Genomic DNA, 57,671 nt, shown 5'->3' with positions numbered 1-57,671 from the left:
GCAGTACTACCAAAGACAACAGACCAAATTGTGCTACGCCGCCAAGCAGTTTCAAATCCTTGCACTAATTCAGTCCGAATATTAATTAATCTCATACCCCGACTTTCTAACCTCTGCAAGTGCAGGAAAAAAAAGCGGGGAGAAGAGATCCCACTAATGATTACCAGACTAAGCAAGCCCACAATCATCACTACAAGGTGGGATAAAAACAGACGCGATGCCAGAGGCAAAGACTTTGACCAACGCCAGCCCATGCCATTTTCCTCACGCTACAGGGTATCTTCAAACTTATACCCTACCCCAACCACAGTTTTAATAAAAGTGGGACTAGCGGGATCAGGTTCAACTTTTTTCCGCAATCTTGCTACATGAGTATCTACAACCCGTTCATCACCAAAAAAATCATCACCCCAAAGTTTATCAATTAGTTGAGTCCGGTTCCAAACTCGACCAGGATTACTGACAAAGGTGTTTAATAAATTAAATTCTAAAGTAGTTAAGTCTAAAGTTTCAGCAGGTTGGGAATTAATCTGCCGTATCGCAGTGTGCTGGTCTAAATCAATCACAAAGTGTTGAGTTCGATTTACCTGATGCTGTCCCCCTTGACGGAGACTACGCCGTAATAATGCCCGAACCCTAGCAATTAACTCTCTGGGACTGAAGGGTTTAACCATGTAGTCATCAGCACCAGTCGATAAACCAATCACCCGATCAATTTCCTCACCCCTAGCTGTCAGCATCAAAATATAAGGATCTTTTGCACCTGGTTGTTGGCGAATCCGCGCACACACTTCCAGCCCATCCAATCCCGGAATCATTAAGTCGAGGATAATTAAATCTGGTGGTTGTTCCTGAAACATTTGTAAAGCGTTGATCCCATCGCGGCTAATACGACAGTCAAACCCCTCTTTGTTTAAAGAATGTTGGATTAACTGAGAAATTTCCAGTTCATCTTCAACAATTAAAATATCCATCTCATTAGGATTTAATAAAAAAATACGCAGAGTAATTCCCTAATTTGCCATTCTACTCTATTAAACTGATACAAGTAGGTAGGCAGTAATCAATATCAAATTGGCTCAATTGGAGATTTACAGCTTGGAATTAGACAGTACCCGATAACTATAGCCGATATGGGAATCTTTCTGAATGTATTGTTTAATCCTATCGAGGTCAATGAACTCATCAGCAACATCAATCAAACTGTCGCTAGTCAATGCCCGCAAACTGACAACTTCAACACGAGAACCTGTAGCGCTGACAGCATTAACAGCATAAGCTAAATCTCTATCTCCACTCACTAAAATTGCGGTATCATAGTAAGGAGCTAGGGTAATCATATCCACAGCAATTTCTACATTCAAATTGTGTTTTTTGGTATGGTCTGCCAATTGAACTTCTTTGGTAACTACACGATAACCATTGCGACGCATCCAAAAGAGAAAACCTTGTTGTTTTTCATTCGGGCGTGGACGTGCAGCATTTGGTCTGGAGGTATCAATAGCAGTATAAAAGAAAGCACGTAACAACCGTGAACCCCCAGTTAAATGGCAAAGTAGTTTGAGATAGTCGATTTCAATACCAAGTTGTAAGGCTGTATGAAATAGACTTACGCCATCAATAAAAATAGCGACTCGACCACGATTTTCTAGTTTTAACGAGGAACTATGAGATAAAGGTTCACGTTTTTGGGGATTTTCATGTTTTGTAGCATTTTTTATCAAGTTTTTTCTTGGTGGATGAGGTTGTTCCTCTGGGTGTTTATAGACATTTTCCGCTTTGGTAAAATTAGTGGTACTCATTGACTCCTCTAGATTTTAAATCTGGAAACGCTTTTGGGTAAATTGTCAATAGGTAGTTTTTGCGGATTGGTGATCCTAGTACAGCACGGCGTAAATCGCATAATCATGAGTAATCAATAAAAAGCTGATTCTATAAGCTTTTTGACTTTTGACTTTTGATTTTTGACGAACGCCTGGCGGTAATAGCCGCAAATAAACTCAAATTGTGGTAATTGTAGAGATTCCCAAATATAACGCCCCAAGGAGTTGATTAACTCTTGTTTAGGCAGGTTTTACGCAATCTTTCCTTTGCCTACTTCTTGTCATAACTTGGGTGAAAGCAGCTGCGGTGTGATGGTAGAAGTAAGGGTAAACCTTTGGCAGTTAGTTTTATTGTACATTGCTATTGAAAAATCCTTCATTAAGGCAATCTTTGTATATTCATCTAGTGATATTTACCACTAATTTTTGGTTGAAAGTTATCAAAACAAAATATTATTTATTAATTAATTTTTCATACAACAAAAAGAGAATATTTCCAGAGCAACAAACACTCCGTATCTTAGTTTGGACGGTATTAGACATTGGCTACTAGCGGTAATTACCGTTTAATCCGGAAGTTTGTCGGGACATAAATGTTTTAGTTTTTACATGAAAATTGTATCTAAGAATTAGGTCATTAATAATTTCTGCTAATTGCTATTGAAAAATCTCTTAACTTATAGAAGGGTGTCTTGGTCAACTACTCAAAGTTAAATTTGGTTTAAATAAAACTTAAGGTTGGGTTTTAGAGAAGTTAATAATTTTAATTTTAAAAAATATTCTGTGTTCTCATCCCCAGGGATTGATAAATTTATCAAAAAAATACCCCCAGTAGATAGCCAACTAACTGAGGGATTCTGCAAGACGGTATGTCGCATAAAGATATTTGTGAAACTCAGAATACCAACACAGCGATCAGAAAATATGCCAAATTGCCAAATTGTATTTTTTTACCAAGAATTTTCAGTCTCTGGGTAGATTATCTAATTCATTTTGGGGAATGAGCCATGAAACCGAAACTACCTTTAAGATCGTAAAGGGATCTTTCGTAGCTTAGACATGAAACGCATTGTCTTGATTGCTGGATTTGAATCGTTTAACGCTGACTTGTACAGAAAAGTGGCCCAGTTGGCGAAATCGCGCTGTCCTGATTTGGATATTCGGGTGTTTAGCGATCGCCATATTACCAGTCAGCGCAGCGAAGTAGAAACAGCACTCGATGGCGCGGATGTATTTTTTGGTAGTTTAATATTTGATTATGACCAGGTTTTGTGGTTGCGCGATCGCATTGCCCAAATTCCCATCCGTCTAGTATTCGAGTCAGCCTTAGAACTGATGAGTTTAACCAAATTGGGTAACTTTGCCATTGGCGACAAACCCAAAGGAATGCCCAAACCCATTAAATTCATCCTCGATAAATTCAGCAAGGGACGGGAAGAAGACAAACTTGCTGGTTATATTAGTTTCTTAAAAACCGGTCCCAAACTCCTCAAATTCATCCCAGGGCAGAAAGTCCAAGATTTACGCAACTGGTTAATTATCTATGGATACTGGAACGCTGGCGGTTTTGAAAACGTTGCCGCATTATTCTGGATATTAGCCGAAAAATACTTAGATTTAACAGTCGGTGATATTCCCCCACCCATTGAAACCCCCAACATGGGATTACTGCATCCCAACTATCAAGGCTTTTTTACATCCCCCCGTGAATATTTGAAGTGGTATCTTGTGGGGCAGTCGTCTCGGCTGCCATCCTTATCAAAGGGCGGGCAAGATGCCTTATTCTCAAAACCTGTAGTGGGGATTTTACTCTACCGCAAGCACGTTATTACTAAACAACCATACATTCTCCAACTGATTCATCGTTTTGAAGCAGCCGGGTTAATTCCCCTACCCATATTTATTAATGGTGTAGAAGGACACGTAGCGGTAAGAGATTGGATGACCACCGACCACGAAACCCACCAACGACAAAAAGGTAATATTGAAACTCTCTCACTTTCAGATCAAGCCGTCCAAGTAGATGCAATTGTTTCTACCATTGGGTTTCCTCTCGTTGGTGGTCCGGCTGGTTCAATGGAAGCAGGGCGACAAGTGGAAGTAGCGAAACGCATCTTAGCGGCTAAGAATGTACCCTATATAGTAGCCGCACCCCTGCTAATTCAAGATATTCATTCATGGACACGTCAAGGTATAGGTGGACTGCAAAGTGTTGTATTGTATGCCTTACCTGAACTCGATGGGGCAATTGATACCATTCCCCTGGGCGGTTTAGTAGGTGAACAGATTTATCTAGTTCCCGAACGAGTCCAGCGTTTAATTAGTAGAGTCAAAAATTGGATTGCTTTACGCCAAAAGTCAGCATCAGAACGCAAGATAGCGATTATTTTATATGGATTTCCCCCTGGATATGGGGCTGTAGGGACTGCGGCTTTATTGAATGTTCCCCGGAGTCTAATTAAGTTTCTCCACGCCCTCAAAGACCAAGGTTATCAGGTTGGTGAGATTCCTGAAGATGGGGAAGAATTAATACGTCAGGTGAAAGCAGCAGATGAAGAAATGGAAACATGGGAAAAAAATAAGCCTTTTCCCACATCTGCGAATACTGTACATTTCCGGAAGTTAGAAAAATGGTTAGGATATCTGCTAACTTCCCGCATTGAAAAACAATGGAAGTCTTTAACGGGAACTGGAATTAAAACTTATGGGGAGGAGTTACATATTGGTGGTGTGCAGTTGGGTAATGTCTGGATTGGTGTCCAACCACCTTTGGGTATACAAGGGGACCCGATGCGGTTAATGTTTGAACGAGATTTAACTCCTCATCCTCAATATGCAGCTTTCTATAAATGGTTACAAAATGATTTTGCGGCTGATGCTGTGGTTCATTTTGGGATGCACGGGACTGTAGAATGGTTGCCTGGTTCACCGTTGGGTAATACTGGTTATTCTTGGTCGGATATTCTCCTGGGTAATTTGCCTAATCTCTATATATATGCAGCGAATAATCCTTCTGAGTCGATTTTGGCGAAGCGTCGCGGTTATGGGGTGTTAATTTCTCACAATGTCCCCCCTTATGGTCGGGCTGGTTTATATAAGGAGTTGCTGTCTTTGCGGGATTTGATTTCGGAGTATCGTGAAGATCCGCAGAAGAATTATCTGTTGAAAGAGGTTATTTGTAAGAAGATTGTTGATTCTGGTTTGGATGCTGATTGTCCTTTTGATGATGCTAAACGTTTGGGGATTGCTTTTAGTCCTGAGAATGTGCGAATGTTTAGCGATCGCGCTTTTGATGATTATTTGGTGAAGTTGTACGCATATTTGCAGGTGTTGGAGAATCGTCTGTTTTCTTCGGGTTTGCATATTTTGGGGGAACCGCCGAATCAGGAGGAGTTGGCTGGGTATTTGGATGCTTATTTTGGGGAAGAGAACGTTCGCGAAGCGTGCGCGCAGCGCATACCACAGAGGCGTAGAGAACACAGAGAGGAGGAAGAGTTGGTTAGTGGTTTGTTGATGCAATGTACTGATGAGTTGGGGAGTTTGTTGCGGGGGTTGAATGGTGAGTATATTTTGCCTGCGCCTGGGGGTGATTTGTTACGGGATGGGGCTGGGGTGTTACCTACGGGAAGGAATATTCACGCTTTAGATCCCTATAGAATGCCTTCTCCGGCGGCTTTTGCACGGGGACGGGAGGTTGGTCGGAAAGTTATCGCCCAGCATTTGGCTGAACATGGGACGTATCCCGAAACGGTGGCGGTGATGTTATGGGGTCTGGATGCGATTAAGACTAAGGGTGAGTCTCTGGGGATTCTTTTGGAGTTGGTGGGGGCTGAACCTGTGAAGGAGGGGACTGGGCGGATTGTGCGTTATCAGTTGCAGCCTTTGTCTGAGGTGGGACATCCTAGAATTGATATTTTGGGGAATTTGTCGGGGATTTTCCGCGATAGTTTTGTGAATATTATCGAATTATTAGATGATTTGTTTCAACGGGCGGCTGATGCTGATGAACCGGAAGACCAGAATTTTATTAGAAAACACGCTTTAGCTTTACAGGCGCAAGGTGTGGAAAACAGTTCGGCGAGATTGTTTTCTAATCCGGCGGGTGATTTCGGTTCTTTGGTAAATGATCAGGTGGTTGATGGTAATTGGGAATCTGGGGAAGAATTAGGCAATACTTGGCAAGGTCGGAATGTCTTTAGCTATGGTAGACAAGATAAGGGTCAAGCTAGACCGGAGATTTTAAATACTTTATTAAAAACAAGCGATCGCATTGTTCAAGAAATCGATTCTGTAGAATATGGTTTAACGGATATTCAAGAATATTACGCTAATACTGGCGGTTTGAAAAAGGCGGCAGAAATGCAACGGGGTAAGAAGGTGACAACCAGTTTTGTGGAAAGTTTCTCGAAGGATACCACACCCCGCAATTTAGATGATTTACTCCGAATGGAATACCGCAGTAAGTTAGTCAATCCCAAATGGGCGCAAGCTATGGCGAATCAAGGTTCTGGTGGTGCGTTTGAAATTTCCCAAAGGATGACGGCGTTAATTGGTTGGGGTGGGACTGCTGATTTTCAAGATGATTGGGTTTATGACCAAGCGGCTGATACTTATGCTTTAGATGCAGAGATGGCGGAGAAGTTACGCAAAGCGAATCCTGAAGCTTTTCGCAATATTTTAAGCCGAATGATTGAGGCACATGGGCGGGGTATTTGGCAAGCTGATGCAGATAAGTTGGATAAGTTGCGTCGGTTATATGATTTGACTGATGAACAATTGGAAGGTGTGACGGTTTAAATGGGAAATATGGATTGGTGTCACGCAAAGGCGCAAAGAAGAAGAGTTAAGGAGAAATGTTTTAAAAGGCGAATATAATTCGCTACTACACAAGCAAAGTCCACCTGCGTGGACTAATGAAAAAATCAAGGTCTTTATTTTTAACCCGCGTAGGCGGGTTTGGTCTGTATAGCCGCGACTTCTAGTCGCCAGGGCTATTAATAAATTAGACTTTACAAACATCCTATTAGAAGAGTTCTACGATGTGATTTTTCAGCTTTTCAATTAACTGTTCTTTATCCACTTTGTTATCGGCAACCTGTGTTGTTAATTTTTCAGCTTCTTCTGGTGTCATATCCAGTTCGTAATCATTCTGGTTCAAGAAGGCTACCAAGACACCGTAGCCAGTTCGTTTATTGCCATCTACGAAAGCATGATTTTTAATGATGTGAAATAAATATGCTGCTCCTTGCTCAACAATTGTAGGATATAAAAGTTCTCCACCATAAGTTGCTTGAGGTTGGGCAATAGCAGAATCTAGTAAGCCTTCATCGCGTATACCACATAAGCCACCATATTGGATGATAAGCTTATTCTGTATATTTAACACATCTTCTTTTTCAACTAATTTAGGACTATGCAAGATTTTTATACACCTGATCCCATTTTTTCATTGATGCCAAAAACGTCAGCATCGTTTCAGATTCTTGGGGTGTGATGTCTCCTAAGTCTAATTCATTAATTTCTTCTTCAGATAATGCGTTTGTTCTTAAACTAGCTTGAATTAAGGATTGGATTAGATATTTTAGGGATTCTAGTATAATATAAAACTCCTCATCTTGATCAGGCTCATTTCCAGCTTCAAGTATTAATTTTTTGTAGACATTGATAAAATCATAAGTCATTATTTTAAATACTTCTTTCCTATCTTTATTCAAGAGTAAATCCCAGTATTGATCTGCAATTTCTTTGTGCAAAAAATTTATTTTAACACAAAGCAAAACTGCTAATTCATTTTGTTTAGTTTTATCATTTAATCTATGATGTAATTTATTAACTTTATCGAGTTTGTCCTGAAACTTTCTAAATTCTTCTCGGAGTTGAATCAAAGATATTTGCCTGCTGTTTGCTAGTTCAAGTATCTCTGCTGTTACTTCATCTTGAGGGTTAGCATCATTCAGACATCTCTCAAGTATTTCTAATTGTTCTTGAAAGATAGAAATTGTTTCTTGTGGCAGTATGAAGCTGTTTACCATAATTTATGTACCGGGTTGGTGAGGTTAGACGCTCCCCCTAAAATTACTTTACAACATTTCTTCCTTCTTCCTTTGCGACTTTGCGCCTTTGCGCGAAACAAAAAAATCTAAATTACCTATTATTCTTAGCTAATTGCACAACTGCGGCAACTAAAGTATCTGGTTCCACTGGCTTAGGGATGTGCATTTGAAAACCTGCCGCGATCGCCTGTTGTTGGTTAAACTCACCCGCAAATGCTGTGAGAGCGATCGCCGGCACTTGTCCACCTGTTTCCGGCGGTAAAACCCTCAATTTACGTAACAATTCATAGCCATCCATCTGGGGCATCCCAATATCACTAACTAAAATATCTGGCTGAGACTGGACTATAATTCTAAATGCTTCCCAGCCTGATGCGGCTTTAGTCACTTCTGCACCATACATTTTTAGCACAAAGGCGATAAAATCCCGCGAATCAGCATCATCATCCACAACTAAGATTTTCATACTATTTAAATCTAAAGTTGCTTCAGACAGTGGATTATTTGTTGATATATCTAATTCAAGGGAATTCTGGCGCAGATTCTCTCCGCTTTTACGCAATGGTAGTTTTACAGTAAAAATTGCTCCCTGTCCTTCACCTAAACTCCTAGCCTCAACAGTACCCCCATGTAACTCCACTAACTGCCTAACAATTGCTAGTCCTAAACCTAATCCACCAAACTTTCTAGTAATTGAACTATCTTCTTGACGAAAGTAATCAAATATGTATGGCAAAAATTCCGGGCTAATACCTTTGCCTGTATCACTAACTTGGATTTGAGCCATAGAATCACATTCCTCTAACCGGACTTCAACTTTCCCGCCGGGAGAGGTAAACTTAACAGCATTAGATAGAAGATTCCAGATAATTTGTTGTAAACGAGCCGAATCACCTGTAATTTCCCCGATATTCTCCTTCAAAATAGTTTGGATGGTAATTTCTTTAGCAGAAGCCGCTAAACTCACAGTATCTAACGCTGCGGTAATAATCTTTGCTAGATTCACACTAGATACATTTAAAGTTAATTTGCCCTGGAGGATACAAGAAACATCCAGCAAATCTTCAATCAGGTCAACCTGTAATTTAGCATTGCGTTCAATAGTTTCTATTGCTTGAGCCGTCTTAGCTTTGTCCAGCCTGCCAGTTTTCAACAGATGCACCCAACCCATAATCGGATTAAGGGGCGTTCGCAGTTCATGGGAAAGGACTGCAAGAAATTCATCTTTAATGCGATTGGCTTTTTCTGCTTCTGCACGTGCTGCTTGTTGTTGTTGCAAAGCACTCCATAGAGATGATTCTACCCGTTTATAATCATCAACATCAGTAGAAGAACCAAACCACTTAATAATCTCTCCTTTGTGATTACGTAAAGGAAAAGCTCTACCCAAATGCCAGCGATACTGCCCATCACTAGCACGACGGAAGCGGCATTCTATGTCAAAATTTTTACCTGTACTAACCGATTCATTCCAAGCATCTATGGTTATTTTCACATCTTCGGGGTGCAGTACAGCTTCCCAACCCCAACCTTGAGTTTGCTCCCAAGTCATGCCAGTATAGTCAAACCAGCGTTGGTTATAGTAGTCTATCCAGCCATCCGGCCGAGCCGTCCAAACAATTTGTGGCATAGTGTCTGCCAAAGTCCGGAAATTTAATTCGCTGGTTTTAAAAGCTTCTCTAGCTTGGATATGATCTGTAATATCAGTATTAGTACCGTACCATTTAATTATTTTTCCTTTTTGGTCACGCAAAGGCAGTGCTTGTCCTAAAATCCAACGATATTCCCCATTCTTAGAAAGCAAGCGAGTCTCTACCTCGTATTCGGAACCAGTTTGCACAGAGTGATTCCACACTTTTTTCACTCGTGCTAAATCTTCTGGATGTACAATATCACACCATCCATCAGTTTGCAGTTGTTTCAGTGACTTACCTGTAAAATCGCGCCATCTCTGGTTATAGTAATCCAATTCACCATTCGGTAATGCTGTCCATACCTGTTGCGGAATAGTTTCGGTCATCAACCGCAAGAGATATTCACTTTCTTGCAACGCCTGTTCTGAGCGATATTTCTCAATAGCCACACCTGCGAGGTGAGACGCACTCTCGATTAGTTTTTGCTCTGATGGTTGCGGAGTGCGTGGTGTAGAATAGTACAGCGCAAAGGTTCCTAAAACATTCCTTTGGCTATCTAAAATCGGCGCAGACCAACAAGCTTTGAGATTGTGAGGCAGTACCAAATCACGGTATTTTTCCCATTTTACATCGTTAGCAATATCTGAGACAATTACCGTTTTTTTAGTATAAGCAGCTGTGCCACAACTGCCGATATCTGCACCCACAGGCACACCATCTGCTAATGCTTGAATATATTTCTCTGGTAGGCTGGAACCGACAGTCAGATGTAATTTAGTTTGCGATTCATCTAGTAACATAATCGAGCAAAAAACTTGATTTAACCTAGCCTCAATAGATTGGGTTAAATTTATCAACACTTCCTGGAGAGGTACACCTGTCGCAATCAATTCTAAAATCTTATTTTGCAGCGATAAGAGGGCTTCATTTTGCTTACAACGAGTCACATTCTGCTGTAGCATCATGCCCGCAAAAATTTTTCCTTGCTGGTTGTGAACAGGAACAGTATAAGTTTCGTAGATTTGATTTTGATAAGCGATTTCTTGAATGGTAGTTTTACCTAATAAAGCATCACGATACAAAGGTTCTATGACTTGGCAAGTTTCTTTAGGAAAGACTTTCCCAACAGTTTTGCCAATCATGGAATCAGCTTCTAATCCCATCACTGCTAACTCAGTACCTTCACATATTAAATAACATAAATTGTGGTCAAATAAGTAAACAGCACCATTGGGGATATGCTGCATCAGGGTGCGGTAAAGTATTTCTCGTTCAGCTAAAATGGCATTAGCTGGTAGTAGCTGTTGTTTAATTTTTGGCTGATAGACACTAATAAATAATTGTTTATTGATTTCAATAGCAGCATCACTACTAAATTGTTGGTTTTTAATTTCAGTAATATCGATAAATGTCGTGACAACAGCATAGGGTACAGCTTGATTAGCTGGAAATAAAGGCTGGCAATTTAACAATAACCAACCTAATGTACCAGTGGGTCTATAAAAACCAATCACAATATTTTGACATGGCTGCTGTGTTTGGAGAGTAACTATAGCCGGATGAGTTGCTGGTGTCACAACTGACCCATCTTCATGAATCATTTGCCAGGGAGGTTCAAAAAACGTTTTTCCTAAAATTTGTTGTGTCTGATAACCCAAAATTTTCTCGGCAGCAGAATTACAGGCTTGTATAGTTGTGTCAGCCAACTGAAAAATCATGCCCTCTTCTTGAGTAGAACTAATTACTAACTCGTTTTTTTGACTTTCTTCTAGAAATTTTATTTCTTGTGAATGTAAAGGATTAATAGCTACATTTAATTGCTCTAACTCCGTATTTTGTTGTGGCAATGATAGCTCGGCAATATTTGGCTGCTGGGAATTTTCTTGGTTTGGCATTATATCAAATTTCAGAATTTAAACTAATTTTTGCGAAACCTCGTATTGATTTAGGTAAGATATTTTTTGAAGTAATTTAATCTAAGTTAATATAAATTTATTTACAGCAGATTTAATTTTTTAGAGGTACACTAAGGCTGTTTAGGATTAATATTTGTAGCTCATCTACCTGTAAACTGCTGTATCCTGCGATTACTATACAATTAATTTATAGAATAATGGCATCGCTGATACTCATATTTTAGCCCATACTCAAGCCTGAATGTAGGAAATTTTTCTTTATTTGTGTAAACTCTATACTTCACGTTTTAGGTTTATTCTTGACATTTTAATGGGGTTTACAAGGGGTTTTTTCTGCCAAATGAGGATTCAAGAGTTTAAGCTGCTAATCTATTTGAGATATCTCAGAATGCAAATTTTGTGAAGATAATTTACGCTCACAGTTAGCAAAATTACAAATCTCCAAGAAGCAAGAACCACAAGCAGCAATGATGAGTAAAATTCTTTGTTTTCAGTCAATTACGAATAAAAATCCATCAAACTTGTGCGGGCAAGATGTCCACGCCACAATAAAATTTATTTCGATAATTGAAAGATGTTATGCCTCTAGTCTAATAGTACACTCTGCGCCCAGGCGATCGCTTGTTCTGGAGTCGAGATTTTACCCTCAGCTTGGGCTACAGCAATTTCTGTTAATAATTCGCCCAACTTTGGCGAAGGTGAAATATTTAATGCTATTATTAGTTCGTCGCCACTTACTAGTTGAGTGGGGTGAGCAACCAGATCATCAGGGTTCAGGTAGCGGCTGATTAATGGTGCGTAGAAGCGTAGCGACTGGTCGCCAGATATCGCCGATACCAAATTATCATCTACTAAGGCTAAGATTATTGTAGCCGCAAATACATTTCCCACTGCTTGGAAGAAAAAATACTGTTCTCGCACAGACATATTAGCTGATTTTAGCTGCGGAACCAGTTTAAGGGCGGTGGTGACAGCTTTAATTTCCGCACGGCTATAAGTTAGTGCTTGCAGTTCTCGTTCTGCAACTTCTGAACTAGGGTGAACCAGATAAGCCAGTTTAGCAATACCTAACCAGGTAGTTTTTACTGTGTCGCGGACAGACTTTTGCAGTTCTGCACTCAGTTGCGGCCAGTTTTGGGCAATTAAAGCGGCTACTGTTTCCAGTTTTGCTAGTTTTTCCCAGCTTTGGGTAGTTGCATTTGGAAAGAAAGGGGTAAGTAAACTATTTTCTGCGGCTTTTTTTAGCCAGAATGTACCTTGAGAATTTGCTAACAAATAACCAATTTCTACCCGCACTCGTTCAGCAGCGACTGTGGTGATATGTGATGCCAAAGTCTGAATTGTTGCTTGGGTAGTTGGATCAATGGTAAAACCAAGTTGGGCAGCTTGACGATATGCCCGCATTAATCGCAGAGGGTCGTCTTGGAGGTTTGCTGCTGATACCATTCTTAATATACCCTGTTCTAAATCAGCCCGACCTTGTAACGGGTCGATGATTTCTGCGGTATGGGGATTATAAGCGATCGCATTAATTGTAAAATCTCTTCTATGCAAATCAGTCTCTAAACTATCGCCTTCCTGTTGGGCAAAATCAACTGTAGCTTCGGGAAAAACCACACGGGCGATTTGTCTTTCAGGGTCGAGTAGCACAAAACCAGCATGATAATGAAGAGCGATCGCCTCAGCCACTGCCACCGCCCCAGAGGGTATAATAAAATCCAAATCCAAATATTCACGAGTTCTACCCAAAAGGGCATCACGTACCGCACCACCGACAATATAAGCAGATTGCGGCAACCATTCCCAGCCAAAAGGCCAATTTTCAGGAACTAGAGTAGGATATATCAAATCGCGCATTGTGATAAAAATCAACCCAATAACTAGTGAATAAAAATTGAGCTTAAGTTACATTAACAATAAAGAAAGGTTTTTGGAGACAGTTCTATTATGTGTATTTGCGTGAACTGCCACTATGTAGACCGTTGTGAAACCTACCACGCCGTAGAAGCACAACACCAACAGCCCCATTTAACCCAAAATCCCACCTTCGACCCGAATGAACCCTCCATTAACGTCAACATCCGCACAAGCGGGGAAATGATTGAAATGGAATGGGACGTTGTGGGTTGTCTCAGTTTCAAACAGGAAACGGGTAAATGGTCGAAATTGCGTCCTGGTGAACTAGTACCCACCTGATGAAAACTAATTGTTGTCTATTCAAAGCGGCTACTGCTATTCCTGTAGTAGTCGTAAACTCTATAGTAAACTTCTCCCCTTCTCCCCTTGGCGTACTTGGCGACTTGGCGGTTCGATAATCCATACGACCTAAATAAAGCCACGATTATATGATTGAATAAATAAAACACCCACAAATCATCAACATTTAAATTAACCTTGACCCCAGAACCACAAAACCTTGCATCCCAAAAATACGCCATCTCACTACACACCACAACTCCCGAACTGGGGTTGGCTATCAGTAATTTTGCTGGTGAAACTCGCGCTGATACTTGGGATTTGGGGCGCGATTTATCTAGCTACGTACATCAATATTTAAAAGAATTTATCAAACCTCAAACCTGGGCAGATGTAGCATTTATCGCCGTAGCTAAAGGACCCGGTGGTTTTACAGGGACTCGTATTGGTGTAGTCATTGCCCGCACCTTGGGACAACAGTTAAATATACCCGTATTTACCATTTCCACCTTAGCAGCAGTAGCCTGGGCGAACAAAGGTCAAAATCAATCAAAACCAGCAGTTATAGCCGTAGAAATGGCAGGACAACGAGGAAAAGTTTTCGGTGGTATTTACCAAATATCTGTTGATAACTTCAGCATCAAAGCCTTATTACCAGATACCGTATTTACACCAGAAGCATGGCAAGAAACCTTAGCCAATTGGCACAGTGAATATCAACTAATTAAAGCCACATCTGGTTTAGCTGCAACAGTTAGTTGTATTTTGGAACTGGCTTATTTAGATTGGCAACAAGGTAAACATCCTCATTGGTTCGAGGCACTACCATATTATGGCCAGCATCCGGTAGATATTTAAGCATCGACTTTCGACCCAATGAAACCGAACAAGTTTCATTCTGTGGCTTAAGAAATATGCCAGCACCAATCAAAGCCACTAAAATTGGTACAGCGACATACTGAATATACCATCTGATATTTCCAGGTTGAGAGATAGCATCTTTGAAGATTGCACCTCGATTTTTTAGTATCCGCTTGATATCTTCAGTTAAACCCTCACAACTTTCAAATACTGCATTTTCTACCTTGACATCATTAAAGATGGTGTCATTAAGCTTAACTTTTTTGAGAGTAGCATATCGTAAATCTGAACCAGTTAAATTTGCCCCAGATAGATTAGCTTGACACAAGTTAGCCCCATTGAGCTTGGCATTATGCAATTTAGCCCCACACAAACTAGCACCCGTTAAATCTGCACCACATAGTTGTGTATTCTTGAAATTGGCTCCATTTAAATTACAATAACTTAAATTACAGCCATTGAGTTTAGTTTCCATAAATAAGTTGTGACTGAAGTTGTAGTTGCTGAGATCGTGGTAGCTTAAATCTTGCTGGGAAAAGTCATTATTTGCAGAGTTGTTAGCAATTAAATTCATAATTTTTCCCTCATCTAAATAGTAGACTTAATTAAATAGGACTTACGTAACTGGCATATTATTTTAAGTTCGTAGTGAGGACTTTAGTCCTCAAAATCAGGGCTAAAGCCCTTACTACAAGCAGAAAATTTTTATTTTTTGTGGCACTTGCGTAAATCCTGTTAAAGAGCAGATGCTAACCACGTCTTTGTATAGCAACAAATAAATTTTGGTTATTAATGCTAAAGCAAATCAACGAGAAGATTCATAGATAATGGCAACTGCAAATAAACAGAATATAGAAACTGCAATGCGGAAAAGCCATGCCCATATACTTGGATATAACAGCATTTGCACCACTTGAGAAACTCCAAAAACTCTAGATATGACAAATGCGATCGCAAAACCCAGCAGAGTCAATAAAAAATATTTCAACCCTTTGCAAGCCAAATAAAATAAATAACCACTGCCATTATTTAGTTTGTTTTTCATGATTTTTACCTTGGGAAAATAAGAACATAAAATCGAATTACTCTCAACCACACTAATTTGCAACTTTTAGTTTATAAAAATGAGATTCTTGTCTTAACTAATGCCAACAAAAAAGCTGGCCAGTGACATCCCACTACAACCAGCTTTTGTGATTAAGTTCTAATCCTCCCAGCTTATTTATAAACTAAATTTTTAATTATTTCATTTAGTTGCAGCAAAGGACTAAAGTCCTTACTACAAACGTTGAATTATTTCTGCTGCTCTACTTATCTGTCCCCATACAAACTCGGTAAGAAGGGCTAACCGTGGCAATAAATGCTCTGGTGTCGGGATATTCTAGGTTAATTACACCATAGCCACGCCCCAAAGATAGAGCTGTTAGGGCGGCTTGAAAAAATCGTGATGGACAGCTAAACTCTTTACTTTCGATGACACGCATCAATGTGTCAAGTGACGTTGGTAAGGAATTCTCAAGTGCAAAGTATTCTAGCTGTTTCTTAGAAAAATGAAAGCTTTTGACATTCGGAACCACTAAATTAAGGTGATTTCCGTCTACAGTTCTTACGGTGCAATTGAACGGACAACCCGGACTAGGCATAATTTTAACTAACTCCGTGATTTCCCTTATGTCCATAAAGCCTTAGCCTCCTCTGGTACGAGTGTGCCTGCGTTTATCTCCGTGTTTACTCAGATGATAAACGTATGTCGCTTTATCTGTCAAGCTAATGTCTGTCTAAAGTTATTTTAACGTCTGTTTATTGTCGTAGTATAATGGTTGATGCCGTGATAAAACCAATGAAAAGCTTACCCAATAGACTTTTGATTGGTTGCAAGTGGTGAACCAGCACTGCTTTAGAGTTTCCCTGAGTCAGCAGATAGCTATGCTTACCGCCCTGACAGTTTACTAAAAAAAATTTCGGATGGAGTCACTATGGCAAAGCCTACATTACAAGCTTCGTTGGCAGGAATCCAAATCATCAAAGAATCCCTAACCAAGCAGGGATTAACACAAAAAATGCTCGCCGATAGGTTAGAACTTCATCGTTCCGTCATTAGTGCCTTACTGAACGGCAAACCAATTCTATTAGATAACTTTCTCCAAATCAGTGCTGCTTTGGGTTTTGACCAAGACTGGTATAAACTTACGACACCAGCAGTCGAGGTTAATCAAAATCCAATTGATTCGAGCCATCAAAATGAGGTCGATATTGCACCTTTGGTAAAACAAGTCCGCCGTAACATCAAAGAGATTACTCAAGAATGGTGCGGCACAATGCGCGTATTAGATATGTCGCAACCAATACAAATAAATCAAATATATACAGATGTTAATATTTTAGAAAAGCTAACTGCTCACAGACGCAAGACAATTAAAGAATTACTGGCAGAGTCTAATTTAGAAGACTTGGAAAGATTTGGATTAGGTAGAGTCACTGAAGAACGAGTTCCGGGTGAAAGTGCAGTTACCAAATATAAAAAGCTGATTGTTTTAGGTAAGCCTGGAGCCGGAAAAACTACTTTTCTCAAGTATTTAGCTCTTCAGTGTAACGAAGGATTATTTATGCCCAATTTTGTGCCGATTTTTATTAATCTTAAGTATTTTGCTGAATCTCCTAATTCTCCTGCTTTGTTAGAGTATATGGGACAAATATTTGCTGAATGTGGAATCAATTTTGAGCAGATTCAAGAACTCTTTGTACACAAATCAGTTTTAGTACTATTGGATGGATTAGATGAGGTAAAAAACGAACATTACGAAAGAACATTAAATGAAATTAGGAATTTATCTCGGATATATTATGATAACTATTTTATTATTACTTGCAGAATAGCTGCTAAAGAATACTCTTATGATGTATTAGATAAATTTGCTGAGGTTGAATTAGCAAATTTTAATGAAGAACAAATTCAAATATTTATTTCTCAATGGTTGGAATCTAAAAATAAAAGTCTGATTTCAGCAGAAGAGTTAGTTAAAGCTTTAAAAAAGAATAACCGCTTATCTCAATTGGCAGTAACACCTTTATTGCTAACCTTAATTTGTTTAGTGTTTGAGGAAAAATGTAATTTTCCTAATAACCGTTGCGAATTATATACAGAAGGAATTGAGATTCTTCTCAATAAATGGGATGCTAAACGAGGAATCCAACGCGAGCAAGTTTATCAAGAACTTTCTTTGCAAAGGAAAAAAGATTTGTTAAGTTATATAGCTTTCAAGACTTTCCAAGAAAAAGAATTTTTCTTCTCGAAAAAAGAAGCCAAACTTTATATTAAAGAATATATCCAAAATCTCAGTATTAATGCTGACCGAGAACCAGAAGCTTTACAATTAGATAGTGAGGCAATTTTACAAGCTATTGAAGCACAACATGGACTTTTAGTAGAAAGAGCTAAAGGAATTTATTCTTTTTCTCACTTAACTTTTCATGAGTATTTTGTTGCCCGTGAAATCAATGTCCGAAAGCGTCCACAGAGAGAAGCTTTTCAAGAGTTAGCAAACCATTTAAGTGACCGTTACTGGAAGGAAATATTTTTGCTGTCAGCTGAAATGGCTCAACCAGATGCCACGCTTTTTTTCACGATTCTCAAAGAAAGAATTGATGAAATGATAGAGAAAAATCAGAAAATTCAAGATTTTTTGGTTTATATACAGCAACAATCTTTAATTCATCAAACTTCGGTTAAATTGTCAGCAATCCGAGCTTTTTATTTTGATATTGATTTTGATATAGATCAAGAGCGACGACTGAGTTTATTACTAGATCCTGCGGCTAATTATTTAGTTTGTGGCAGCTTTTTTGCTCGTGTTTTTCAAGAAACTAGTTTTGAAGAGGGTATCAATATTGCTGAAAATTATGATCAAAATGCCAGACCGGAGGAGCCAAAAATTAGTGAGGTTTCCTCAGCTAATAAAGCCATGTATCTTGCTCTCAAATATGCCCTAGCATCTCACCAATTACAGCCAGGGTTAAGAACTGTTTTAGAAAAAATCTACCAAAATGATGCTCAGATTAATCATGGTGAACTTGACGAAGAAAAGCTGAAAATCTTAGCTGATAAATCTAGAAGCCTCGCTAAAAATAACCGTCATATAGGAAGTAATAATTGGCAATTTAATGAGCAGGATAAAAATTTGCTTAAGCAATATTATCAGGCTGTTTTGCTATTGGTCGAGTGTTTGAATACTGATTGTATTATTCAACAGGAATTTCGCAAACAGCTTTTAGATTCAGTACTATTGCATCTTGACAGTAATTAAAACTTGTAATATAAATAAGGCTGTTATTTTATGAAGTTTTTCGGTTCGATTATAGATATACGTCTGGATGATAAGTAAGTAGTCGCCAATAATTAAAGGTTTGTAGTCAGGATTAAAATTTTGAATTAAGGGCTAAAGCCCTTACTACGAGCTAAGTTATCATATTTTTACATTTCTTCACATAGTTATGTTTATTTTCGCTAACTTACTTAGCTGGGATGATTTTCAAAAATATTAATAATTACAAATACATCTATTAAATCGCTCATGACACTCCAAATTTATCAAAATTTAATTCACGGCAATCTTGCCAAATTTAACGAGCAAGTACCAGATTGCTTTATGGGTTGGAATGGAGATTCTATTCAACTTCCCGATACAGGAACTCATTTCGGCTTTGTTTATAGTGGTCATCCCGTTTTGTATCGTCATGCGGGTTTACAAGACTACAAGCTTCACTCTGGGATGTACTTTAGTTTATCTGGAGGGGGTGTAGTTGGGGGTGAAAATTCATCGGGTTTTGTGGTGACTTGTCCAACTTTTAAAGGGGTATTTATGATTGGGGGGGAAATTGAATCTATCGGTAGGTTAAGTTATATCGATGGCGGTACAGATAATGTGCTGATTCCGCCAATTATGTCTGGAGATCCTTGCTTGAATGCTTTATATTTTCCCCCAGGAGTGGATCAGACGATTCATTCTCATCCTAGTTATCGGCTAATTATGGTAGTTGAAGGTGGTGGAGAATGTGAAACACCTGATGGTATTATTCCTTTGCAACCAGGGATGACTATTTTTATTCCTGCTCATCACCTGCACAAGTTTCGGACACAGGGAGATAATTTAACTGTTGTTTGTTTTCATCCCGACTCTGATACGGGATTTACTCATACCAATCACCCTATGCTCAAACGTACAATGGTGGCGGGTATCAGTGCCGCCAATTTGCCAGAAATTCAGACAAAAAGGGTTATAAACAGCGAGAGACAAGTAAGAACCTATCCTCGCTGAAATGGCTTAAGCTGTGAGAGAGGCGATACGGCTTTAGCCGTTAGCTACGCTATCGCCTGTTCAACAGCTTGTAATGCCAAATTAACCTCCGCTTCAGTTACAATCAATGGCGGTACAAAGCGGACAACTTTCGGACCGGCTGGGACTAGCAAAACACCCTTGTCCATAGCAGCCTTCACAACATCAGCTGCTGTTAACTGAATATCTGCTTGTAACTCCATACCATTAATTAAACCCCAACCCCGAACTTCAGAAATTAGGTGAGGATATTTAGCTGCGATCGCATTTAATCCATTTCGCAACTGTATCCCCCGTGCTTCCACATTCTGCAAAATATTTTCTTTTTCTAAAGTCTGACAAACAGCCAGCGCTACACCACAAACAAAGGGATTACCGCCAAAAGTGCTGGCGTGTTCTCCTGGTTGGAAAACATCGCAGAACTTCTTACTCATCATCGCCCCAATGGGGATACCACCGCCCAAACCTTTAGCACTGGTGAAGATATCCGGTTCTACTCCCAGGTGTTCATAACCCCATAACTTACCACTGCGTCCCATGCCAACTTGCACTTCGTCGAACATCAACAAAACGCCAGTTTCATCACAAACTTTCCGCAGCTTTTGGAAGTAAGCCACATCACCAGGACGTACACCACCTTCTCCTTGCAACGGTTCAATTAAAATTGCCGCTACACGATAATCACCTTCATCTAATTCACTAATTGCGGCCTCAATAGCGTTTATATCGTTATAGGGGACATATTCAAAACCAGGGACTAAAGGCTGAAAATGTTTTTGATACTTCGGTTGTCCGGTAGCGGTAATTGTCGCCAAAGTTCGACCGTGAAAACTAGCATTGGCGGTTAAAATAATCGGCTTGTCAATGTCTAGAACTGTGTGGGCATATTTCCGCGCCAGTTTAATCGCGGCTTCGTTCGCCTCAGCCCCAGAGTTGCAGAAAAATACCCGATCAGCACAGGAATGTTCTACTAGCCATTGGGCTAATTCGCCTTGTTCGGGAATATAGTACAAATTGGAAACATGATGCAGCTTCTGGATTTGGCGTGTTACCGCTTCTATCATAGCGGGGTGGGCGTGTCCAAGGGTGCAAGTGGCTATTCCGGCTACAAAGTCCAGATATTCACGTCCCTGGGTATCCCAAACCCGACAGCCAGCACCCCGGTCTAAAGCTAGGGGAAACCGGGCATAAGTTGACATTACGGCTTGATCGAAGCTATCAGCGTCAAAAGGGCTAGATGACATAAAACCTGATGTTGGGGGGATGGTAGCTTGCTCAATGAGAGTTTCTATGCTCACGACCGCGCCTCCTGATAAGTCTTTAATTTTAATAGTCACTTACTAGTTTGCTAGATATTTATAAAAATTACATTTTATTTATTAAATCTGATACTTTTTGAGAAGCTAACGGTTAAATATCCTGCCAAAAAATGGTAGCGGTGAGAAAACTTTGTATTCTGTACTTGAGAAGAAATACCGACGACTGCAAAAAGAGCTAACAGTGGGGGCGATTTCTCTGGCTGGCGTTGTCCTGACTGGCACTTTGTGGTACAAGTTCGTGGAAGGTTGGTCATGGGAAGAAGCGGCTTACATGACAGTTATCACTTTAACCACTGTGGGCTTTGGTGAAACCAACCCGTTGAGTAGCCGAGGAAGATTATTTACAATTGCCTTAATTCTGTTGGGTGTAGTCACTATTGGTTACATGGTCAACAGATTTACAGAAGCCGTGATTCAAGGCTATTTTCAAGAAGGAATGAGGCTACGGCAACAGAGAAAGTTAATGGAATCACTGACAAAACATTATATTATCTGTGGATTTAGTCGCACTGGTCGTCAAATTGCTAAAGAATTTCAGGCAGAGGGTGTACCTTTTGTGGTGGTTGATGCAAATTTAGAATCTGTGGAAGATGCACAAGCACAAAACTACATCACATACCAAGGTGATGTAACTCTGGATGAAACGCTCTTGAAAGTTGGTGTAGAACGAGCGATTTGTATAGTGGCTGCATTGCCTTCAGATGCCGAAAATTTATATACCGTGTTAACCGCAAAAACACTGAATCCAGGAATTAGAGCGATCGCACGGGCAAGTACAGAAGAATCTGTCAAAAAGTTACAGCGTGGTGGGGCTGACACCGTAGTTTCACCGTATATCACTGGTGGTAAACGCATGGCCGCTGCTGCCCTCAGACCCCAAGTGTTGGATTTTGTCGATGGTTTCATTTCTGGTGTAGATCGCCAATTTTATATGGAAGAATTTTTACTTGACCCGGCTGTGTATCCTTTTGTGGGTCAAACTTTAAGACAAGCGAGATTGCGATCGCAATCCGGAGCCTTAGTAATTGCCATTCGTCGCGCTGATGGTCATCTCATTGGTGGCCCCACTGGCGATACTGTTTTATTACCAGGAGATACCCTGATTTGCATGGGTACATCTGAACAATTGCGTAGTTTGAACCAAATTCTCATCCCCATTGCTGCCCGAAGACGGCAACGACCGAGAAATAACTAGTACAGCACGGCATAAATAGACAGACTATTCAAAATCAATGAAAAGCCTATAGAAGAAGCTTTTTGACTTTTGACTTTTGACTTTTGACTTCCGCCCTGCGGTACTAGTCCCGCCGTTACTATTCCCTATTCCCTATTCAATGATTATTTAAAATAAATTGTACTGTTTCTAATAGTTCCTTCACACTGTAAGGCTTTGATAAAAATGCTGGCACACAACCCCCAATTTTCTTGATGTGATCGGCGCAGCAGTGCCGGAGGCGATCGCGATTAGATAAAAGTCCACTCATAGCGACAATCTTGATAGCCGGATTAATTTTGCATAGAACTTGGATAGCACGGATACCATCCATTGATGGCATTTCTATATCCATTAATACCAAATTAATTTTATTTTGATATTGAGCATAGATTGAGACAGCTTCTATCCCATCATTAGCGGTGATAACTTTGTAATTGTAACTTTCTAGAGTAGCTTTATTCGTAGCTCGAATACTGTCTTCATCATCAACAATCAAAATTAATTCGTCGTTGCCTTTGGGTATTTCACTTTTATAAATTTCCTCTGTAACTATTTGCTCAGAAACTGGCAAATAAACTTTAAAATCACTACCTAAGCCCACCTTACTCTCAACATTGATAAAACCGCCGTGATTTTTGAGAATACCCACAATTGTGGAAAGTCCTAAGCCAGTGCCTTTACTAAATTCCTTAGTAGTAAAAAAGGGTTCAAAAATTCGTTTTAACAGCTCTCTTGGTATACCACATCCTGTATCTGATACAGTAATAACAATGTAGCTGCCAACCCTTGCTTCTGGATTCATCTGGGCATCATGTTCATCAACAAAAAAATTATCTGCTTCTAAACGTAGAGTACCGCCATTGGGCATGGCATCACGAGCATTAACACACAGATTCATTAGCACCTGATGAATTTGAGTAGGATCAGCAACTATGATCGAATTAATTGTATTTGGGATATAGGTTTTAACTGCAATTGATTTGGGAAATGTACTTTTAACAATTTGCTCAATTTCCCTTAATAAATGTCTGATTTGTAGGGGAAAGTGCTTTCCTTCAACTCCCTGAGCAAAGGATAAAATTTGCTTAATTAACTCCGCACCACGTTTGGCACTGTCTTGCTGCATTTTTAGCAGTTGGCGACTTTGCTCATCAATATTGTGTAGTCTCAGGGGTAGCAGTTGAGTACTAGTGAGAATCGGTGTGAGAATGTTGTTTAAATCATGGGCAATTCCACTGGCGAGGATACCAAGATTTTCTAACCTTTGAGTCCGGAGAAATTTGGCTTCTAGTTGTTTCTTCTCGGTAATATCGGTGTTCACAATTAAGATTGATTTTGGTTCCCCAAATTTATCACGCACTAGTGTCCATCGACTCTGCACAATAATTTTTTTGCCATGTTTGGTGATTTGCTTTAACTCTCCTTGCCAGGAATTATCTTTTAAAACACTCAAACGAGCCGCTTCTAGTTGCGGTGACGCTTTTTCATATAAAATCTGATTGGCATTTTTGCCCAAGACTTCGGCCTCTGACCATTCATAAATACCCTCAGCACCTTGATTCCAAAATAATATCCGCTGCTCCAGATTGCAAACAAAAATTGCGTCTGTGGCAATATCAATCAGGGCTGCTTGTTCGCGGATTTTCTCTTCAGCTTGTTTGCTTTTTGTGATGTCAGTAGCAATACCGCAAACAGCATAAGGTACACCCTCAGCATCAAGCAGGGGAAATTTAACTGTAAGGTAAGTGTAGATACCGTCTGCCAATGGTACTAATTCTTCTACAGTCAAAGGTTTTCTTGCTTCAATTACTTGGCGGTCATTGGCCACCAATTTTTCCGCTTGTGTTTGGGGAAAAAGCTCGTAGTCTGTTTTACCTTGAATTTGTTCTTGGCTCAGGTTAAAAAGAACTGTAAACCCACGATTGACTAATATATATCGTCCTTGGAGATCCTTGAGGAAAATAATTGCTGTCGAGTTATTGATGATATCCTCAAACTGCTGTTGGCTTTGTCGCAGGGCAGTTTCGGCTCGTTTACGCTCTGTGATGTCTAGAGAGTAGCCAATCATGGCAATGGGAGTCTGATTGGGACTACGTAATAACGACATTGACAACAGAGCATCAAATCGCTTGCCAAACTTATTTTGCATGGTCACTTCAATTTCATGCTTTCCTGTTTTTAAGAGAGGGGCAATAATTTGATTTTCCAGCACAGTACCCAGTTCACCTGGATAAAGCAGCGAAATATGTTTACCCATAGCTTCGGTAGCTGAGTAACCTGTTAATTTTTCTGCACCTTGATTCCAACTGGTAATATAACCTTGAATATCAGTGGCAATGACTGAATCATGAATTTGGTCGATAATTTGTGCTTGATAGCGTAGCTGTTCTTCTGTGCGTTGGCGTTCGGTAATATCCTGTATGACTGAGTTGACACCAAGCATTTCACCATCATGCCCTCTCAGTGGGTAATAATTAACTAGCCAGTAACGTTCAATACCAGGTTGGGCTAGGGTAGTACCATGAACTTTGTGATTGATGATGGGTAAGCCTGACTCAATCACTTGTTGATAAAGCGGCTCTAATTTGTCACTGAGGCTTGGTAATACTTCCCGCAGGGTTCGCCCGATATGATCGGCCACTGGAATGTTATTAATCTGAGCTAAATGTTCATTGATGCGGACAAATTTCAAGGTTGTATCCATAAAGCTCAATCCAACGGGAACAGAAGCATAAATGTTTTCAATTTCTGCCAGTTGTTGCCAAGCCTGTGCTTCGCTTTTTCTCAGTGCTAGTTCTGTTTTCTGGCGTTCCTCGATTTCTTGCTGTAACAGTGCATTGGCTTGGGATAGTTCGGCGATTCGTTGGGCAACTTGTTGCTCTGAGGTTGTATAAGCTTGATGGAGTTTCTCTTCTGCCTGCCGGCGTTGTATAATTTCCTCTTGCAATTGCTGGTTAGTATGTTTTAGTTCTTGTCCCTGGGCTGTAACCTGTTGCTGTAAAGCCGCAATCAAGCTTGTCATTTCTAAGGGATCAAATAATTGCAAAAAGCTGGTTTGAGTGACAATTCCTAGAAATTCCCCAGTTTCACAGGTGACAACTAATCGCCGCAATTGTCGCCGTTGCATTTCTTGATTAGCAAACCACAAGGAATCTTGAGAACAGACACAAAATAAAGGTGTACTCATCACAGTTTGAGCTTGAATTTGGGTGAAATCCAGCCCTAAGACTTGAAACTGTACAATATCTCGTTCAGTAATGATTCCCTGGGGGATGATGCGTCCTAAAGTGTCAGGTTCTGCTATGACTACACAACTGATGTTTTGATCATTCATCAGCTCGGCAATGTCAAATAATCTAGCAGTCAACGGGGCATAAATATTTTGATTGACAGTTACTTCTGATACGGTGCGTAGTCTCAATAAATTTGCTGGTTGGATTACTTGACGAATTGCTTCAGGTGTAATTACTCCCATTACATGATGATTGTGATCTACTACTGGTAGATGGCGAATGCGATTTTGATGCAAGATGGACAGCACTGTGAGCATATTCTCAGCCTGAGATTGCTGAATAGTAATCACTGGGTGGATCATGACTTCAGCAATGGTAATCTCAGATAAGTCCACACCTATAGCAGTTAGCCTCACTACATCCCATTCTGTAAAAATTCCTACTAATTGCCCTTGTGAAACTACTAATATACAACTAGCTTTTTCCTGCGTTGTTGGTAAGTTCTGATTACTGCCTCGTGCTTGACTCATTAAGGCGATCGCATCAATTACACGAGCATCAGATGTGACAGTTACAGGAGAAAAATAAATGATATTTCTGAGAGCCGGTAATTCTAGAGATACACAATTAGCTAAGGATTCAATTCCTGGTATGAGGGTCATATAGCAAAATTCAAAATTGAAAATTGAAATGCTTGTTGTGACTGGGTTTGGGAATTTTGTCATCTCCTAACCGTCTTGGCGGTTGCTACATTTCCTAAATAATCGAAAAAACTCTAATTATTCACTAGAAATTGACCTTAAATATGTTCTTTCTCAAACCCTTGTAGAGAAGTTACATAAAACGTGATTACAGTCTTGGTCAGAAATGTCTACCGAGTTACAGGCTAAATTTCCAGGTATTTACTATTGCAATGATTTTTTGGCAGACAATTCGGTAATTATATGTTTGTCTATTTTCCGATCATAATGCTGTGATGAGATGTTTGGTATGGCATTAAATAAATTTTTATGCTGTTATTAGTGAAATGCTGTATATATCAGGAAAAATTGCCAAAAAGTGGAAAATATAACTAAATAATTTAATTTTTAATTATCCCATCTCTCCGAGCCACTGTAGAATACTAGCTTTGCTTTCTAATAAGCCTTTATATATAAGTGATTGCGATGTCATGGATTGAATGGCTGCACACAGTTTAGATCGTAGCGCTGGGTCTTGTTTAAGCACGCCACAATCTTTAAAATAAGTACGAATAGTGAATAGCGCCGCTTCATACTTCGGTAGTCCCCAAATCACTTGTCTTTCAATTCGCAGATAAAGTTGGGGATGCTGGGAATCAAAACTTCTGCCTTGCCATTGATTGGCTGATACACCAAGGGGGGGTTGCGGATGATGATTCAGACGGGTATCGGTACTCAAACCCCAAGCAAAACGCACCATTGGTTTTTGTTCAATCATTGTATTCACAATGGCATCCCCCCGCAGATTGATTTTTTCCATCCCGGCGACAGGTGCGTGAATTGCAGTAAAGTTTTGACCAATTTTGACTTCGGCTGACCAATGATTGGGATAGCAGAGATGCACAGCACTTAACCAATTACTACTATCCTCAGAGCGACAAATCACTGTAATATCTTCTTGGATTTGTGCGGCTAAAGCATCAAGAGTAGAGACATAAGGGGGAATAACTGAACTACCTTGGACTTGCTGTAATTGCCAATCTGCATTTAAATGCAGGGTTTCTTGAGTTAGTCGGCTATGGAATTGGAGAGTATTGGCTATTTTTTGACAATCAAAATATTGTGGGTGTTCGAGGGTGAGACGTTCAATAATTAAACAAGCGATCGCACCTGCTACAGCTGGAGAATAATTGCAAGTTTGATAATATTTACTCAACCGTTCCCCACGAGCTAAAATTTTATTTTGGCGGTAATGGGTAAAATGCTCATCGATTTGGAACACCTGTTGATCAGCTTCACCATTACCCAAGCAGCAACCAAAAGGCATCATTCCCGGCTTGACTTCATAGCGTCCATTGATCAGAGGGAAGTAGGAGGCTGGATGATTAAAAGGTTTCACTTTTGAGTGTTAATGCCATCCGTGTAAAGGTGCAATATCTTTAATGAAAGTTTCGATAATTATCGGCGGTGCTACTGATATTAAAACACTAGGATAAACTGCTGCACCCCAGCGAGGATGAACCAACACACGACATTTGTTTTTAATGACTCGATAGTTAAGCAAGGCTTTTACAACTGCAATGTCATTGTGGGGAATTTCCCCCGGATGAGAAAGTAAAGGATAGCCAGTGCGAGGATCAATCAAGTCTGTTAAATAACCGCGATGGTGTACCCCCTCACCGGAAGCATCGCGCAATTGAAATGCTAAGTCACAGCCAAACCGCATAAACTTTTCCCGCAGGCGTTGTTTCTCTATTTCGATTTCTGGCGTACTTTTTATGAGTGGATAACGTGACTGCTGTAAAACAACTACAACCCATAAATCAGGTTGATTTTTCCAATCTGGTAATATCCGTTCGCAGTTGGCACAGATATACTGACTGGGTGAATGAATAGAAATTTGAACCGCTTGTCCTGTTTCGCCAACCAAATTAATAGGACAGCCTTGCTCCGAAGTGTAAACTTGGGAATAGTTCACCATATTAATTCGGCTTTTGCAAGTTTTACATTGAACTCTTGGTATGATAATAACCTTTAAGAGTTCCTAAATATCATCAAGTTTCCATAAAATATGAGGTTTATTCAAAATTATTGTGTAGGAATAATGATTTTTCCCAGCTAATTTTTATGGTTTCTTCCGTTATACTTAGCTATCTAGCTACACCAAGTACTTAGGCTGGCTGAATCAATAAGGGAAAAATTTTACCCTTGCTGAAGAAAATAGAGGTCAAAACCTGATTGAGATGACCTATATAAATGACAAAATATCTGGATCAACTAAATGGGAATGCAATTAATCCAGTTTGAGTGCATTAACTGGGACTTCATCCCAAGAATTAACAATCCGCAATTGTGCTATCCAACCTGCTGATTTTTGGCTAATGGTCAAGTTTCCTTGAAAAGACTCATGACAATCTTGGGCTTGTGATTCATCACAACAAGCGATACAGGCATAAATCATCCCAGAAGGATCAATTTGTTCATTTACCCAAATTTTCATAGATATGTCCTCTCAAATTAAACACTGAAAAACTAAGTTGTGATTTTACGATACTACTAAGAGTGGGAACTGAACATAGAATCTCACCCCCAAACCCTCTTCTTAGTAAGGAGAGGGGAGAAATGTCTGAACTTTAATGCATTTGTGTGGCTACATCTACATCATTAGTCTTTAACTGACCATCTTCCATATAAATAATTCGATCAGCAATATCAAGAATCCGGTTATCATGGGTAACTAACAAGATTGTACAACCTTGTTCTTGCGCTAATTTTTGCATTAATTCCACAACATCGCGCCCAGATTTTTTGTCTAATGCAGCTGTGGGTTCATCTGCTAAAACAATTTTAGGATGACTGACTAAAGCACGGGCGATCGCAACTCTTTGTTTTTGTCCCCCTGAGAGATTTTCTGGATAATAATTCACACGATCTGCTAACCCCACAGTTTCCAACATAGCGATCGCTTTGGCGTTGATATCTTGCCCAAAAAACTCGTCATGCAACTCTATGGACATTCTGACATTATCTTTAGCTGTCAAAAAAGTCATCAGGTTATGTGCTTGGAAAATATAACCAATTTGGCGGCGCAGCTTTGTTAATTGTCCTTTACCGGCTCCACAAATTTCCTGTCCTAAGATTTTTAAACTCCCTTCCTGGGCAGAACGTAGACCACCCATCAGGGTTAACAGAGTGGTTTTACCGGAACCAGAGGGACCAGTCATAATCACAATTTCACCGGCGTTAATCTGCAAATTAATCTCAGATAAGACTTGTTTTCGCAGGTTCCCACTGCCAAAGTAATGATTCAGGTTGTGGACAGAAATCACAGGTTCCACGGCAGATAAATTTAAGGGGTAGTTTTCTGATATGCTGTTTTCTATCATGGGTTTTTGTTGCCAAAATTTGGTCTATTGGAAATTAGAAAACATCGGCGGGATCGGCTGTGCGTAACTTTCTCATGGCGATCGCACCAGAAAAACTACACATAATTACGGTTAAAATAAACACAGTTATAGCTCTTTCCAGCTTCATGGTTATGGGTAGCATTGTGGCAGCATAAGCAAGCTGATATAATCCGAAAGAAAGAAAAAATGCCGGGATATAACCCAAGACGGCTAAAAATAAAGCCTCTTGTAATAAGACTTGCAACAGATAGCGATCGCTATAACCCATCGCTTTGAGGGTAGCGTATTCTGGGAGATGTTCAGAGACATCAGAATAAAGAATTTGGTAGACAATCACGATACCAACAATAAACCCCACCACCACACCTAAACCGAAAATAAAACCAATCCCAGTCCCCTCAGCCCAATATTTTTTTTCTATTTGAGCAAAACCTTCTGGAGTTAAAACCTTGACATCATCGGGTAAACCGGCGGCTAGTTGCGCTTGCACTTGTTCAGTATTTGCACCAGTCTTGAGAGTAATTAAACCCACTTCTACACTGTCTCTTTGGCGTTCGGGAAATAATTGTAAAAAGGTAGAATCACTGGTAATCACATTCCCATCAGCAGCAAAAGAAGCACCATTACTAAATACACCTCTCACACGAATAGCTTTATTATTTAGTTCCGTGTCAAAATTGCCTGTTTTCTGAAAAATATCACCCACAGCGCCATATTCTGGACGACCAGCTTGATCAAACAGCACTTGATGCAACTGTTTCAGATAATTTTGATTTTCTTGAACTTCGGGAAACTTAAAAGCAGGTTTTGCCGGATCGATACCCCAAACCAAGATAGCCCGATCAAGACGCGTTTGAGGATTTCGCCATTGTCCAGTGCTAATATAAACAGAATTTACTGATTTTACACCCTCATAACCCAATGTTTGATATAGTCGTTCTCTAGAAAAGCTTTTGACTGAAAACAGAGTTTGAAATTGGGGATTAATCAACACCAAATCAGCTTGTAAATTGCGGTGAGGTTGAATAGCAGCATCAAACAGCGCACTTTCAAAACCTAGCTGAATAAACATCAGCATATCAGCAAAAGTAATTCCGGCAACTGCGACTAACAGACGAGTTTTTTCCTTCATTAACTGTCGCCATGCCAGAGGAATTTTCTGAGATTGTTTAAAAAACATAACGGTGTACTGGTAATATAAAAAAGCCGACATTCTCAACAGAAATCACACAAAAAACCTCTCAAACCCTCTTGACTCTGTGTCCTCTGCGTCTCTGTGGTATGCGCTGCGCGCACGCTACGCGAACGTTATTCCGTAACTTGTACATAAGTCCTATTTAACTTAGTCATTCCTACAATTCAATTGCTGTTTGGACTTGCAAGTTAGTCAAACCGGCTACTTTTTTACTGTCTTCAGGATGCAGACGAATTTTCACATCAATTACCCGGCTATCTAAGTTTTCTCCTGGTTGGTTGCTAAAAACATTTTGTCTATTTACCTGTAAACCAATTTGAGAAACTGTACCTCGCAATTTACCAGGAAATGCTTGACTAGTAATTACTGCTGATTGTCCCAGCTTAACTTTACTAATATCAGTTTGATATACTTCTGCAACTGCAATCATTTGTGCAGTTTGCGCCAAGTCTGCAATTCCATTTACATTAATTTTTTCTCCGACTTGTGTGTGAATTTTAAGAATTTGTCCGGCTATTGGTGCTATGATGGAAGTAGACTCTAAATTAGTTTGCATTTGTTTAAGTGTGGCGATCGCATTGTCAACCTCACTCTTAGCTGCTGCAATATCTACGGGACGAATTTCAGCAATACTGTTGAGTGTAGCTTGGGCTTCATTGATTTGTTTATTCCCAGTGGCGTTAATTCGAGTCAGAGTAACTTGGGCTTGAGCTAATTCTCGACTAGCAGTAGAATTAATCTGATTTAGAACTGCCTGGGCTTGTGAAAGTTGCTGTTTTGCAGTGTCTAAACTCAACCGCTTACTATCAAATAAAGAAAGAGAAATTGCACCTTCTGAGGATAGTTGCTGATAACGTTCATATTCAGCTTGAGCATTATTTAATTCTGCTTGCAGCTTGTTAATTGTCGCCTCTTGTGCTAATCTTTCACCTAAAGACTGTGCTTCTATACGAGCGATCGCTTCTTGTTGAGCTATTTTATCGCCTTGTAACTGAGCCTGTAAACGTTCAATAGTTGCTTGCTGTGCCTGAATTTCTCCAGATTTTGCCCCAGCTTCAACTTGAGCCAGTTTAGCTTTAGCCACTCTCACTTGTTTTTCTGCTTGGAGTACAGCCGTTTGTAGGCGAGTGCGTGAGTCTAAAATGGCCACCACCTGCCCAGGTTTGACTGTATCGCCCTCCTGGACTAAAATTTGAGCAATGCGATCGCCATCTAAATCCAAAGGTGCAGACAAACTAATTACTTCTGTTTCAGGTTCTAATCTTCCTAAAGCTGAGATTCTGGGTGTAACTGGCGGAGTTTCTTCAAGTTCAGATGAAGCAGATTGAGCAACTAAACCAGACTGAGAAATCCCATAAAAAGCAATTCCACCTGTAATCACAGTAGCAGCTACTACTAATAGAATTAACCTTTGAGTGGGAACTTTAAACAACGCATTTTGAGTCATTTTTACCTCACTACACACACTATTTTTAGAAGGTCAAAAAATTAAAATCTTTGTCTGATTTAGAAATGAGCTATGTTGGGCTTGCTGAATAAATACACAACTTAGATAAATCGCAGGTTTGAGGCTGATAAACCCGAAAGTAGGTGCAAGGCTTCGCCGTGAGCGTCAGCCGAACGGTTTTGGAAAGGTGTATCATCAAAAGTGTTAACTTTGGATTGAATAAATCAGAAAATTTGGGGATGACAGATAGCTGAAACTATTCCCTATTCGCTGTTCCCTACCTCCACGACCAAACTTTTATGCCTAACGGCACGCTACGCGAACAGCAAACCCTATGTTACGATTTTTCTGGTAAATAGCTGTTAAGCATTTTTCCTAACAAAGCAAATTGTTCAACAAAATCAATTGTTTGATCACCCCAGAGTTTTGCTAAAATCAAACCATCGATAAAGCTAAGAACAAAGGAAGCTAAGATTGGATCTTGGATTTCTAAAAAATCACACAATGCTTGCTGATACCTTTGTTTTACACGTTGAAATACAGGACTTTTTTCTGTAGTTTCTTTGTCTTGATGCTGATAAAAATCAACCAAGATATAAGTCTGATTAATAAAGTAATCTTGATTTTTAGCTAAATATTTCCCCATTGCAGTCATTGTTTCTGAAAGTGTTCGCACTCCTTCCATTTCCGCCAATGCTGAACTAATATCTTGAAGACTTATCTCCTCAACTAATTGCTCAAACAAAGCCTGTTTACTAGAAAAATAATGATATAGCGTCCCCGTAGAAACATTTAAACTTTCCGCAATTTGTCTCATGGTGAGCGCACCGTAACCTTTTTGGGCAAATAAATCAAAGCACTTGTTCAGAAGTTCTTTACGGTATTGCTCATGGTCAACTATCTTTGGCATCTTTTTATATCGAACACTCGATATTTTTAATATATCACAAGATTTACTGGAATACCAGTTCCCTATTTCCTATTTCCCAGTCCCTTTTTTAAGGAATTACTAAGGGAGTTGTGTACCCCTCCGATGCTAGAGTGTAAGATGACATTGCATAATCTTATGTCTTCCCAGACCCTATCTGAAATATAGCTACAATTATTAGGCGCAGCATGGTCACAACAGCAGAAAAAACAAACATTGGCTACATTACCCAAATCATTGGCCCAGTTGTAGACGTTAAATTTGCCGGTGGAAAACTACCCCAAATCTACAACGCCTTAACCATCAAAGGCACCAACGAAGCAGGACAGGAAATCAAACTCACCGTTGAAGTGCAGCAGTTGTTGGGCGACAACCAAGTGCGGACTGTTGCGATGAGTTCCACTGACGGCTTAATCCGTGGTTTGGAAGTTGTTGATACAGGCGCTCCCATCAGCGTACCAGTTGGTAAAGTTACCTTGGGACGGATTTTCAACGTTCTGGGCGAACCAGTAGACAATCGCGGCCCTGTGAATGCGGAACAAACCTTACCCATTCACCGCCCTTCTCCCAAATTCACTGACCTGGAAACTAAGCCTTCAGTGTTTGAAACTGGGATTAAAGTTGTTGACCTTCTGACCCCCTATCGACGTGGTGGTAAAATTGGTCTGTTCGGTGGTGCTGGTGTTGGTAAAACCGTCATCATGATGGAATTGATTAACAACATCGCTACCCAGCACGGTGGTGTGTCAGTATTTGCTGGCGTAGGCGAACGCACCCGTGAAGGTAATGACCTTTACAACGAAATGATGGAATCTGGGGTAATTAATAAAGATAACCTCAATGATTCTAAGATTGCTCTAGTTTATGGTCAAATGAACGAGCCACCCGGAGCCAGAATGCGGGTTGGTCTGTCAGGCTTGACTATGGCTGAGTACTTCCGTGATGTGAGTAAGCAGGACGTACTACTGTTTGTTGATAACATCTTCCGGTTTGTCCAAGCAGGTTCTGAAGTATCAGCGCTGTTGGGTCGGATGCCTTCAGCAGTAGGATATCAGCCCACACTAGGAACCGACGTGGGTGCATTACAAGAACGGATTACCTCAACTACAGAGGGTTCCATTACCTCGATTCAAGCAGTATATGTACCTGCGGATGACTTAACTGACCCCGCACCTGCAACTACCTTTGCTCACTTGGATGGAACCACAGTATTATCTCGTGGTTTGGCTTCTAAGGGTATTTATCCCGCAGTTGATCCACTAGGTTCTACCTCCACCATGTTGCAGCCAGAAATTGTTGGTGATGACCACTACAGTACTGCTCGTGCTGTACAATCAACCCTGCAACGTTACAAAGAACTTCAGGACATTATCGCTATTCTTGGTTTAGATGAATTGTCTGAAGAAGACCGTCTAACTGTAGCACGGGCGCGGAAGGTAGAGCGCTTCTTGTCTCAGCCATTCTTCGTAGCGGAAGTATTTACCGGTTCTCCTGGTAAGTATGTGAAGTTGGAAGATACCATTAAGGGCTTCAAAATGATTCTGTCTGGTGAATTAGATGAATTACCAGAGCAAGCTTTTTACTTGGTAGGCGATATTAACGAAGCGATCGCTAAAGCTGAGAAAATGAAAGGATAGGCTCAGTGAACAGTTATCAGTGAACAGTGATCAGCAAAAAAGTGATAACTGTTCATTGATAATTCAATGACCGATAACTGATAACTGACAACTGACAACTGAAAAATGACTCTAACCGTTCGTGTAGTTTCCCCAGATAAAACAGTATGGGATGCCAAAGCTGAGGAAGTAGTTCTACCTAGCACTACAGGTCAGTTAGGTATTCTCAGTGGACACGCGCCGATGCTCACAGGTTTAGACACAGGTGTGATGCGCGTCCGTGCAAGTAAAAACGAAGAGTGGCAAGCGATCGCTTTATGGGGTGGCTTTGCTGAAATCGAAGAAGATGAAGTGACCATTTTGGTAAATGGTGCTGAACGTGGCGACACTATTAAACTTGAAGATGCTCGTACTGCTTACAACGAAGCACAAACACGGCTAAATCAAGTAACCCCAGGAGAAAAGCAAGCCCAAATTCAGGCAACCCAGGCCTTTAAACGCGCCCGCGCTCGCTTCCAAGCAGCTGGTGGTGCTGTTTAAATTTAGACATACATACTTTTTTGGGAGGGGTGGGCAATATTGCCCACCCTTTAGTTTTTTTATCAGTTATTACTCAGCACTCAGCACTTTCTTCTGAGTTGCCAACATTGTTGCGCGATCGCCCAGTCTTCTTGAGTCCGAATTACTAATACCCGCACAGATGAGTTAGGTGTGGCTATATCTTGGTCAATTGGCTGTTGCTGATTTTTTGATGGATCAATTTTTAATCCCAAAAAGCTAAAAGCTTCACAGGCTGCTTGGCGTATTCCTGGCGATTTTTCCCCGATACCTGCGGTGAATACCAAAGCATCTAACCCCCCTAAGCTGGCTAACATGGAACCAATCCCAGACCGTAAGTGATGCACATACATATCCCAAGCTAATTGAGCGCGATAATTACCCTCAGCGATCGCTGCTATTACCTGGGGTAAGTCACTGGATACACCCGAAATTCCTCGTAAGCCAGAACCTTTATTTAATACATAGTCTAGTCTTTCCGCAGAGTAATTCGATTGCCGCAATAAATAAATTAAAATCCCTGGGTCAACGGAACCCGAACGACTACCCATCATCAACCCATCTAGGGGAGTGAACCCCATTGTAGTATCAATACTGCGTCCATTTTTAATCGCTGCCAACGAACAACCATTGCCTAAATGACAGGTAATTAAGCGCAGGGATGCTAAATCTCTGTCTAGGATTTGAGCCGCACGACCTGAGCAATATTGATGACTGATACCATGAAAACCATAGCGGCGAATACCTTGCTCTACCCACTCATAGGGGCCAGGATAAATGGCTGCGGCATCCGGGAGAGTAGCATGAAATCCGGTATCAAACACCGCTACTTGAGTAACATCTCCCAAGCTTTGCTCAATGGCTTCTATGCCTTCTAAAGCAGCTGGATTATGTGCTGGCGCTAAACTAGATAATTTGGAGATGGTCTGTTTCACATCCTCTGTGATCACCACACTTTTTCTGTATTCCTGACCACCATGTACTACACGATGCCCCACCATATCGATTTCGGAAAGATGTTCGATTACCTTGGTAGCACCACGAGTCAGGGTATAGAGCATATAAGCCACGTGTGCGCGTCGAGAGTCGCCATAGATTGATTCTTGCAACGTTTCACCCGTCGCTGTTTTCACTTCAATTTCTGCTACACCCCGGTCTTGAGTCCAGTTCACTTTACCTGACCATAGAGGCTGGGGTGCAACCGTGGGTAAACAATTATCTGCAATTTCATACAAACAACTTTTTTGGCTACTAGATCCAGCATTTAGAACTAATACTTTCATTACATTTACCTGTTTGATGTTTGTGAAAGGTTAACTATATGGTTGCTAATTTTCAGCTATTAAATAAACGTAAGTACCGCTAATTGAGGAAAGGCAAAAAGTGAATAAATTCCGGAAGCTATATTCAATTACGCTCTTGCTATTTGCCTTCATCTATCCATCAGCTATTGCTGAAGCTAAAGACAGTAATGTAGATAATGTTCTCCATCAGCAGAACTTGGAACTAGAAACAAGTTTATTGGGAGGAGATGCCAGCTCAGAAAGTTTGTTAGCTCACCGTGTGCGACGGCGGCACTATCGCCGGAGACGCAGAACACGACACCACTACAATCGTAGAAGGCGTAATCATCGACACTATTACCGCAGAAATCGATATCGACGCACTAATAATCATGGACAACGCTATCGTCATGGACGATGGCAGCTAGTCCGCGATCGTCATGGTAGATTTATATATGACTGGCGAAGATATTAAATTAGTGATCAGTTATCAGTTATTAAGGCATAAGGTGGGGGACTTAAACCCCATTATGTCTCTTAACTGATAACTGATAAAACACCCACAAAATAGGGGATGAAATGAGCAGGTTGAGGATTGACTCAACCTTTAATATTGCTCAAATAGAGCCATTAATGGCTGGCTATCACTTCTCCCTCAAGGCTAGCTAGTCGCTCTGCTAATAATTTTTCTAGAGAAACCAGTGCTTTGGTAAAGCCATCGATACCCTCTGCTAGTTTGTCAGATGCCATGCGATCAGCAGCGTGCATCTTGTCATAGGTAGCTTTATCAACGGATATCTTTTTGATGTCCATGTTTGCTACTTTAGCTGGATCAAGTTTGCGTGGCAATTCTCCCTCAGTTGCTTGCAATTCTGCTAACAGTCCTGGAGAAATGGTTAGCAGGTCACAACCAGCTAGTTCGGTAATTTCGCCAATGTTGCGAAAGCTGGCTCCCATCACTTCGGTTTTATAGCCGAATTTTTTGTAGTAGTTGTAGACTGTGGTTACAGACAATACACCTGGATCTTCGGCGGATGGATAGCTATCACGTCCAGTATCTTTTTTGTACCAGTCGAGAATCCGACCGACGAAGGGAGAAATTAAGGTAACGCCAGCTTCTGCACAGGCGATCGCTTGGTGAAGACCAAACAATAATGTGAGGTTACAATGAATACCTTCTTTTTCCAGAATTTCCGCAGCGCGAATGCCTTCCCAAGTGGTGGCAATTTTAATTAATACGCGATCGCGATCAACACCAGCGGCCTTGTATTGAGCAATCAATTCTCTAGCTTTGGTTAAAGTAGCTTCAGTATCGAAAGACAAGCGCGCGTCTACTTCTGTAGAAACACGACCAGGAATAATTTGTAAAATCTTCAAGCCGAAAGCCACTGCTAGACGGTCAAAAGCCAAAGTTACGATATCTGCTTGGCTAGCAGCAGCACCGGCATCTTTCTTTGCTTGGAGTAAAGTTTGATCAACGATTTCCTGATATTCCGGCATCTGTGCCGCCGCCGTAATCAGAGAAGGATTAGTAGTTGCATCTTGGGGTGTGAACTTCTCAATAGCCTTGATATCCCCTGTATCCGCAACCACCACCGTCATTTGGCGCAATTGTTCTAGTAAATTTTTAGACATAAACTTCTCCATGAGTTGTGCTGGTTTCGGACTGACTTAATTCCCTACTTGTTTACACACTTTACTATTCCTAACAATTCCGATTTTGGCAATTTTTCTTAAACATTGCCGACATTGGCTGGCTGAAATGAGCCACAGCCCTATTTTATGTGCGTTATGCCAGAATTGGCTGTCCAATGGAATGCACTTTAATTAAACAGGTTGTTCCCAACTTAGCAATTGGCATACCCCGCGCCTCAACCTGTATCTCTGGCAGAGACGCGATTAATCCCGTCCCTACCTACTTGCTAATTACTCATTAAGCCGCAGCACCAATACCTGTGAGTTTCTCTTTCTCTGACATCGACAAAATTAAGTCAACCACCCGATTTGAGTAGCCCCACTCGTTGTCATACCAGGCCACCACCTTAAAGAAATTAGAATTTAACTCAATACCAGCACCTGCATCGAAAATACTCGAATGAGTATCACCCTGAAAATCTGTGGAAACCACTGCTTCGTCTGTATAACCTAATATACCCATTAGCGCACCTCCAGCAGCTTGCTGCATCGCCGTGCAAATTTCCTGATAACTAGTAGCCTTAGCAGTTTTAAAAGTTAAATCAACCACAGAAACGTCGGGAGTAGGAACCCGGAAAGCCATACCTGTTAACTTACCTTTTAATTCTGGCAAAACTAATGCTACCGCTTTGGCTGCCCCAGTGGAAGAGGGAATAATATTTTGGGCTGCACCTCGTCCACCCCGCCAGTCTTTCTTGCTGGGGCCGTCTACAGTTGGCTGAGTCGCAGTCATGGCGTGTACCGTGGTCATCAACCCTTCGGTGAGTCCAAAGTTATCATTGATTACCTTAGCTATGGGCGCGAGACAGTTTGTTGTACAACTAGCATTAGAGACAATTACATCTTTGGCTGGGTCAAACAGGTGATGATTCACACCCATTAACAATGTTTTTACTTTATCTGGTTCTTTCGTAGGAGCAGAAATTATAACTCGCTTTGCACCAGCTTGCAGGTGTTTTGCCGCCCCATCATAATCGGTGAACAGTCCAGTAGATTCGATAACATAATCTGCACCTAATTTGCCCCAAGGTAATTCCGCCGGATTTCTCACCGACATACAAGGGATAAAATGCCCATCAATGACGATACCATCAGTCTTAGCTTCAACTTTACTTCTCAACTGACCGTGAGTAGAATCGTACTTGAATAGATAAGCTAAGTTATCTGGTGGTACGAGGTCATTAATCCCCACAAACTCGATATTAGGGTTATTGATGCCAGCACGTAGCACAAGTCGCCCAATTCGACCGAAGCCATTGATACCAACTTTTAATTTAGTCAAGATTAAACCTCCTGTTGTGGGAGTTGAACAAAAGGTGAAAGATAAAAGAAAATGACTTTTACTCTTTACTTTTTGATCCTGACAGTTTTAACTAGTTAAGGCATATTTGCTTGGCATCTTTTAAGGTTTCCTCTGGCTGTGAGTGTAAGCTGTGTAGGGCTATACACATAGTTTCAACAAATTTGACTGTGAATTTTTAGACAAGCAATGGGCGATCGCGTGTTAAATTAATCATGCCTAGCATACGCAAACTAGGAGCTTTTCATTTTTCCAGATTTCTTAATGCTGTAACTATCCATTTTTCTGGTAAATACTTGGGTATGAAACTCAGCCACTTCTAAAAAATCTCTGTTGGATGGATTGTCTGGAAAAAATACAGCAGGTGAAACATTGAAGAATTCTCCAAGCTTTTGGATCTGTTCAACCGTTAACTTACGCTTACCTTTCAATACATCAGAAACAATTGACTCAGTTTTAAAAATAGGAACTAAAGCCTTTTGTTTGAGGTTCAATTCCTTAATTAAAACTTTGAGAAGTTCGATTCCATAAATATCTGGAACCAAATCCTGCTTTTTTTCATATTCATAAATTAACATTCCCAGTAAATGCAAATAGTCTTCTTCCTCATCCGTTAGTTCCCCCTTATCAAGTAGATTATCGACAACTGCTTGAATTTTGTCTAAATCTTCTTCATGTTTTATGGGGCGCGGAGGAAAAGATGTAATTAATTCTATGTAGCTGTTATGATGATATAACATTTCTTCATTCTGGTATTGGTTACTTAATTATTAGCGCTCTTTTATGACTCTGAATGAAAGGTTGAGCAAATTGAAACCCAATATAGCCCTAAATTTATCAAAGCTTGCTAGTATAAAGGTTGTTGGTTTTTATGTAACGAGAGTAATAGAAGAGCATTAAGATTAAGATTAGTAAAATACCAAATTTTAGTTAGTGGATATCTTCTAATTAATGCTGGCTATCAAACCATTCGTCATTCTTCCATTTATCTCTATTGTATAAAGTCCCTGCGACGGGACTAAATCATCGAATTCGGAGACACTGCTCATTAATGTCCCTTACTTCTGGTTTTCTAGTTAACTAATCCCCAAATCTTTTTTGCTACTTTTTAACTGTTTCCAAAGAATCTGAATTTGTTTGTAAGCCTGCTCTGGAGACAGTTTACCACCAGTTTGTAAACTGCAAATGTAATTTACTCGTTGAGAAAAATCTTGGAGATTAGCATTAAATTTCAAATACTCTTGTTTAAACTCCCCAGAATATGGACTGCGGGGATAAAGAAAATCAGATAATTCCGAGAGAAAATTATTTGGCTGGTTCATAGGTATTTAGATTTGGGAGTTAATAGTAATAGAAATTTAAAATTATCGAGTTATAAAATTCTAACTAAGTTTGCGTCTTCCCCTCTGTGAAGCATTACAATTACAAGTTTTGGGTTCAAAATCGATGCAGCCAATCGCCTCTTCAGAACAAGCTTTAATTGGGTTAACTGTGCATTTGAGACGATAATCATTAGTAAAAAACTCACAATTATGGCAAGGTATTTGATGTAGCCTTTTTAAATGATTTGTGCCTTTTTTTAAAGTCAACCAAACACTGAAACTAGAAAGAATCAAAATTAACCAACTACAGAAAGCGCAAAAAATCATAGCTAACATGAGAAATCCTCAAACAAATTCAAATAAAAAGCCTACAGTTGACTGCTGTAAACCGCAGGCATGAGAAAATATTTAGCTAGTGTTGAGCGAAACTTAATTAATTATTAACTTGATGCGAACGCCAAGAGTGCCAAACGTAACCCAAGAAAGCCAATACACCAATAAAAAATTGAATGTTTGCCAAACCCAGACGTTCAGAACCATAAAATTCTCTAGGGAAAACCGTTGTGTTATATCCCACAAATGCAGCTGAAATCCAAGCCATTAAAGCTAAACCCAGCAAGCTATAAGACAGAATATCCTCACCATTTTCTATAGGTAAAATCTTTCTTACCCAATTAAAAGGAGAAACAAGAATATGCCACGTACCACCAAAAATGAGAAGAAAACCAATCCAAATATGACCACCAATGACATCTTCTAAATTATCGACACTTGCTATCCCTAAGACATTCCAGCTACCATCCTTCATCCCCACCAAATAGCCAAAAATTGTCATCGGGTCTAAATTGGGATTGCTAATCAGACGAACATCACCAAAATTCGGGTCATAAACTCCGCCAAAAAACATCGCCTTTAGCACTAATAAAAATGCACCCAAACCCAGAATAATCAGGTGATGACCTAAAATTAAACCCAACTGTTGAGGATCATTCCATTCATAGTGAAACCTCGCTACCTGTCCCCCAGCACTGTAAAGAATGCGTGGAGCGCGAAACACATGAAAAAGTCCCCCGGCTCCCAATACAGCAGAAGCGACTAAATGCAACATTCCAATCACAAAATAGGGATAAGTATCTATTACCTCCCCACCTGTACCCACACCCCAACCCAAACTGGCCAAATGGGGTAATAAAGTCATCCCCTGCTCATACATTGGCACACCAGGAACAAACCGCAACACCTCAGAAACAGTAGTTATCCCAGCCCAAAACATAATCAAACCAGCATGAGCAATATGAGCGCCCAACAACTGACCAGATAAATCAGTCAAACGAGCATTACCAACCAACCAAGATAAATTCGTATCCGCCGCAAAACTCTTCTCAATAGAAACCGTCACAACACATACCTCCAAACTCCGCGTATCTTTGCGCTAACTTAGCGCCCCTCTGCGTTAAAAAACACCCAAACAGAAGAGAGAGAAAAGCCCTCCCTCCTCCTCCTCTTACAACTCGCTACTAATAGCGTTCAAAGACCTTTCCACCTGCTTAAAATCAACACCAATAGCTCGTAAAGCGTGCCACAGATGACCTTGCAAAAAGAAAAACGCCAAAAAGAAATGAGCATTAGCCAACCAAGCTCTAGCAGTGTAACCACCACCAGCCAATTTCACCGAATCCGCAAAATAAGGACTAACACCCAGTTTCACTTCCAAAGTCTGACCGTAAAATTCCACCGGGTAAGCCAAAGTATTTACCGCACAGAAATAAGCTGCAACAAATCCCGCTAAAGCAATACCACCCAAAGAGTAAGAAAGAATCGCTTCACCAGAGAAAATTAAAAGCCTTTTCGCCCAAGCAAAAGGTTCCTTAATAATGTGCCAAATTCCGCCCCCAATTAGTAGGAAACCGACATAAATATGACCACCAACTAAATCTTCTAAATTGTCAACACTAGCGAAGTGAGTTTGATAGCCATAGATGACAAAAGGGTTAAGAGTTGGTTCAGTTACAAGGCGCACATCATGAATATGAGTGTCATAAATTCCTCCCCAAAACATGGCTTTACCCACCAGTAATAAAGCTGCTACGCCTAAAAATAGGAGGTGGTGTCCTAAAATTAAACCCAGTTGTTTAGGATCATCCCATTCAAAATGAAATTTACGTGCTTGACCCTTAGCATTTTCTAAGTTTCTGGGAGCTTTGAAAGTATGGAACAGCGCCCCAGCACCGAGAACGGCTGAGGAAATTAAATGTAAAGCACCGATAACAAAATAGGGATAAGTGTCCACAACTTGACCACCCGCGCCCACTCCAAAGCCCAAGGTGGCTAAATGGGGGAGTAATATTAGCCCCTGTTCGCCCATTGGTATTGAGGGGTTGTAACGAGAAATTTCAAACCATGTAAACGCTCCCGCCCAGAGTGTCGTCAGTGCTGCTTGGGCGACGTGAGCGCCGATAAATAAGCCAGAGAGTTTGGCAAAGCGGGCATTACCAGCCCACCAATCGTATTTGACGTTGGGATTGTCGTATGTCTGCATTACTTCGTTAGTATTTGTTGCTACAAGAACTCAATTAATTTGTTGATACTTTCAGGAATTTACTGTTTTTTCCCAATGAAATCTAACTATGTTGCTGAATTTGTTAACTAATTGTTCAGCATTCTGCATTTAGTTTATTGCGATTATTTCTTAAAAAGAAAGAGCGTTTTATAAAACTTAATAATTTAAATAGGTGCGTAGATTAAGCAGCAAAAAATTAGTGATATCGGGCTACGCCGTCACTAAAAAACTGTTCTTAGCAATTAGGAAGATAAATTATTTTTCATCTTCCTGGGATTGTTTATGACTAGATAAAATTAGTAGAGGTTTATGCAGATGCTGTGAGTGATTGGCAAAGTCCCGCTTCTGGCGATCGCCTCTGGTAACAATCCCAAAAATTCAAAATTTGTTCGCCCACTTCTTGAGGATGAAAGTAGTGAAAGAAATGATATCCTTGGGAAAATTGCCAAAGTTTATCTTCTGGTTTTAACCAATTGTGCCAGTCATCTAAAGCAGGTGGATTAACTACTGAATCAGTTTTGCTACCGCAGACCATCATCGGCATAGAAACACCTCCCTTGGGTAAATAAACCAACTTAAATAGAGAATGGGGCGAAGGCGATCGCTCTAAATCTTTATCTAAAGCCGTGATTAATTTTTTGGTAGTATGAGGAGGTTGTTTGCCAAATAGACTGCGAACACTGTTGGCTAAAACTTGCTCACGGCTAATAGTAAACATTTGGCGTTGAAAGTAATAATGAGCGTGCCAAGTGTTTGCAGGTTGAGATCCTACAGCGAGGAGAGTCAGCGATCGCACCTTTTCAGGATAACATCTGGCATAAGATAAAGCGATCGCGCCACTAATTCCATGACCACCTAAATGCACCGCATTCGGGTAAGAACCTAAAAACTCATGCAGCAACCGCACAGCTTGATCTATAGAACTAGCTTCATCCCTTGATTGTTGATATTCCCACTGAGCGATTTGCAAATACCCAGATAATTGTTGAAGTAATGGTTGATCAAAACGCTTCAACCCCGGACTAGCATTTAACCAAAGAACATCGAATAAGTCAGACATTTTAAATCAGTGAACAGTGAATAGTGAACAGTTACCAAGAGACTTAAATCAGTGAATAATGAACAGTTATCAAAGCCTATAAAGGCCAACTCCCAATTATGTCTCTTGACTAATAACTGGTAACTGATAACTGTTCACTGATTATTTTTTATAAACCAAATTCCGTCTTCAACTGTGCAACCCAAGCCTTAATGCGCTCATCTGTGAGATCAGATTGATTATCGTCATCAAGGGCTAGTCCACAAAACTTACCATTCCGCAAAGCTTTAGAATTACTAAAGTCATATCCCTCATTAGGCCAATAACCCACAGTTTTTCCACCCTGTTGAGAAATCTTTTCTTCTAAAATACCGATAGCATCCTGAAAATTATCAGCATAGCCAATTTGGTCCCCAGTACCAAAATATGCCACCGTTTTACCGTTAAAATCAACATCATCTAAATCAGGATAAACACCTTCCCAATCGCTTTGAAGTTCCCCAATATTCCAAGTTGGGCAACCAACAATTAAACATTCATACTCATCAAAATCAGCAACATCCGCCTTAGCCATATCGTGTAGTGTTACAACGTCACCACCGAAAGCATCACGAATCATTTCAGCCGCAGATTCAGTTTTACCAGTTTGAGTACCGTAGAACAAACCAATTTTTTTCGACATTTTGACACCTAATAAATAATTTGAATTTACCTTCCAGAAATGAGACTTGCTCAATATCCAACCCTACAGAAAAGACACTGAAAATATCTTGTGGGGTGGACATCTTGCCTGCCCTAAATATGCAACGTTCGCGTAGCGCATATCACAGAGTACATAGAGTCATGAGAGTTTGTGAGGTTTTTTGTGTAAGTCTTAGCTAGTTAAAAAACAAACTGCTATTAGCTAACACCAAGAAAGCAAATAAAGCTCCGCCACAACTGCCAACAGTCCATCCAGCATTAAATTCACTCCAAGACTTACCCGTTTTCATGTTTTCTGGTAATTCCCCAGAAGCAGGTTTACTACCAGAGAAAGATGTGCTGCCATAGAGCCACAAACAAATAGACAAAATCAATAACAGACCAATTGTGGCTAGTAAACCTGCTTGACTTGCCAACTCAGTATTCCGCAGAGGACCGAGTTTCACAAAAGGACCAAGCAAAAAGTAACCATGTGCCATCCCAATTTCTAAACCCCTAGAAAAAGGCGACAACCCAGGACGGTAAATTGGCAGATACTTCAAAAAATTCAGTGTGATATCAGAAGCATTCACAGGAGTATCAAAATTGCCCATTTCTGGCATACCAGAATAATTGACAACCCCCTGCTGAAAATTCAATCCCGCCGCTATCACACGGACTCTTAAGGCGTGCCAGATATGACCAACTAAAAATACAATTGCCAAAGCCAAGTGGCTAGTTGCTAACCAAGTGCGAACTGTCACAACTCCCGATGCAGTCGTAGTCCATCCCAAAGAACCATAGAATACTGTGGGATAAACGGTGTCATTCACAGTTACAAAGTAAGCTGCAAAAAATCCCATATAGGCTAAAGCGCCCAAACTGTAGCACAAGTAAGCCTCACCAGACCAAAACAATACTTTTTTAGCCCAGTCAAAAGGCTCAGTCAAAATGTGCCAGAATCCGCCCCCAATGCAAAGTATCCCTACCCAAATATGTCCACCAATCACATCTTCGAGGTTATTTACAGCCGCCATCCCCTGACTACCAAATAAACCAAAGAGATAGCCAAAAATCCGACCAGGGTTAAGAGTTGGTTCTGTAATTACTCTTACAGATGCTATTTCAGGGTCATAAAGACCACCCCAAAACAGCGCCTTTGCTACTAATAACCAAGCGCCAACACCCAATAACAGGAGATGAATACCGATGATGGTGGTCATTTTGTCTTCATCTTCCCAGTCGTAGCCAAAGAAACCAGAAAAGGTTTTATTTTCTGCCAGGACTTCAGGCCCCAAAAGAGCATGATAAATGCCCCCTGCACCTAGCACGGCGGAACTAACTAAATGTAAAACACCAATGACAAAATAGGGATAAGTATCAATAATTGTTCCCCCATTGCCCACACCAAAACCCAGAGTAGCCAAATGAGGTAACAGGATTAATCCCTGCTCATACATTGGGCGAGAAGCATCATATTTAGTGATTTCAAACAAAGTTATTGCCCCAGCCCAAAGGACAATCAAACCTGCATGGGCAACATGAGCGCCCAACAGTTTACCCGACATATCAACAAATCGAGCATTACCTGCCCACCAACCAGATTCTGGCTGAGTTATAGTTGCAGTTGTCATTGTTACATTACCTCCCCACGAGTTGAATGCACGACCTTACCTTGACGGAAATCAAACCCAGCAGCGCGGAGGGCGTGCCAGAGATGACCTTGGAGAAAGAAAAAACCTAGCCAAAAATGAGCATTTGCCAACCAAACGCGAGCTGATAGTAAATTTCCACTCTCGAAGTAAGGAAAGCGGTCAAAACCAATATTCAAAACTGGGCCATAGAACTCAACTGGGTAAGCCAGGGTGTTAACAGAGACGAAATAGGCAGCAATCATACTCATTAAAGCTAAAGCACCCAAACTGTAAGCTAGGTATGCTTCACCCGACCAAACAAACAGCTTTTTAGCCCATGAGAATGGTTTAGTCGTAATGTGCCAGATACCACCAGCAATACAGAGAATACTTACCCAAATATGACCACCAACCAAGTCTTCTAGATTGTTGACTCCAGCAATCCAGTGTCTACCACCACCACCAAAGAGATAGCCAAAAATCACTGTAGAATTCCAGGTAGGGTTAGAAATGACTCGCACCTCTCCCAAATTGCTATCATACAAGCCCCCAAAAAACATCGATTTGGCAACAAGTAAGCCAGCACCTAAACCTAGTAATACTAGGTGAATACCCAGAATTGTAGTCATTTTGTCGGCATCTTCCCAGCGATAGCCAAAGAAGGAAAATCTTTCTTCTAAAATGGCAGGGCCACGCAGGGCATGAAAAATACCACCAATACCCAAAAAAGCAGAGCTAATTAGGTGTATCACCCCAATAGCAAAGTAGGGATAGGTGTCTAGCACCTGTCCACCACTACCTACACCCCAGCCGAGAGTTGCTAAATGGGGTAATAAAATCAAGCCCTGCTCATACATTGGTTGTGAAAGGTTAAAGTGGGCGATTTCAAACAAGGTTGTCGCACCAGCCCAAAAAACGATTAACCCTGCATGAGCAACATGAGCGCCTAAAAGTCGCCCTGATAGTTCTGTTAACCGAGCATTTCCCGACCACCAGGGAATCGACTCCGATGTTTGAACAGCCATGCTTGTCATGACATTAGCTCCTGAGAAATTGTGCCTATGTCTGAGATCAATCAACCCAACTAATGAGTATCTATCTCAATAAACATTTAGGAACATATTATCAGAATTATTGAAACTAGTTGTCACTAATTTAATGTAAATTTTTGTAATGCTTTCTATAACTAAAGCTGCAAAATCTTTATATGCAATAGTTTCACGCGATATTAGTGCTTAAAAAATCTGTGATGATAAAGAAATAATTAATAAAACATTGCTATTAAATCTCAATAAGTCTATGGTACAGTGGAACCTACTTACACAATGTTAATAAACCTTCCGCATTCATGAGGCTGAATCCTATTTTGATTACTGGGGATAACAAAACAAGGATTTAGCCTTTTTTTGTATGCTACAGAAACTTTTAATCTCTGCTTCCTCTGTACTTATATTGCTTAATAAGTGTTTTATTTGACTACATTAGATGCAAAAGACACGTAATAAAGAAGAATTTTACCCATCTTTAAAAGGGTAATTCCTATCAACTAGATATTGACAAAATAAACTAAATAAGCGGCAAGAATAAACTTAACCATGTAACGCAAGTAAAAATACAGTAATTTAGTCCTTAATTCAGGACTAAAGTCCTGACTACAAACCTTTAATTATTTACGATGACTTGGTTAAATAAGCTTTTAGAAACAAGAAAGGAATCAAGTCCTTCAGTTTTGCTGAAAGGGGGATTACAGTGATTTTCAGCTAAATGAACTGTTAAAATTGCATCAGCAGTGAAGGTTGGCTTGCTCTTGTAACCAGGGATCTACTGGCTGTCCATCTTTGCGGCGTAGTTCAATTTCTATGGCTATAACTTCCTTAGAACCAGGAGGCGCGGGTTTTTGATGGAAAATAATGTCATAATCTAGTGGGTTATGTTTGCGTTCTTTTAACCAGTCCTGTACTTTGGTTGTGGCAAAAAACGACTGCCCTTGCTCAAACATCCGAGTAATCTGCATTTGTAATGTGTAGGGGTTGATGCGACCCATTTTTTAAACCCTTTGTTCAGTAAACCTCATATTCTAGTTTATCTTAAATGAAGGTGGAAAAGCTTCTGGAGTACGGTAAACTGTAATACTCCACATATTATGTGTTCGTTACAATCAGAGTTATAAACTAAATTGAGAGGACACCAGAATGCAAGTTAAATATGATCATGATAAGCGTAAATTGCTATCATCGCTGTGTCATGGGGCAATTTTCTTTAGTACAACACTATTTTCTATTGGGGTTCCCATTGTCATTACCTTCGTTTCTGATGACCCCGTGGTGAAAAGTAATGCTAAAGAATCGATTAATTTTCACTTTAATGTTTGGTTTTGGGCAACTATAATTGGTGTTCCTATCGGGATTCTATCTTTTCTCACCTTTGGGCTGGGCGGAATTTTATTCTTTCCTATAGTTGCGTTGGGTTTTGCTCTACACTGGGGATTGACAATTTGGGCGCTATTGCACTGTTTCAGCCAACCAAATGAACCATTCCGTTATCCGTTTATTTTTCGACTTCTCTAATTGTACTAACTCAATTTTTGCTGTTGCTGATTTCAAATATGAATTTTTCTCGCGCACCAGCGATCGCTTGTGTTGCATAGCTGTAAAAAAGCACGAATTTGTGAGATAGGTGCAAAGGTAATTCTAGTATTTCAGATTCTGATTCAGCAACACTCAATTTTTTTGTCTATACCTAATGATTGGTTTGATCTTACTTGTGGAATATTTAGGAATAATAAACATATATATGACTCCTATTTGAATTTTGATAGCTTGCGTGGCGTAAGCCATACAAAACGACCTATTCCTTGATTCCTTCTTCCCTGTTCCCTGTTCCCTGTTCCCTGTTCCCTACCTCTACGAATAAATTCATAAACCAAACCTGATTCCTATATATCTTCAGTTATAGACCGATAGGTAATTAATTCAGGGCAAAAATATTCACATTTCAACTATAAAATATATTCCCTAAATTCAGCCGCCAGCCAGAGGGAAACCAAGATATTAATTTTTATGCTGATAGGTATAGATATTCTGCACCTGGAAATATATGCCTCTTTACAAACTGGAAGAATTTGACCCTAACTACCGACAAACCTGTGGCGGTGATGATATAAAATCTTTAGACCTCTATACCGAAGGAGGAGTAAGGATTGGCTCGGTAGCTGATGCTTTAGTTGACCAAAATGGACGATTTCGGTATTTAGTGATTGATAGTAGCTTGGACTCTATTAATAAGAAGATATTACTACCAATCGGGTTATCTCATATCAATTATCCAGCCCAACGTGTTTATGTAGATGGACTGAGGAAAGAACAAGTCGAACGTTTACCTGAATATCAGGAAACTATGACTGTTGATGAAGATTATGAAACACAGGTACGCCTTGTTTTTCGTCCTGAAAGCAGAGACATAACTAATGGACGTGAGATATCTATTTACGAAAGAGAACCAGATTTATATAACTTAAATGAACAATATCATCAAACTCTCAGACTGTATGAAGAACGATTGATTGCTAACAAACATCGGGTTAAAACTGGAGAAGTAGCAGTTGGTAAACATATTGAAACACAAACAGCAAGGGTGACAGTACCAATTAAAAAAGAACGTGTTTTGATTGAACGAGTGCCGCCAACAGAAGCAGGAACGATTGTAGACCCCAATGCACTCAAATTCCAAGAAGGGGAAGTCACACGCATCGAATTGTACGAAGAAACGCCCGAAATTCGCAAGGAAGCGTTTGTGCGTGAAGAAGTAAGAGTGAAAAAAGTTGTAGATCGGCAAACGGTAGAAGCACAAGACACAATTCGCCGAGAACAGTTAGATATTGATACTACAGGCGAATTGCAAGTTGATGAAACTGGTATAGCAAAAAGAGAAGAGGCTGTTTGATTAGTTGGGATACGAAATTTATTGCGGAGATTTATATTTAGATAATACAGGCAGGGATTTCATCTCTGTCTGTACTTTTTTAATTGTGTTTAATAGATATGAAATGAATTGAATTCTGCGTTTTCTAGAAGCTTTGTAGATATGTTGTAAGTAAGTGGGCGTAAATGAAGTTAACTGGTGGAGGTTGTCATGGGTAAGGATTTTTGACCTGTTTACTTAATGTCTAATTAGGATCAGATAAACAGATGGATGTGATTGACTTTATATTGAATATTTTAGATATAATTCATTCACCAGAATATCTAACTTTTGATTGTATTCATTCAAACAAATTCGGTCAATAGTAGGAGGTAAAGGTGTCAATAAAGATTTATTTTGGTTACTAAAAGATAGTATGAAAATTCAGAGGTAAGTTCTAATGGTTCTTCACAAATTAGCAGATTTTGATCCAAATTACCATGAACATTTTCAAGGTAATGATATTAAAGGGCTAGGTGTCTACACAGACGTAGGTCATGAAAAGATTGGCACTATCAGTGATGTTTTAGTTGATGAAGAAGGACATTTTCGCTATCTAATTGTTGATTTAGGTTTTTGGATATTTGGTAAAAAAGTATTACTACCAGTTGGACGTTCCCGCATTGACTATGATGCTAATCGCGTCTACGCTCTTGGTATGACTAGAGAACAAGCGGAAGATTTGCCAAAATTTGAAGAAGGCAGAACACTGGACTACGACTATGAAGAACAGGTGCGTGGTGTTTATCGTGATACTAAATATAGTGCAAAACCTGTAGAAGCATCAACACCAACTTACACCCGTGAAACTTATACTTACGAACATGAACCTTCTTTGTATAGTCTCAATCAGCAAGACCATCCAACTTTACGATTATATGAAGAACGGCTGATTGCGAAAAAAAGACGCGAAAAAACTGGAGAAGTCGCAATTGGTAAGCACGTTGAAAGTGAAACTGCAAGAGTGTCAGTACCTATAGAAAAAGAACACGTTGTAATTGAGCGCGTGACTCCAGAGGATGCAGGTAGGGTTGTTTCTGCTAACGAAGCTAACTTCCGTGAAGGTGAAGTTGCTCGTGTAGAAATTTATGAAGAAACCCCAGAAATTAGCAAAGAAGCAGTTTTGCGTGAGGAAGTTAGAGTTAAAAAGGTTGTAGAGCAAGAGACTGTTGAAACTCAAGATACTGTGCGACGTGAAGAGTTAGATGTAAATGCTCCTAATCTTCCAGTTGAGGAACGTTAATCAAGATAACAAAGCGATTAGCCATGAACTAATCATGTCATGTTTGGTTAATTACTTATTATTAAAGCGTTAGCGTTGCAGAGTAATGGAATGAAACCCAACACCAAAAATTATCAGCTATGTTGGGTTTTACTTTATCTCTTGAGAGGTAAGCAACCTACAAATCTATCTAATACCAATTCTTGATGAGGATGCGCCAAATTATAGGAGAAATGAACGAACCGCAACACAGAAATAAATTCAGCGCAAGTTTATACGGGAATGGTATAAGAAAATAATTTTGGTCATAAGTAAAGTATTTTATCATTCGTTTTATGAATAGCCAACCAATGGCAAATAATCTTAAACAAGCCAAAGAGCAGACCAATATTCAACCCCTGTTAGAAACTTTAAAAAACAAAATCCAAGATTTTTCTGTATCTGATCGGCAAGGTCAAATAGTTGGCAAGGTCAAAGATTTAATTTTGGATGCTAATCGTCGGCTCAATTTAGTTATAGCTCAACAAGTGAGTCAAAAAAATAGCATAAATTCGGGTACATCAGATGTAATATCACATCGTTTAGTTTTATTGTTGAGCCAAAAAATCAACAAAATTGATAATTTTACTCGATCTATTCTCTTGGATATCGACAAATTAGAAGTAGAGTATATGCCTGAATATTTAGAAGCAGCACCAGACAATCAAAAAACAGTGAATAAGTTAACTGAAGCAAATAAGAATGACCAAATGATTAAAAATAAAATTGAAAAAGCCAATACAGTAGAAGTTGATGAAGAAGATATTGTACGTTTAATAGAAGAACGACTGATAGCTGATCATAAAAAGCGCAAAATAGGTGAGGTAATTGTTCGCAAAGAAATTGAAACTCGGATGGTACAAGTACCTGTGCGACGTGAAAAGTTAATTGTGGAGCAAGTCAGTCCAGAAAATAAACAACTTGCAGAAATTGATTTAAGCCAAGGTGAAATTGCTGGTATTGAGTTGATGGCGGGAGAAAGGCTTGAAGGTACGATGATCGATGGTCATTTAACTGTGCATGGTGATTTTAGTTCTCCGAAAATTGCTAGTTTACTGTTAAATGCGATCGCTCTTGAACAAAATCACGGCTGTCAGCAGGTGAAAATCACAATTACTGTCAAAGATGAGTCACTTCAGCAAAAATACCAGGAGTGGTTTGAGCGTTGTTCTCAAGGACAAAAACCCAAATTGTAAACGTCAGCTGATAGCTAGTAAGTTAATAGGGTGGGTATAATTGCCAACCCTATATTTTTTGTGTGTATTATTTATTGTTTGATATTTGACAATATATACTATAAGTAAGTTTAGGATTGCTCAATTTACTTATAGTCTAGTAGTTAGATTACATTGATGAAAAGTTTAGGGAAATATTTAAGTCTAGGGCTATTATCTACGTTTATGACGGCTACTCCCGGATTGGGGGCTGAACGCATTAGCTTTTTTTATCCTCCTTATGGTGAATTCTCCCTCAGTGTTGACTCTTTAGAAACATTTGCCCAGTCAGGCAAAATCACTGATGAATTTGCATTTTATGCTAGTCGTGCTAATCCCCAACAACTGGCTCAATTAAGAGAATTGCTTCAACAGCAATTTGATGTTACTCCTACCCTAGTTTCTCAGGTAACTTACTCACCCATTGGCGAAGACCTCATACAACGTTTAGGCAGCTTAATTCTGACTGAATCTAGACAAAATGGCTTTTTTGCCCTCAGAAGTGCTTTGATATTAGCTGCGGCTAATCCAGAGGGTTTAACGGTGGTGAATTTGCTGCGTCAGTTTCCCTCCCGGACAATACGACTAAGTTTTACAGAAGGGCTAAAGTTAGTCAATGATTTATTGCAAGTATTACAGAAAAGGGATCAGGTTGTAGCTTGGATTCAACAAGAAACAGACACCACTGCACTAATTGAACTTTTAAATGCAGAAGTTCCTAATAATACCATTGATTTCTCGCAACTACCAGATTTGCGATCGCCTGGTTCATTTACTTGGCAACGTCAGGAATTGACTTTCCAGGATAGGTTGCGAAATCGCACTATACCAACCCATATCTATATCCCAGAAGCGACCCCATTAACTAGCCCTGAAGATCCTTCAGCACCCTTTCCCCTAATTGTAATTTCTCATGGTATAGCTTCAGACCGTTCTTCTTTTGCCTACTTAGCGGAACATTTAGCATCCTACGGTTTTGCGGTAGCTGTATTAGAACACCCTGGTAGTAATGCTGAACGCGTTGAGCGCTACTTAACAGGTTTAGCTGGGCCCTTGGAAGCAAAGGAATTTATCAACCGACCTTTGGATATCACATTTCTCCTCGATCAACTTGAAACTATCGCAAAATCAAATCCTCAACTCCAAGGAAAATTTAATCTTCAGCAAGTCGGGGCTATTGGTCATTCTTTCGGTGGTTACACTGTTTTAAGTTTGGTAGGGGCAAAAATTAATTTTGAACAACTGCAACAAGACTGTGGTTCCGATATTTCTACTTTTAATTTGTCGCTATTTTTGCAGTGTCAAGTAACTGAGTTAGAAGCTAAAGATTACCAACTCCAAGATGAGCGCATTCAAGCAGTATTGGCGATTAATCCTTTATCTAGTTCAATTTTTGGAGAAAGTGAGGTTAGTCAAATTCAAGTTCCGGTCATGCTAGTTGCCAGTAGCCAGGATATTGCTACTCCCATCATATCTGAGCAGGTTCGTCCTTTTACTTGGCTGGCTACTCCTAATAAGTACTTGGTATTAATCGAAAACGCGACTCATTTTAGCGCGATCGCAGAACCAATTTCAGGAAATAATGTCTTACCCATACCACCAGCCTTGGTTGGGCCTGACTCTGCACCAGTCTATGCTTATCTGAAGACTCTGAATGTGGCTTTCTGGCAAACACACCTGCTTAACCGTCCTGAATACTCCCCTTATTTACAACCGTCTTATGCTCAATATCTGAGTCAATCTCCCTTAAATCTCAGTCTGTTAAATTCCTTTTCCACAGACAAATTAAATCAAGCCTTAAAAAAATGAAATTCCCGTCCGTAGTTACGCTTCAGTATACACTGTAACAAATGCTAAAATCCTGTCGTAAATAGTGAGGATAACTCAATGCCAGTTGCTGCTAACTCGATTAAATTTGGTACAGACGGCTGGCGGGGCGTTATTGGTGATGAGTTCACCTTTGAACGTCTAGCCTTGGTCGCGCCAATTGCTGCACAAGTCTTACATAATACATATTTTTCTACAGTTGGTAGCAAAACAATTGTTGTTGGCTACGACCGTCGATTTATGGCAGAAGACTTTGCCCGTGCTGTTGCTGATTCGGTCAGCGCTATCGGGTTTGATGTTTTACTCAGCCAAACCTATGCCCCAACTCCGGCTTTTAGTTGGGCAGCCAAAGACTTGAATGCTTTGGGGGCGCTAGTAATTACAGCCAGTCATAATCCTGGTTCATATTTAGGGTTAAAAGTCAAGGGTTCCTTTGGTGGTTCAGTACCGCCAGAAGTGACAAAAGAAATAGAAGCTTTATTATCTGCGGGTGTACCTAATCCAGTGGCTAACCCTGGGAAACAAGAACCGTTTAATCCTTGGCCAAGTTACATCACAGCATTAAAAGCTAAAGTTAATATTACCAAGATTCAAGCAGCGATCGCCTCTGGTAAACTGACATTATTTGCTGATGTTATGCACGGTGCAGCAGCTGGGGGATTAGAAAAATTACTAGGTGACGGCGTTAAAGAAATTAACAGCGATCGCGATCCCTTATTTGAAGGTGGTGCGCCAGAACCTTTGCCAAAATACCTATCTCGTTTATTTTCGGTAATCAAAACTCACCGTCAAATAGATAAATCAGGTTTAGCTGTAGGGTTAGTATTTGATGGCGACTGCGATCGCATTGCCGCAGTGGATGGCAACGCCAACTTTTTGAGTTCCCAAATTTTAATTCCCATCTTAATCGATCACTTAAAACTCCGGCGTAGCTTTAGCGGTGAAATCGTCAAAACTGTGAGTGGTTCTGATTTAATTCCCCGTGTAGCAGCACTGCATAACTTGCCACTTTTTGAAACCGCCGTAGGATATAAATACATTGCCGATAGAATGTTAGTAGCAGATGTATTATTAGGTGGAGAAGAATCAGGAGGAATCGGTTATGGTAGCCATATTCCCGAACGTGACGCACTACTATCAGCGCTGTATGTTCTAGAAGCAATTGTAGAATCTGGGTTAGATTTAAGCGATTATTATCACTCCTTACAAGAAAAAACAGGTTTCATCTCAGCTTATGATCGCATCGATTTGCCCTTATCCAGTATGGACGTGCGATCGCGTCTTTTAGAACAGCTGCAAACCCAACCATTAACAGAAATTGCCGATCAAGCTGTCATTGATTGTCAAACAATCGACGGTTATAAATTCCGCCTAGCTGACAACAGTTGGTTAATGATTCGGTTTAGCGGTACAGAACCAGTATTACGCCTGTATTGCGAAGCCCCAACCATAGAACAAGTACATCAAACCCTAGCTTGGGCAAAAAATTGGGCAGAGTAAGTGCTGATCTGAGTGCTGAGTGCTGAGTAAGAAGAAAAGACTTGAAAAGTTTTTATGAAGTACCCTTGATTCTTTGGTTTATTCAGCACTTACGAATTACAAACTACGTTAGCGAAGCTCTCCCAAAGGGAGCATTACGAACTACGAATTACGAATTACGAATTATGACTAAATTACTCGTAGTAGCGACAGGAAATCCCGGTAAATTGCGGGAAATGCAAGCTTATTTGGCTGATTCCGGTTGGGAATTAACTCTTAAACCAGAAGAATTAGACGTTGAAGAAACAGGCGAAACCTTTGCCGCTAATGCTTGTCTCAAAGCTTCCCAAATTGCTCAAGCTACAGGACAATGGGCGATCGCGGATGATTCTGGTTTGCAAGTAGATGCCCTCAAAGGCGCACCCGGAATATATTCGGCACGCTATGGCAGCAGCGACTCAGACCGCATTGCGAGGTTATTGCGAGAATTAGGTAACACTGTCAATCGTCAAGCCCAATTCGTCTGTGCAGCAGCGATCGCTCGTCCCGATGGTACAATTGCTTTAGAATCAGAAGGTATATGTCGCGGCGAAATTCTTCATGCACCCCGTGGCGAAGGTGGTTTTGGCTACGACCCAATATTTTATGTCCCAGAAAAACAATTGACCTTTGCACAGATGTCACGGGAATTGAAAGGATCAATTAGCCATCGAGGTAAAGCCTTAACAGTTCTCAGTTCTCAGTTATCAGTCAATAACTGGGTTTAATTCCTCACTATATCGGGCGTTGGTGGCGGATCTAAATCCCCTCTATACGTCTTGATAACTTTTTATTGTTCACTATTCATTGATTTAATTTCAATATCAAAATCTAACGCAAGATTTTTGCTGTTCTAACTTGAGTTGGAGAACTAACATTTGTCAATTGTTGACAATAAAACCATAACTTCAAAGCGGAGTGTGGCGTTAGCCATAGTTAAGTAGGGCTGGCTGAAGAAATCT

The 57,671-nt window shown here is 40.2% G+C and carries 49 protein-coding genes (1 of these 49 cut by a window edge); 16 read left to right on the top strand and 33 right to left on the bottom strand.

The genetic code is table 11. From position 1 onward, the window contains the following. The 3 genes from VB654_RS09840 to VB654_RS09830 form a co-directional block, all read right to left on the bottom strand. A protein-coding gene (locus tag VB654_RS09840) for a HAMP domain-containing sensor histidine kinase (protein ID WP_323213539.1) crosses the window boundary here: on the bottom strand, window positions 1-254 show its start. 853 nt of this gene lie to the left of the window's left edge; only the first 254 of its 1,107 coding nucleotides appear in the window; it begins with the start codon at window positions 252-254; its stop codon lies off the left edge, out of view. A 15-nt stretch (window positions 255-269) separates the two neighbouring features. Beyond that, window positions 270-974, bottom strand: coding sequence for a response regulator transcription factor (locus tag VB654_RS09835; RefSeq protein ID WP_323213538.1), 705 nt, complete (start codon window positions 972-974; stop codon window positions 270-272). 117 nt (window positions 975-1,091) lie between these two features. Further along, entirely contained in the window at window positions 1,092-1,802 is a 711-nt protein-coding gene (locus VB654_RS09830) for an NYN domain-containing protein (protein ID WP_323213537.1), read from the bottom strand. Window positions 1,803-2,882: 1,080 nt separating this feature from the next. On the opposite strand from VB654_RS09830, the gene bchH reads away from it, so the two are divergent. After that, entirely contained in the window at window positions 2,883-6,620 is a 3,738-nt protein-coding gene (bchH, locus tag VB654_RS09825) for a magnesium chelatase subunit H (RefSeq protein ID WP_323213536.1), read from the top strand. Between the two features lie 226 nt (window positions 6,621-6,846). Here the strand turns inward: bchH and VB654_RS09820 are convergent, their stop codons facing one another. The 4 genes from VB654_RS09820 to VB654_RS09805 all read right to left on the bottom strand — a co-directional run bounded on the left by VB654_RS09820 (window position 6,847) and on the right by VB654_RS09805 (window position 13,283). After that, window positions 6,847-7,242: a type II toxin-antitoxin system death-on-curing family toxin gene (locus tag VB654_RS09820; RefSeq protein WP_323213535.1), complete on the bottom strand. Its 396-nt coding sequence runs from the start codon at window positions 7,240-7,242 to the stop codon at window positions 6,847-6,849. After that, the gene (locus VB654_RS09815; RefSeq protein ID WP_323213534.1) at window positions 7,235-7,855 is read right to left on the bottom strand and encodes a hypothetical protein; all 621 of its coding nucleotides are present in this window, start codon (window positions 7,853-7,855) and stop codon (window positions 7,235-7,237) included. Before VB654_RS09815 ends, VB654_RS09820 begins: the two co-directional genes overlap by 8 nt. A gap of 112 nt (window positions 7,856-7,967) precedes the next feature. Beyond that, window positions 7,968-11,405: a PAS domain-containing protein gene (locus tag VB654_RS09810; RefSeq protein ID WP_323213533.1), complete on the bottom strand. Its 3,438-nt coding sequence runs from the start codon at window positions 11,403-11,405 to the stop codon at window positions 7,968-7,970. A gap of 606 nt (window positions 11,406-12,011) precedes the next feature. Further along, window positions 12,012-13,283, bottom strand: coding sequence for a CCA tRNA nucleotidyltransferase (locus VB654_RS09805; RefSeq protein ID WP_323213532.1), 1,272 nt, complete (start codon window positions 13,281-13,283; stop codon window positions 12,012-12,014). A 90-nt stretch (window positions 13,284-13,373) separates the two neighbouring features. Here VB654_RS09805 and VB654_RS09800 point away from each other — a divergent pair, with 90 nt between their 5' ends. Together VB654_RS09800 and tsaB are read left to right on the top strand one after the other, a co-directional pair. After that, window positions 13,374-13,622 carry a Ycf34 family protein gene (locus tag VB654_RS09800; protein ID WP_323213531.1) on the top strand — a complete coding sequence of 83 codons (249 nt, stop codon included), beginning with the start codon at window positions 13,374-13,376 and terminating at the stop codon, window positions 13,620-13,622. 198 nt (window positions 13,623-13,820) lie between these two features. Continuing rightward, a complete protein-coding gene (tsaB, locus tag VB654_RS09795) occupies window positions 13,821-14,480 on the top strand; it encodes a tRNA (adenosine(37)-N6)-threonylcarbamoyltransferase complex dimerization subunit type 1 TsaB (protein WP_323213530.1) in 660 nt (219 codons plus the stop codon). On the opposite strand, the gene VB654_RS09790 is transcribed toward tsaB, so the two are convergent. From VB654_RS09790 to VB654_RS09780, 3 genes are all read right to left on the bottom strand, one after another. Beyond that, window positions 14,377-15,057, bottom strand: a complete 681-nt coding sequence (locus VB654_RS09790; protein ID WP_323213529.1) for a pentapeptide repeat-containing protein — start codon at window positions 15,055-15,057, stop codon at window positions 14,377-14,379. The genes tsaB and VB654_RS09790 overlap by 104 nt on opposite strands. A 231-nt stretch (window positions 15,058-15,288) precedes the next feature. After that, complete coding sequence (locus tag VB654_RS09785; RefSeq protein WP_323213528.1) at window positions 15,289-15,528, bottom strand: hypothetical protein; 240 nt, start codon at window positions 15,526-15,528, stop codon at window positions 15,289-15,291. Between the two features lie 262 nt (window positions 15,529-15,790). Then, a complete protein-coding gene (locus tag VB654_RS09780) occupies window positions 15,791-16,162 on the bottom strand; it encodes a hypothetical protein (RefSeq protein ID WP_323213527.1) in 372 nt (123 codons plus the stop codon). 297 nt (window positions 16,163-16,459) lie between these two features. Here VB654_RS09780 and VB654_RS09775 point away from each other — a divergent pair, with 297 nt between their 5' ends. Together VB654_RS09775 and VB654_RS09770 are read left to right on the top strand one after the other, a co-directional pair. Continuing rightward, complete coding sequence (locus VB654_RS09775) at window positions 16,460-18,787, top strand: NACHT C-terminal helical domain 2-containing protein (RefSeq protein WP_323213526.1); 2,328 nt, start codon at window positions 16,460-16,462, stop codon at window positions 18,785-18,787. Between the two features lie 267 nt (window positions 18,788-19,054). Next, window positions 19,055-19,798 (top strand): cupin domain-containing protein, encoded by a 744-nt coding sequence (locus tag VB654_RS09770; protein ID WP_323213525.1) that lies wholly within the window; start codon window positions 19,055-19,057, stop codon window positions 19,796-19,798. Between the two features lie 44 nt (window positions 19,799-19,842). On the opposite strand, the gene VB654_RS09765 is transcribed toward VB654_RS09770, so the two are convergent. Next, window positions 19,843-21,114: an aspartate aminotransferase family protein gene (locus VB654_RS09765; RefSeq protein WP_323213572.1), complete on the bottom strand. Its 1,272-nt coding sequence runs from the start codon at window positions 21,112-21,114 to the stop codon at window positions 19,843-19,845. A 151-nt stretch (window positions 21,115-21,265) separates the two neighbouring features. Between VB654_RS09765 and VB654_RS09760 the strand changes: the two genes are divergently transcribed. After that, window positions 21,266-22,330, top strand: coding sequence for a potassium channel protein (locus VB654_RS09760; RefSeq protein ID WP_323213524.1), 1,065 nt, complete (start codon window positions 21,266-21,268; stop codon window positions 22,328-22,330). A 136-nt stretch (window positions 22,331-22,466) separates the two neighbouring features. Here VB654_RS09760 and VB654_RS09755 read toward each other — a convergent pair whose 3' ends face one another. From VB654_RS09755 to VB654_RS09720, 8 genes are all read right to left on the bottom strand, one after another. Continuing rightward, complete coding sequence (locus VB654_RS09755; protein ID WP_323213523.1) at window positions 22,467-26,246, bottom strand: PAS domain S-box protein; 3,780 nt, start codon at window positions 26,244-26,246, stop codon at window positions 22,467-22,469. Between the two features lie 430 nt (window positions 26,247-26,676). Further along, on the bottom strand, window positions 26,677-27,663 hold the full coding sequence (locus VB654_RS09750; RefSeq protein WP_323213522.1) for a DUF3445 domain-containing protein: 987 nt from the start codon (window positions 27,661-27,663) through the stop codon (window positions 26,677-26,679). Between the two features lie 9 nt (window positions 27,664-27,672). After that, on the bottom strand, window positions 27,673-28,245 hold the full coding sequence (locus VB654_RS09745) for a methylmalonic aciduria and homocystinuria type D protein (protein ID WP_323213521.1): 573 nt from the start codon (window positions 28,243-28,245) through the stop codon (window positions 27,673-27,675). Between the two features lie 312 nt (window positions 28,246-28,557). Continuing rightward, window positions 28,558-28,764 (bottom strand): glycogen debranching protein, encoded by a 207-nt coding sequence (locus VB654_RS09740; protein WP_323213520.1) that lies wholly within the window; start codon window positions 28,762-28,764, stop codon window positions 28,558-28,560. Window positions 28,765-28,897: 133 nt separating this feature from the next. Further along, window positions 28,898-29,650 carry a DevA family ABC transporter ATP-binding protein gene (locus VB654_RS09735; RefSeq protein WP_323213519.1) on the bottom strand — a complete coding sequence of 251 codons (753 nt, stop codon included), beginning with the start codon at window positions 29,648-29,650 and terminating at the stop codon, window positions 28,898-28,900. A 34-nt stretch (window positions 29,651-29,684) separates the two neighbouring features. After that, a complete protein-coding gene (devC, locus tag VB654_RS09730) occupies window positions 29,685-30,851 on the bottom strand; it encodes an ABC transporter permease DevC (protein ID WP_323213518.1) in 1,167 nt (388 codons plus the stop codon). Between the two features lie 172 nt (window positions 30,852-31,023). Further along, window positions 31,024-32,313, bottom strand: coding sequence for an ABC exporter membrane fusion protein (locus tag VB654_RS09725; RefSeq protein ID WP_323213517.1), 1,290 nt, complete (start codon window positions 32,311-32,313; stop codon window positions 31,024-31,026). 337 nt (window positions 32,314-32,650) lie between these two features. Beyond that, window positions 32,651-33,223 (bottom strand): TetR/AcrR family transcriptional regulator, encoded by a 573-nt coding sequence (locus VB654_RS09720; protein ID WP_323213516.1) that lies wholly within the window; start codon window positions 33,221-33,223, stop codon window positions 32,651-32,653. Between the two features lie 206 nt (window positions 33,224-33,429). Between VB654_RS09720 and atpD the strand changes: the two genes are divergently transcribed. Beyond that, complete coding sequence (atpD, locus tag VB654_RS09715; protein ID WP_323213515.1) at window positions 33,430-34,878, top strand: F0F1 ATP synthase subunit beta; 1,449 nt, start codon at window positions 33,430-33,432, stop codon at window positions 34,876-34,878. Window positions 34,879-34,983: 105 nt separating this feature from the next. Then, window positions 34,984-35,397: an ATP synthase F1 subunit epsilon gene (atpC, locus tag VB654_RS09710; RefSeq protein WP_323213514.1), complete on the top strand. Its 414-nt coding sequence runs from the start codon at window positions 34,984-34,986 to the stop codon at window positions 35,395-35,397. An 80-nt stretch (window positions 35,398-35,477) separates the two neighbouring features. On the opposite strand, the gene VB654_RS09705 is transcribed toward atpC, so the two are convergent. Beyond that, window positions 35,478-36,698 (bottom strand): acetate kinase, encoded by a 1,221-nt coding sequence (locus VB654_RS09705; protein ID WP_323213513.1) that lies wholly within the window; start codon window positions 36,696-36,698, stop codon window positions 35,478-35,480. Between the two features lie 100 nt (window positions 36,699-36,798). On the opposite strand from VB654_RS09705, the gene VB654_RS09700 reads away from it, so the two are divergent. After that, entirely contained in the window at window positions 36,799-37,173 is a 375-nt protein-coding gene (locus tag VB654_RS09700) for a hypothetical protein (protein WP_323213512.1), read from the top strand. Window positions 37,174-37,328: 155 nt separating this feature from the next. Here VB654_RS09700 and VB654_RS09695 read toward each other — a convergent pair whose 3' ends face one another. From VB654_RS09695 to VB654_RS09640, 12 genes are all read right to left on the bottom strand, one after another. Continuing rightward, window positions 37,329-38,333 carry a transaldolase gene (locus tag VB654_RS09695; RefSeq protein WP_323213511.1) on the bottom strand — a complete coding sequence of 335 codons (1,005 nt, stop codon included), beginning with the start codon at window positions 38,331-38,333 and terminating at the stop codon, window positions 37,329-37,331. Between the two features lie 298 nt (window positions 38,334-38,631). Next, window positions 38,632-39,675 carry a type I glyceraldehyde-3-phosphate dehydrogenase gene (gap, locus tag VB654_RS09690; RefSeq protein ID WP_323213510.1) on the bottom strand — a complete coding sequence of 348 codons (1,044 nt, stop codon included), beginning with the start codon at window positions 39,673-39,675 and terminating at the stop codon, window positions 38,632-38,634. A gap of 251 nt (window positions 39,676-39,926) precedes the next feature. After that, on the bottom strand, window positions 39,927-40,433 hold the full coding sequence (locus VB654_RS09685) for a transcriptional regulator (protein WP_323213509.1): 507 nt from the start codon (window positions 40,431-40,433) through the stop codon (window positions 39,927-39,929). A 336-nt stretch (window positions 40,434-40,769) separates the two neighbouring features. Further along, window positions 40,770-41,015: a hypothetical protein gene (locus tag VB654_RS09680; protein WP_323213508.1), complete on the bottom strand. Its 246-nt coding sequence runs from the start codon at window positions 41,013-41,015 to the stop codon at window positions 40,770-40,772. 60 nt (window positions 41,016-41,075) lie between these two features. Continuing rightward, window positions 41,076-41,351 (bottom strand): hypothetical protein, encoded by a 276-nt coding sequence (locus VB654_RS09675; RefSeq protein WP_323213507.1) that lies wholly within the window; start codon window positions 41,349-41,351, stop codon window positions 41,076-41,078. A gap of 97 nt (window positions 41,352-41,448) precedes the next feature. Next, on the bottom strand, window positions 41,449-42,414 hold the full coding sequence (locus tag VB654_RS09670; RefSeq protein ID WP_323213506.1) for a chlorophyll a/b binding light-harvesting protein: 966 nt from the start codon (window positions 42,412-42,414) through the stop codon (window positions 41,449-41,451). Between the two features lie 105 nt (window positions 42,415-42,519). Beyond that, window positions 42,520-43,554, bottom strand: a complete 1,035-nt coding sequence (locus VB654_RS09665; protein ID WP_323213505.1) for a chlorophyll a/b binding light-harvesting protein — start codon at window positions 43,552-43,554, stop codon at window positions 42,520-42,522. A gap of 328 nt (window positions 43,555-43,882) precedes the next feature. Continuing rightward, window positions 43,883-44,635 (bottom strand): alpha/beta hydrolase, encoded by a 753-nt coding sequence (locus VB654_RS09660; protein ID WP_323213504.1) that lies wholly within the window; start codon window positions 44,633-44,635, stop codon window positions 43,883-43,885. Between the two features lie 148 nt (window positions 44,636-44,783). Continuing rightward, on the bottom strand, window positions 44,784-45,296 hold the full coding sequence (gene fldA, locus VB654_RS09655) for a flavodoxin FldA (protein WP_323213503.1): 513 nt from the start codon (window positions 45,294-45,296) through the stop codon (window positions 44,784-44,786). Window positions 45,297-45,492: 196 nt separating this feature from the next. Then, window positions 45,493-46,929, bottom strand: coding sequence for a chlorophyll a/b binding light-harvesting protein (locus VB654_RS09650; RefSeq protein ID WP_323213502.1), 1,437 nt, complete (start codon window positions 46,927-46,929; stop codon window positions 45,493-45,495). Between the two features lie 2 nt (window positions 46,930-46,931). Further along, a complete protein-coding gene (locus VB654_RS09645; protein ID WP_323213571.1) occupies window positions 46,932-47,954 on the bottom strand; it encodes a chlorophyll a/b binding light-harvesting protein in 1,023 nt (340 codons plus the stop codon). A gap of 758 nt (window positions 47,955-48,712) precedes the next feature. Next, entirely contained in the window at window positions 48,713-48,973 is a 261-nt protein-coding gene (locus VB654_RS09640; protein ID WP_323213501.1) for a hypothetical protein, read from the bottom strand. Window positions 48,974-49,121: 148 nt separating this feature from the next. Between VB654_RS09640 and VB654_RS09635 the strand changes: the two genes are divergently transcribed. After that, entirely contained in the window at window positions 49,122-49,496 is a 375-nt protein-coding gene (locus tag VB654_RS09635; RefSeq protein ID WP_323213500.1) for a DUF4870 domain-containing protein, read from the top strand. 10 nt (window positions 49,497-49,506) lie between these two features. Here the strand turns inward: VB654_RS09635 and VB654_RS09630 are convergent, their stop codons facing one another. Beyond that, complete coding sequence (locus VB654_RS09630) at window positions 49,507-49,653, bottom strand: hypothetical protein (protein ID WP_323213499.1); 147 nt, start codon at window positions 49,651-49,653, stop codon at window positions 49,507-49,509. Between the two features lie 372 nt (window positions 49,654-50,025). Here VB654_RS09630 and VB654_RS09625 point away from each other — a divergent pair, with 372 nt between their 5' ends. The 6 genes from VB654_RS09625 to rdgB all read left to right on the top strand — a co-directional run bounded on the left by VB654_RS09625 (window position 50,026) and on the right by rdgB (window position 57,437). Next, complete coding sequence (locus VB654_RS09625; protein ID WP_323213498.1) at window positions 50,026-50,871, top strand: DUF2382 domain-containing protein; 846 nt, start codon at window positions 50,026-50,028, stop codon at window positions 50,869-50,871. A gap of 418 nt (window positions 50,872-51,289) precedes the next feature. Beyond that, the gene (locus VB654_RS09620; RefSeq protein ID WP_323213497.1) at window positions 51,290-52,132 is read left to right on the top strand and encodes a DUF2382 domain-containing protein; all 843 of its coding nucleotides are present in this window, start codon (window positions 51,290-51,292) and stop codon (window positions 52,130-52,132) included. Window positions 52,133-52,446: 314 nt separating this feature from the next. Beyond that, on the top strand, window positions 52,447-53,346 hold the full coding sequence (locus VB654_RS09615) for a YsnF/AvaK domain-containing protein (RefSeq protein ID WP_323213496.1): 900 nt from the start codon (window positions 52,447-52,449) through the stop codon (window positions 53,344-53,346). Window positions 53,347-53,502: 156 nt separating this feature from the next. Next, window positions 53,503-55,173 (top strand): alpha/beta hydrolase, encoded by a 1,671-nt coding sequence (locus VB654_RS09610; protein ID WP_323213495.1) that lies wholly within the window; start codon window positions 53,503-53,505, stop codon window positions 55,171-55,173. A gap of 78 nt (window positions 55,174-55,251) precedes the next feature. Beyond that, window positions 55,252-56,691, top strand: coding sequence for a phosphoglucomutase/phosphomannomutase family protein (locus VB654_RS09605; protein ID WP_323213494.1), 1,440 nt, complete (start codon window positions 55,252-55,254; stop codon window positions 56,689-56,691). Between the two features lie 164 nt (window positions 56,692-56,855). Next, window positions 56,856-57,437 (top strand): RdgB/HAM1 family non-canonical purine NTP pyrophosphatase, encoded by a 582-nt coding sequence (rdgB, locus tag VB654_RS09600; protein WP_323213493.1) that lies wholly within the window; start codon window positions 56,856-56,858, stop codon window positions 57,435-57,437. The last annotated feature ends 234 nt before the right edge of the window (window positions 57,438-57,671 follow it).

The sequence above is a fragment of the Nodularia sp. UHCC 0506 genome (genome assembly GCF_034931045.1).
Classification (GTDB): domain Bacteria; phylum Cyanobacteriota; class Cyanobacteriia; order Cyanobacteriales; family Nostocaceae; genus Nodularia.
The sequence above is the reverse complement of the archived record's forward strand: the minus strand, read 5'-3'. Positions and strand labels throughout refer to the sequence as shown.

Coding starts and splice junctions, on each gene's coding strand:
- VB654_RS09835 (WP_323213538.1), bottom strand. CDS start 974: ATGGATATTTTAATTGTTGAAGATGAACTGGAAATTTCTCAGTTAATC.
- VB654_RS09830 (WP_323213537.1), bottom strand. CDS start 1,802: ATGAGTACCACTAATTTTACCAAAGCGGAAAATGTCTATAAACACCCA.
- bchH (WP_323213536.1), top strand. CDS start 2,883: ATGAAACGCATTGTCTTGATTGCTGGATTTGAATCGTTTAACGCTGAC.
- VB654_RS09815 (WP_323213534.1), bottom strand. CDS start 7,855: ATGGTAAACAGCTTCATACTGCCACAAGAAACAATTTCTATCTTTCAA.
- VB654_RS09810 (WP_323213533.1), bottom strand. CDS start 11,405: ATGCCAAACCAAGAAAATTCCCAGCAGCCAAATATTGCCGAGCTATCA.
- VB654_RS09805 (WP_323213532.1), bottom strand. CDS start 13,283: ATGCGCGATTTGATATATCCTACTCTAGTTCCTGAAAATTGGCCTTTT.
- VB654_RS09800 (WP_323213531.1), top strand. CDS start 13,374: ATGTGTATTTGCGTGAACTGCCACTATGTAGACCGTTGTGAAACCTAC.
- VB654_RS09790 (WP_323213529.1), bottom strand. CDS start 15,057: ATGAATTTAATTGCTAACAACTCTGCAAATAATGACTTTTCCCAGCAA.
- VB654_RS09785 (WP_323213528.1), bottom strand. CDS start 15,528: ATGAAAAACAAACTAAATAATGGCAGTGGTTATTTATTTTATTTGGCT.
- VB654_RS09780 (WP_323213527.1), bottom strand. CDS start 16,162: ATGGACATAAGGGAAATCACGGAGTTAGTTAAAATTATGCCTAGTCCG.
- VB654_RS09775 (WP_323213526.1), top strand. CDS start 16,460: ATGGCAAAGCCTACATTACAAGCTTCGTTGGCAGGAATCCAAATCATC.
- VB654_RS09770 (WP_323213525.1), top strand. CDS start 19,055: ATGACACTCCAAATTTATCAAAATTTAATTCACGGCAATCTTGCCAAA.
- VB654_RS09755 (WP_323213523.1), bottom strand. CDS start 26,246: ATGACCCTCATACCAGGAATTGAATCCTTAGCTAATTGTGTATCTCTA.
- VB654_RS09745 (WP_323213521.1), bottom strand. CDS start 28,245: ATGGTGAACTATTCCCAAGTTTACACTTCGGAGCAAGGCTGTCCTATT.
- VB654_RS09740 (WP_323213520.1), bottom strand. CDS start 28,764: ATGAAAATTTGGGTAAATGAACAAATTGATCCTTCTGGGATGATTTAT.
- VB654_RS09735 (WP_323213519.1), bottom strand. CDS start 29,650: ATGATAGAAAACAGCATATCAGAAAACTACCCCTTAAATTTATCTGCC.
- devC (WP_323213518.1), bottom strand. CDS start 30,851: ATGTTTTTTAAACAATCTCAGAAAATTCCTCTGGCATGGCGACAGTTA.
- VB654_RS09725 (WP_323213517.1), bottom strand. CDS start 32,313: ATGACTCAAAATGCGTTGTTTAAAGTTCCCACTCAAAGGTTAATTCTA.
- VB654_RS09720 (WP_323213516.1), bottom strand. CDS start 33,223: ATGCCAAAGATAGTTGACCATGAGCAATACCGTAAAGAACTTCTGAAC.
- atpD (WP_323213515.1), top strand. CDS start 33,430: ATGGTCACAACAGCAGAAAAAACAAACATTGGCTACATTACCCAAATC.
- atpC (WP_323213514.1), top strand. CDS start 34,984: ATGACTCTAACCGTTCGTGTAGTTTCCCCAGATAAAACAGTATGGGAT.
- VB654_RS09705 (WP_323213513.1), bottom strand. CDS start 36,698: ATGAAAGTATTAGTTCTAAATGCTGGATCTAGTAGCCAAAAAAGTTGT.
- VB654_RS09695 (WP_323213511.1), bottom strand. CDS start 38,333: ATGTCTAAAAATTTACTAGAACAATTGCGCCAAATGACGGTGGTGGTT.
- VB654_RS09685 (WP_323213509.1), bottom strand. CDS start 40,433: ATGTTATATCATCATAACAGCTACATAGAATTAATTACATCTTTTCCT.
- VB654_RS09680 (WP_323213508.1), bottom strand. CDS start 41,015: ATGAACCAGCCAAATAATTTTCTCTCGGAATTATCTGATTTTCTTTAT.
- VB654_RS09675 (WP_323213507.1), bottom strand. CDS start 41,351: ATGTTAGCTATGATTTTTTGCGCTTTCTGTAGTTGGTTAATTTTGATT.
- VB654_RS09665 (WP_323213505.1), bottom strand. CDS start 43,554: ATGCAGACATACGACAATCCCAACGTCAAATACGATTGGTGGGCTGGT.
- VB654_RS09660 (WP_323213504.1), bottom strand. CDS start 44,635: ATGTCTGACTTATTCGATGTTCTTTGGTTAAATGCTAGTCCGGGGTTG.
- fldA (WP_323213503.1), bottom strand. CDS start 45,296: ATGTCGAAAAAAATTGGTTTGTTCTACGGTACTCAAACTGGTAAAACT.
- VB654_RS09650 (WP_323213502.1), bottom strand. CDS start 46,929: ATGACAACTGCAACTATAACTCAGCCAGAATCTGGTTGGTGGGCAGGT.
- VB654_RS09645 (WP_323213571.1), bottom strand. CDS start 47,954: ATGGCTGTTCAAACATCGGAGTCGATTCCCTGGTGGTCGGGAAATGCT.
- VB654_RS09640 (WP_323213501.1), bottom strand. CDS start 48,973: ATGGGTCGCATCAACCCCTACACATTACAAATGCAGATTACTCGGATG.
- VB654_RS09635 (WP_323213500.1), top strand. CDS start 49,122: ATGCAAGTTAAATATGATCATGATAAGCGTAAATTGCTATCATCGCTG.
- VB654_RS09625 (WP_323213498.1), top strand. CDS start 50,026: ATGCCTCTTTACAAACTGGAAGAATTTGACCCTAACTACCGACAAACC.
- VB654_RS09620 (WP_323213497.1), top strand. CDS start 51,290: ATGGTTCTTCACAAATTAGCAGATTTTGATCCAAATTACCATGAACAT.
- VB654_RS09615 (WP_323213496.1), top strand. CDS start 52,447: ATGAATAGCCAACCAATGGCAAATAATCTTAAACAAGCCAAAGAGCAG.
- VB654_RS09610 (WP_323213495.1), top strand. CDS start 53,503: ATGAAAAGTTTAGGGAAATATTTAAGTCTAGGGCTATTATCTACGTTT.
- VB654_RS09605 (WP_323213494.1), top strand. CDS start 55,252: ATGCCAGTTGCTGCTAACTCGATTAAATTTGGTACAGACGGCTGGCGG.
- rdgB (WP_323213493.1), top strand. CDS start 56,856: ATGACTAAATTACTCGTAGTAGCGACAGGAAATCCCGGTAAATTGCGG.